Origin of the sequence: Nostoc sp. FACHB-133, assembly GCF_014698055.1 — a bacterium.
Classification (GTDB): domain Bacteria; phylum Cyanobacteriota; class Cyanobacteriia; order Cyanobacteriales; family Nostocaceae; genus Nostoc.
The window spans coordinates 1-50,380 of the sequence record NZ_JACJSH010000052.1; the positions used below are offsets into that span (position 1 = coordinate 1).

At 41.2% G+C, this 50,380-nt stretch carries 45 protein-coding genes; 25 read left to right on the forward strand and 20 right to left on the reverse strand.

Annotated elements, in window-relative coordinates; translation table 11 throughout:
* The 3 genes from H6G86_RS29120 to H6G86_RS29130 form a co-directional block, all read left to right on the forward strand.
* Window positions 1-1,228, forward strand: a 1,228-nt coding sequence (locus H6G86_RS29120; RefSeq protein ID WP_190937219.1) for a sensor histidine kinase, incomplete at its 5' end; no start/stop codon positions are given.
* Window positions 1,229-1,407: 179 nt separating this feature from the next.
* On the forward strand, window positions 1,408-1,578 hold the full coding sequence (locus tag H6G86_RS29125; RefSeq protein WP_190937220.1) for a hypothetical protein: 171 nt from the start codon (window positions 1,408-1,410) through the stop codon (window positions 1,576-1,578).
* Between the two features lie 398 nt (window positions 1,579-1,976).
* Window positions 1,977-2,174, forward strand: coding sequence for an NblA/ycf18 family protein (locus H6G86_RS29130; protein WP_190937221.1), 198 nt, complete (start codon window positions 1,977-1,979; stop codon window positions 2,172-2,174).
* Between the two features lie 162 nt (window positions 2,175-2,336).
* Here the strand turns inward: H6G86_RS29130 and H6G86_RS29135 are convergent, their stop codons facing one another.
* The 14 genes from H6G86_RS29135 to H6G86_RS29200 all read right to left on the reverse strand — a co-directional run bounded on the left by H6G86_RS29135 (window position 2,337) and on the right by H6G86_RS29200 (window position 21,025).
* A complete protein-coding gene (locus H6G86_RS29135) occupies window positions 2,337-2,519 on the reverse strand; it encodes a hypothetical protein (RefSeq protein ID WP_190937222.1) in 183 nt (60 codons plus the stop codon).
* Between the two features lie 163 nt (window positions 2,520-2,682).
* A complete protein-coding gene (locus H6G86_RS29140; protein ID WP_190937223.1) occupies window positions 2,683-11,682 on the reverse strand; it encodes a choice-of-anchor L domain-containing protein in 9,000 nt (2,999 codons plus the stop codon).
* Between the two features lie 363 nt (window positions 11,683-12,045).
* Complete coding sequence (locus H6G86_RS29145; RefSeq protein WP_190937224.1) at window positions 12,046-15,258, reverse strand: plasmid replication protein, CyRepA1 family; 3,213 nt, start codon at window positions 15,256-15,258, stop codon at window positions 12,046-12,048.
* A 115-nt stretch (window positions 15,259-15,373) separates the two neighbouring features.
* Entirely contained in the window at window positions 15,374-15,619 is a 246-nt protein-coding gene (locus tag H6G86_RS29150) for an alpha-ketoglutarate-dependent dioxygenase AlkB (RefSeq protein WP_313931484.1), read from the reverse strand.
* Window positions 15,620-15,660: 41 nt separating this feature from the next.
* The gene (locus H6G86_RS29155) at window positions 15,661-16,131 is read right to left on the reverse strand and encodes an alpha-ketoglutarate-dependent dioxygenase AlkB family protein (protein ID WP_190937225.1); all 471 of its coding nucleotides are present in this window, start codon (window positions 16,129-16,131) and stop codon (window positions 15,661-15,663) included.
* Between the two features lie 45 nt (window positions 16,132-16,176).
* Window positions 16,177-16,935, reverse strand: coding sequence for a hypothetical protein (locus tag H6G86_RS29160; RefSeq protein ID WP_190937226.1), 759 nt, complete (start codon window positions 16,933-16,935; stop codon window positions 16,177-16,179).
* A gap of 26 nt (window positions 16,936-16,961) precedes the next feature.
* Complete coding sequence (locus H6G86_RS29165; RefSeq protein WP_190937227.1) at window positions 16,962-17,420, reverse strand: DUF1392 domain-containing protein; 459 nt, start codon at window positions 17,418-17,420, stop codon at window positions 16,962-16,964.
* Entirely contained in the window at window positions 17,417-17,815 is a 399-nt protein-coding gene (locus H6G86_RS29170; RefSeq protein ID WP_242065024.1) for a MerR family transcriptional regulator, read from the reverse strand. The genes H6G86_RS29165 and H6G86_RS29170 overlap by 4 nt, the downstream gene beginning before the upstream one ends.
* Complete coding sequence (locus tag H6G86_RS29175; RefSeq protein ID WP_190937228.1) at window positions 17,812-18,045, reverse strand: hypothetical protein; 234 nt, start codon at window positions 18,043-18,045, stop codon at window positions 17,812-17,814. The genes H6G86_RS29170 and H6G86_RS29175 overlap by 4 nt, the downstream gene beginning before the upstream one ends.
* Window positions 18,046-18,111: 66 nt before the next feature.
* Window positions 18,112-18,963, reverse strand: coding sequence for a hypothetical protein (locus H6G86_RS29180; protein WP_190937229.1), 852 nt, complete (start codon window positions 18,961-18,963; stop codon window positions 18,112-18,114).
* A gap of 127 nt (window positions 18,964-19,090) precedes the next feature.
* Entirely contained in the window at window positions 19,091-19,480 is a 390-nt protein-coding gene (locus H6G86_RS38960; RefSeq protein WP_242065025.1) for a hypothetical protein, read from the reverse strand.
* Window positions 19,481-19,505: 25 nt separating this feature from the next.
* Window positions 19,506-19,706 carry a hypothetical protein gene (locus H6G86_RS29190; protein WP_190937230.1) on the reverse strand — a complete coding sequence of 67 codons (201 nt, stop codon included), beginning with the start codon at window positions 19,704-19,706 and terminating at the stop codon, window positions 19,506-19,508.
* Complete coding sequence (locus H6G86_RS29195) at window positions 19,699-20,025, reverse strand: hypothetical protein (RefSeq protein ID WP_190937231.1); 327 nt, start codon at window positions 20,023-20,025, stop codon at window positions 19,699-19,701. The genes H6G86_RS29190 and H6G86_RS29195 overlap by 8 nt, the downstream gene beginning before the upstream one ends.
* Before the next feature lie 184 nt (window positions 20,026-20,209).
* Complete coding sequence (locus tag H6G86_RS29200; protein ID WP_190937232.1) at window positions 20,210-21,025, reverse strand: hypothetical protein; 816 nt, start codon at window positions 21,023-21,025, stop codon at window positions 20,210-20,212.
* A 166-nt stretch (window positions 21,026-21,191) separates the two neighbouring features.
* Here H6G86_RS29200 and H6G86_RS29205 point away from each other — a divergent pair, with 166 nt between their 5' ends.
* Window positions 21,192-21,407, forward strand: a complete 216-nt coding sequence (locus H6G86_RS29205) for a helix-turn-helix domain-containing protein (RefSeq protein ID WP_229467018.1) — start codon at window positions 21,192-21,194, stop codon at window positions 21,405-21,407.
* A 146-nt stretch (window positions 21,408-21,553) separates the two neighbouring features.
* Window positions 21,554-22,477: a hypothetical protein gene (locus H6G86_RS29210; protein WP_190937233.1), complete on the forward strand. Its 924-nt coding sequence runs from the start codon at window positions 21,554-21,556 to the stop codon at window positions 22,475-22,477.
* A 355-nt stretch (window positions 22,478-22,832) separates the two neighbouring features.
* On the opposite strand, the gene H6G86_RS29215 is transcribed toward H6G86_RS29210, so the two are convergent.
* From H6G86_RS29215 to H6G86_RS29230, 4 genes are all read right to left on the reverse strand, one after another.
* Complete coding sequence (locus H6G86_RS29215; protein WP_190937234.1) at window positions 22,833-24,449, reverse strand: hybrid sensor histidine kinase/response regulator; 1,617 nt, start codon at window positions 24,447-24,449, stop codon at window positions 22,833-22,835.
* 70 nt (window positions 24,450-24,519) lie between these two features.
* Complete coding sequence (locus H6G86_RS29220; RefSeq protein WP_190937235.1) at window positions 24,520-25,125, reverse strand: chemotaxis protein CheX; 606 nt, start codon at window positions 25,123-25,125, stop codon at window positions 24,520-24,522.
* A 6-nt stretch (window positions 25,126-25,131) separates the two neighbouring features.
* Window positions 25,132-25,497: a response regulator gene (locus tag H6G86_RS29225; protein WP_179070312.1), complete on the reverse strand. Its 366-nt coding sequence runs from the start codon at window positions 25,495-25,497 to the stop codon at window positions 25,132-25,134.
* Between the two features lie 183 nt (window positions 25,498-25,680).
* Window positions 25,681-25,953 carry an IS1/IS1595 family N-terminal zinc-binding domain-containing protein gene (locus H6G86_RS29230; RefSeq protein ID WP_190937236.1) on the reverse strand — a complete coding sequence of 91 codons (273 nt, stop codon included), beginning with the start codon at window positions 25,951-25,953 and terminating at the stop codon, window positions 25,681-25,683.
* A 159-nt stretch (window positions 25,954-26,112) separates the two neighbouring features.
* Here H6G86_RS29230 and H6G86_RS29235 point away from each other — a divergent pair, with 159 nt between their 5' ends.
* From H6G86_RS29235 to H6G86_RS39910, 10 genes are all read left to right on the forward strand, one after another.
* Window positions 26,113-28,281: a chemotaxis protein CheA gene (locus H6G86_RS29235; protein WP_190937237.1), complete on the forward strand. Its 2,169-nt coding sequence runs from the start codon at window positions 26,113-26,115 to the stop codon at window positions 28,279-28,281.
* A gap of 10 nt (window positions 28,282-28,291) precedes the next feature.
* On the forward strand, window positions 28,292-28,765 hold the full coding sequence (locus H6G86_RS29240) for a chemotaxis protein CheW (protein WP_190937238.1): 474 nt from the start codon (window positions 28,292-28,294) through the stop codon (window positions 28,763-28,765).
* Window positions 28,766-28,778: 13 nt separating this feature from the next.
* Window positions 28,779-30,077 carry a methyl-accepting chemotaxis protein gene (locus H6G86_RS29245; protein ID WP_190937239.1) on the forward strand — a complete coding sequence of 433 codons (1,299 nt, stop codon included), beginning with the start codon at window positions 28,779-28,781 and terminating at the stop codon, window positions 30,075-30,077.
* Window positions 30,078-30,330: 253 nt separating this feature from the next.
* A complete protein-coding gene (gene cheB / locus H6G86_RS29250) occupies window positions 30,331-31,404 on the forward strand; it encodes a protein-glutamate methylesterase/protein-glutamine glutaminase (RefSeq protein ID WP_190937256.1) in 1,074 nt (357 codons plus the stop codon).
* Window positions 31,404-32,240 carry a CheR family methyltransferase gene (locus H6G86_RS29255; RefSeq protein ID WP_190937240.1) on the forward strand — a complete coding sequence of 279 codons (837 nt, stop codon included), beginning with the start codon at window positions 31,404-31,406 and terminating at the stop codon, window positions 32,238-32,240. Before cheB ends, H6G86_RS29255 begins: the two co-directional genes overlap by 1 nt.
* 163 nt (window positions 32,241-32,403) lie before the next feature.
* Window positions 32,404-32,676, forward strand: a complete 273-nt coding sequence (locus H6G86_RS38965; protein WP_242065027.1) for a hypothetical protein — start codon at window positions 32,404-32,406, stop codon at window positions 32,674-32,676.
* Between the two features lie 68 nt (window positions 32,677-32,744).
* Window positions 32,745-32,990, forward strand: a complete 246-nt coding sequence (locus tag H6G86_RS29265; RefSeq protein WP_190937257.1) for a hypothetical protein — start codon at window positions 32,745-32,747, stop codon at window positions 32,988-32,990.
* A 752-nt stretch (window positions 32,991-33,742) separates the two neighbouring features.
* Window positions 33,743-34,114: a hypothetical protein gene (locus H6G86_RS29270; RefSeq protein WP_190937241.1), complete on the forward strand. Its 372-nt coding sequence runs from the start codon at window positions 33,743-33,745 to the stop codon at window positions 34,112-34,114.
* 213 nt (window positions 34,115-34,327) lie between these two features.
* Window positions 34,328-34,516 carry a hypothetical protein gene (locus H6G86_RS29275; protein ID WP_190937242.1) on the forward strand — a complete coding sequence of 63 codons (189 nt, stop codon included), beginning with the start codon at window positions 34,328-34,330 and terminating at the stop codon, window positions 34,514-34,516.
* A 150-nt stretch (window positions 34,517-34,666) separates the two neighbouring features.
* On the forward strand, window positions 34,667-36,304 hold the full coding sequence (locus tag H6G86_RS39910; protein WP_190937243.1) for a PAS domain-containing sensor histidine kinase: 1,638 nt from the start codon (window positions 34,667-34,669) through the stop codon (window positions 36,302-36,304).
* A 152-nt stretch (window positions 36,305-36,456) separates the two neighbouring features.
* On the opposite strand, the gene H6G86_RS29285 is transcribed toward H6G86_RS39910, so the two are convergent.
* Both H6G86_RS29285 and H6G86_RS29290 read right to left on the reverse strand, forming a co-directional pair.
* Complete coding sequence (locus tag H6G86_RS29285) at window positions 36,457-37,728, reverse strand: IS1096 element passenger TnpR family protein (protein ID WP_190937244.1); 1,272 nt, start codon at window positions 37,726-37,728, stop codon at window positions 36,457-36,459.
* Entirely contained in the window at window positions 37,721-37,897 is a 177-nt protein-coding gene (locus tag H6G86_RS29290) for a hypothetical protein (RefSeq protein WP_167756038.1), read from the reverse strand. The genes H6G86_RS29285 and H6G86_RS29290 overlap by 8 nt, the downstream gene beginning before the upstream one ends.
* Window positions 37,898-37,911: 14 nt before the next feature.
* Here H6G86_RS29290 and H6G86_RS29295 point away from each other — a divergent pair, with 14 nt between their 5' ends.
* The 10 genes from H6G86_RS29295 to H6G86_RS29340 all read left to right on the forward strand — a co-directional run bounded on the left by H6G86_RS29295 (window position 37,912) and on the right by H6G86_RS29340 (window position 50,282).
* Entirely contained in the window at window positions 37,912-38,076 is a 165-nt protein-coding gene (locus H6G86_RS29295; protein ID WP_190937245.1) for a hypothetical protein, read from the forward strand.
* A gap of 70 nt (window positions 38,077-38,146) precedes the next feature.
* Window positions 38,147-38,401, forward strand: a complete 255-nt coding sequence (locus tag H6G86_RS29300; RefSeq protein WP_190937246.1) for a hypothetical protein — start codon at window positions 38,147-38,149, stop codon at window positions 38,399-38,401.
* The gene (gene vapC / locus H6G86_RS29305) at window positions 38,398-38,796 is read left to right on the forward strand and encodes a type II toxin-antitoxin system tRNA(fMet)-specific endonuclease VapC (RefSeq protein ID WP_190937247.1); all 399 of its coding nucleotides are present in this window, start codon (window positions 38,398-38,400) and stop codon (window positions 38,794-38,796) included. Before H6G86_RS29300 ends, vapC begins: the two co-directional genes overlap by 4 nt.
* A gap of 5 nt (window positions 38,797-38,801) precedes the next feature.
* Window positions 38,802-39,269, forward strand: coding sequence for a Cys-tRNA(Pro) deacylase (ybaK, locus tag H6G86_RS29310; RefSeq protein ID WP_190937248.1), 468 nt, complete (start codon window positions 38,802-38,804; stop codon window positions 39,267-39,269).
* Between the two features lie 169 nt (window positions 39,270-39,438).
* The gene (locus tag H6G86_RS29315) at window positions 39,439-39,687 is read left to right on the forward strand and encodes a helix-turn-helix domain-containing protein (protein WP_190937249.1); all 249 of its coding nucleotides are present in this window, start codon (window positions 39,439-39,441) and stop codon (window positions 39,685-39,687) included.
* A gap of 129 nt (window positions 39,688-39,816) precedes the next feature.
* Entirely contained in the window at window positions 39,817-43,029 is a 3,213-nt protein-coding gene (locus H6G86_RS29320) for a type ISP restriction/modification enzyme (RefSeq protein WP_190937250.1), read from the forward strand.
* Between the two features lie 10 nt (window positions 43,030-43,039).
* Window positions 43,040-47,305 (forward strand): helicase-related protein, encoded by a 4,266-nt coding sequence (locus H6G86_RS29325; protein ID WP_190937251.1) that lies wholly within the window; start codon window positions 43,040-43,042, stop codon window positions 47,303-47,305.
* A gap of 72 nt (window positions 47,306-47,377) precedes the next feature.
* The gene (locus tag H6G86_RS29330) at window positions 47,378-48,025 is read left to right on the forward strand and encodes a ribonuclease III domain-containing protein (protein WP_190937252.1); all 648 of its coding nucleotides are present in this window, start codon (window positions 47,378-47,380) and stop codon (window positions 48,023-48,025) included.
* A gap of 217 nt (window positions 48,026-48,242) precedes the next feature.
* Window positions 48,243-50,096 carry a GmrSD restriction endonuclease domain-containing protein gene (locus H6G86_RS29335; RefSeq protein WP_190937253.1) on the forward strand — a complete coding sequence of 618 codons (1,854 nt, stop codon included), beginning with the start codon at window positions 48,243-48,245 and terminating at the stop codon, window positions 50,094-50,096.
* 24 nt (window positions 50,097-50,120) lie between these two features.
* A complete protein-coding gene (locus H6G86_RS29340; RefSeq protein WP_199338467.1) occupies window positions 50,121-50,282 on the forward strand; it encodes an EVE domain-containing protein in 162 nt (53 codons plus the stop codon).
* The last annotated feature ends 98 nt before the right edge of the window (window positions 50,283-50,380 follow it).

Below are 50,380 nucleotides of genomic sequence, written 5' to 3' on the forward strand. Positions count from 1 at the left end.
TTTGACAAATTTTTCTGCGGCAATGACATCGGCAGAATCAGCACGACGAGGATACATATTTTGGGGAAGTAAACAAGATTTAAAGCGTTATCAAAATGAAATAATAAATATACAATCTCAACTCGGGCTATTAAAACAACAAATACATTCTAGTTTTAAACAGCAACAGAAATTTACACAGATGAACTCGTTAGTTAATGAAAGATTAATGCTTTTGAAGCAATCAATAGAACTTTATCAAAAAGATAAAACAGCATTAGAAGCACAAACTAATATTACTACTCGTAGTGTTAAGCTTCGGCAAGAAATCTTGCGTATAATAGCAGATATTCAAACTGAAGAACAACGCTATTTACAAAGTTCTCTAGAAGAATCTGAGAACAGCATTCACTTGAGAATTCTAATGGAAATACTGGGTACTATTTTAAGTGTTATAGTAATTGTTAGTTTATGTATTATTCTTGATCAACAATGGATCAAAGTCCAAAAAATTGAGTCTTTAGAATTTTCACTAGCGCAACAAAAAGAATTTGGAGAATTAAAAATCCGCTTGTTTTCGATGATTTCTCATGAATTTCGTACACCTTTAAGCATCATTTTGCTATCATCTCAATTATTGCAAGAGATTCTTGAGGAATTGGTAGATGAGAAGCAGTTAAAAAATCTTTATCGGATTCAGTCTTCAGCCAAATTAATGAATCATCTGCTGACAGATATATTGACCTTAACAAGATCGGAAGCGGGGAAGTTAGATTACAAACCTCAATTAATTAACCTAGAAAATTTCTGCTTAAATTTAGTAGAAGATTTACAACTTTTTGGTACTACCCCACATTTAATAGACTTTAGAAATGATGGCCAGTGTTTTCGAGCTAATCTAGATGAAAAACTGCTGTATTCCATCCTTAGTAACTTACTTTTAAATGCTATTAAGTACTCATCTCCTGAAAGTAAGATATACTTGGTTTTAAACTCAGAATCAGAGGCTGTATTGTTTCAAGTAATAGACCAGGGAATAGGTATTCCAACAACAGAACAAGAAAAGATTTACGAGCCTTTCTATCGAGGTCAAAATGTGAATAATATTGTTGGTACCGGACTAGGTTTAGCAGTTGTTAAAAAATGTGTAGAAAGACATACTGGAGAAATTTATTTAGAAAGTAAAGTAGGAGTTGGAACTACATTTACTGTTAAAATTCCTCATAAAAATATCGTAATATCCGCCTAAATACTTAAAGCTATTGTTAGCAAGATTAGAATATTTCATCCCTTCATTTGAGCGCGATCGCCCTGTTGTTAGTTACTGATATCATGACATCCAAAAAACTTGTGATATTGGTGATCGCACTTATTAAAACTATTCGAGAATAATAAGAAACGACTTATCAAAATGCTAGCTTTTAAGCAGTGAATCGCTGGCAGCAATTCCTAGAACTTCGGGTAAGTCATAGTGAAGAATTAATCAGCGTCCCATTCCTTACACAAATTAAGAAGAAGTACAGTCTAGAACGCCTAAAAAAGCTAACTGATAGTGATGCTTTAGCAATTTACGCCAACTGGTGTAAATCGCGTGAATAGAAATAGGCATTATTTTAAGCTATTAGTTGAGCAAATTTGTCATCTCTACATTATCAAACTCCAGCATCACGCCTCGACGCTCACCACTCTTGCTCAAAGGAATAATTCTATTGCCCATCTCTTCTTTTGAGCGATGGCGCTGTTTCGCCCGGCCTAGGCGATCGCCAGCCGCAAGCAGAGGTTAAAAATGCTTTTCAAAACCTCTTAGTAAGAAACTTTAGAGCTTAGGTTTTTACTTGGGTTGCCACAATGGAGTGATATCAAGGTTTTCAGCAGTAGAGACGGTATTTCTAACCTACGCCTGTACGGTTTACACCCCTTCATCTTTTGTAAAGCTATCGTAACATTTATTTATATAAAACAATATTTGCTTAACTTAGCAAACTCAAATAAAAGCTATGAACCAACCCATTGAATTATCTTTAGAACAAGAATTCAGCCTTAGAACTTTCTCTGATCAAGTGCAGCAGATGTCCCGTGAACAAGCTCAAGAGTTTTTGCAGATGCTGTACAAGCAGATGATGATAAGGGAAACGACTTATCAAGAATTGCTCAAACATCAGTGGGAACTTGATTCCGGTTCAATCTTGGGCTAAAACAAACTTGTTCCGGTCATCTTTAAGCGAGTCAGAAGATAACGAACACAAAATTGTCTTTTTCAAGGGCAAGGCAATAGAGATTATTTGCTCCAAACTGGAAAACTGCTTGCATAACCGACTCACAGTAACAGTTTTGATGGAACAGTGAACTACTGTTACCTACACCGCCACCAACCAATCGCACACCACAGACCTACACTCGCTCCCAAAGTTAACCCAAACCTGCCACTGCCCCAGATAGCCATTCCAGTAAGGCTCCCCATCAGCAACACCGATAGCTTTGCCGATTGTGGAGACTAACTGATTGTAGAAGGAGCCAGCGCTGTCTAGCTCAAGGTGCATTTTCAGCCTTTTTTGCCATTCTTGCAAAGCGAATATGAGTTGCTCCACACCTTGGACATTGCATAGCGATGTCTACGACGGGCTACGCCTACGCTCGAATTCATACTTCAATTATGCAACGCTGATTTTTTCCCTCCAGGTTGAAACCTGCCGATAAAAATGGCTAAATAATACTTAATTTAACTCCTACAATTACATCATTGAAATCTTTATCCCCACCATTTGCTACATCCTCAAAGCCAAAAACGTTATTCCCTAACAAGCGAATGTGATCCGCTTTATCAGTGTTAGCTCCCAAGAATGAGAAGTAAACGGCGGGATCATTATTGGGATTGCTATCAAGTAAAGCATCAGGTCTATCATTAGCAATAATAAATGGTGCAAAAATCGAACCAGGCTGGAAAGTTCCTGTGTAAGTCGCCGTACCTTGGTTATTAACTGTCAGATCAATGCCTGCAACACGACCACGAACTGCTGCTTCACTATAACCAGTTTGTCCAGTAAAAATATCTGCTTTGCCATCTTTATTAGTATCAATACCACCAGTTTCATCAGTTACCTGATAGAAGCCGATGAAATTATTGAAAACTGCTTCTCTGTTGACAACAAAATCAGCTTTTACCTGTTGCCTTACATCTCTCAAATCAATCAATTCGCCTTGTGGCTGACTTTGCAAATTTGTGCCTAAAGGTAAGGTTTCATTTGTAGATTGAATCTTTACTACCAAATCTTTAAAGTCAGTAGTGCTACTACCGAATCCATCCTTCCAATCTAGAGAAAACCCATCATCGCCCAAGTCTGTAATCTTTTGCGTTGAAGCATCAGCAAATAACATATCTGCAATAGAAGTGGCTCCAGTTCGCACAGAATCAGTAGTACTATTTTTTACCAAATAGAATTTCAATCTATCGCCAGAATTCAATTTCAGTAAACTTGTAAGATTGTTGGCATCAAATCCGTTAGGGGCGTTGGCAATAGTAGAGAAAATTATCTTAGCTCGTTCTAAAGCTGCTTGGGCGTAACCTGTTGTACCTGGTTTAATACCATTAATGTTGCCATTAGCATCGTCAACAATAAATACTCCCAATTCATTAAGGAAATTGGAATTGTGCCCTGTAAGAGTAACTTTCAGTATTGCTTGGTCACTATTACCTTTGATGGTAAAGATATCATTGTCAACATTCTTGGTTAACAGTTTCTCATTATCAGTATTCCTTGTTAAGAGGGGGTCATTGTCAGTAATGCTCACATTGATAGAGTCTGCAATACCGTTATATTTAGCATCGCTGCTGCTCACTGTATTCTGGATGATGTCGCCATGATTGCCTTCTACAATTGCATCATCTACTGCAACTACCGTCACATTTTGCGCTATATTCCAGTTCCGTGAGGTGAAGGTGAGAGTTTTGACACTGGGTCTAATTTGCCTGCCGTTATTGATAGTAATAATGACATCAGCAGTGGGTTGGGTAGTAAGTACCACAGAGTAACTGTCAGTTGCACCACCTTCAGTAACTTTGGTACTTCCATCAGTCTGGGTAATAATTGCACCTGCATCAATAATAGTCCCCTTGGCTGTACCATTAGGGTTGATGATTGCACCATTGGTAGGTTTGCTTAAACCGACAGTGAAAGTTTCATTTCCTTCAAATAAGGAGTCTGGAATTGTCTCAACCGTAAAGGTTTTTTGAGTTTCTCCCGGTTTAAAGATAATAGTTTCAGCTTTCGCTCTAAAATCACGTTCGCTAGCTGTATCTCTTGTACCAATAGATGTGGCGAGAGTAATACTTTGGTCAATTTGAGCATCCCCTGTACGAGTGATGGTGAAAGTAATAGGATTTCCTTCTGTTGCTGAGGCTGAAGAAATTGCAAATACAGGTGCTGGCTCATCGTTGTCTCTAATAGCAACCTTCACGTCAGAAATTGGCAGTTCATTATAAGCAGAGTCACTACTATTGACCTTGAAAGAGATAATACCTGTGTGATTTCCTTCAACAAGAGTATCGTCCACTGCTTTGACAGTAACAGTCTGCGCGATTAAGGCATTTCCAGGTGTAAAGGTCAAAGTCGTTGGATTGTTTGCCCCTTGGCCTAAATCAAGCTGTTTATCTGGAGTCAGAGTAACAGTAACGTTATCTTTGGGAATGGTCTTCAGCACGAATGTAAAAGTATCTGTTGTGCCTCCTTCTGCAACAACCAAATCTTTACCAGTGTCAACCCTCACACTACCGGGAAGATTATTAGGATCAACCGTCCCCAAAGTAGCAGCCTTCAAGAAGATAGCAGAGTCTAGCAAACCATCGCGGACATCTTTAACATTAAGGATCAAGCTATTTTTGGCATTGGTTATAGTCGGGCCAGCGAAAGTTAGAACTTTGGTATAACCATCAAGTCTAGTTTGTTCAGTGGCTGGGCCTGTTCCAGAGGGGTTGTAGATAAAGTCTGGATGATAACCAAAGGGAGTGGGAGCCAAGTTGTTAATCGTGACTGCTTCATCGTCGCTTAATAAAGCTAGATCCAAACCGTTCAACTTCAGGCTGAACAGGTCATTAAAGTCACTACCGCCAAATTCCACAAACTCCTCTGAGGCAAAAGCAAACTGGAAGTAAATCAGTGGTGCAGTGTCATCAGCCACAAAGTCGATTTGCATGGAGATGTTGTCATCGGCGGCCCCTGGTGTACCAAAATCTGTGCTGAGATCGTTCAGTCCAGCGAAAGAGCGATTGGAAACAGAAATATCACCTGCTGCTACCTCTCCATTGTCGCCAACTTCCCCAAGGTAAAGATACAGGGGTTGTCCTGAAGCAATAGATGATTTGAGGTCAAATCCTACCTTGCCAGTGTCACCCAAGCTGACAAATCCTGTTGCAGTGGGGCCAATGGTACTGTTAGCATCAAAACTTGTCAGTTTTGCGATCGCATTGTTGATATATCCATTGGTAGTCCCAAATAGATTTGCATTGGTTGGATTCGTTGGTGGACGTTGCTCTCCTGGAATAAAGGTAGTTCCTGCCGGACTAAAATCAAATACATCTAAGCCAACTAAGCTGGCAGCATCTGCTGCTGAATTTACAAGGGTGTGACTAAGTTTAATTGCATCTAGGTCGAAACCAGTAAATCTGCCATTGCTTCCTGCTAGAACACCACCATCACCAATAGTTAAGGAACTCAAATCAAATCCCAAATTGGAGAGGTCTGCCACATAAACAGCCGTCTCAGCAGGGGAACCACCTGTTACTCCAGGCAGCTTCGTCAACTGGATTGGAACACTAGTACCAGGTGAAAAGTCACCGTCAGCTGTATTGCCACCAGCCAAATCTTTGACTTTGCCTGTACTTAAAACTATCCCAGAACCTAAGCCAAAGGGGTCATTTTGGAACGTACCAAAAGCTCTAGTATCTCCAGTTAGCTTGACATTGAAGTTAGAAAGTCCAGTGGTTATACCTGTGAGAGTATCTAGTAACCCAAAACCGTTACCGCTATTTTGAGTAACAGTAAAGGCTGGTATAAGCGCTTCCGCTATGTTTAGGTTTAGGGTATTCGCTGTGATGTTATCTGTTAGAGACTCGATAGCGTTAGTTTCTACAGGTAGAGCCTTCAAACTCATAACGCTATTAGCCGAAACAGCACCAGTATTACTATCGACGTACCTAACATAACTAGCATTCAGGTCAAATTTAGAAAATCCTTGGACAAAGCCGATTAATTCATCCGCGCTAGTTCTAGAACCGCGTAGGAAAATCTGTGTGCCAGTGCGTATCTCTTTGAGAATGTAATCTCCAGACTTACCATGCAGTTGAATGATGTCGCCTTCATCGGGATTAAAATCGGTAATCTGTCCCTGGTTATTAAACCCAGATGTTAGAGGATTTTCATCATCGTAGTAAACCTCCCTTGCATCCCCTAGCCAGAATTCATCTTTCCCTGTGCCACCTGTCAAGCTATCAATTTCGTTACCAGAGCCAGGAGAAACTCCTAATTTTACCCCAATTAAGATGTCATTGTTGGCACTACCAAATAAAGAATCACTGCCTTTATTACCAATCAAGCTGTCATCTCCATCATTGCCGATGAGGGTGTCTGCTCCATTACCACCCACAAGTTGATCGGCTTTACTCGTGCCGATGACGTTCAACCGTTCAATATTACTAAAAGTCACCCGATCTAGTAGGGTGTTGCCACTGCTAGTTATATTGCGGTAAATCTCGCCGCCATTAGTGCCATTGAAGAAAGACTGGATGCCTGAACCAACATCCCCAACAGAGTAATCGACAATTAACAGGTCATCATCACCACTACTACTGCCGCCATCTACTGTATCAAGACCCAGGCCAGAATTAATAGTGTCATTGCCACCGCCTGTACTAAAGTTGTTATCTAACTTGCCAAGTTGAGTCAGTTGGTCTTTGCCAAAACCTGTTTTAATGTCTCGGAAAGCTTCAAATTGGGTAATGACACTGCCATCTGATAAGGTTAATAGTTGATTGGGATTCTCTTCTCCAGGATTGAGGCTGACTAGAGTAATATTATCTGCTTTACCTGAGAGATCAATTGAGAGCGTATCAATTCCCGCGCCGCCGTTCAAAACAATGAAACTATTGCCAGGTGTGCCAGAAAACGCTAAATTTGCGTCGTTTTGATCTTTAACAAAATCATTGCCATCATCTGCCAAAATTACGTTGCTACCTCGACCGCCAGCAATGATATCATTCCCCGCACCGCCCAAAATTACATCGTCATCAGCACCCCCAAAGATTTGATCCGCTTTGCTAGTGCCTGTAACTTTCAAGCGTTCGATATTTTTGAAATTAACCGCATCTTGAACGGGAGGATTAGTACCGGAACCTCTAGAAAATGAGTTAGTGGGGTTAGCAAAATTACTGAAGCCGCCTATAACACCAGTGCCGAAATCATTACGGGAATAATCAATGATTAAGCGATCGCTTCCACTACCCCCATCAACAACATCAGTACCAAAGTTACTTAGACCGGGATTGATGTCATTATTACCAGCATCTCCAGTTAAAATATCGGCAAAATCAGACCCCAGTAAGTTCTCAACGGTGGATGAAATAACAGTCTGAGCGAATGTATCTCCTTGACCATGACCACCCGTATTTACTGCACCAGGTAGCAGACTGACATTTACCCCTCCTGGCGATTCACTATAGTCAGCCCAGTCAATACTTGTTCCACCATCCAAAAAGTCAGCACCTGCACCACCAATTAAAGTATCGTTACCATCATTGCCTTTTAGGGTATCATTACCACTTTCTCCTCGGAGAATGTTACTACCAATATCACCTTCTAAGGTATCGGCAAAGTTGGAGCCTTGCAGATTTTCTATGGAGTTGATGCTTAAAGGCTCATCATCTTTATTTCGCAAAGAGAGCAATTTATCACCAGAAGCACCACCATCAGTATTGCCATCTTCCTCTACTAGATGTACCTCAACTCCCTGGGTGGCACGAATATAAGAAACCCAGTCATTACCAGTACCGCCGTCTAAAGTATCATCTCCAGGGCCAGCAGTGAGAATATCATCCCCATTCAAACCGGACACATGACCGTCTTGATCGCCAGCGACGAGAATATCGTTATAGATTGAACCTTGAAGATTTTCAACATTAAAGATTTTGTCACCATTGGCTTCACCTCCAAACCCTCGATTTTTAGGCAAGCTACTCAAAACTTTATCTATGGGGGAAACAAAAGCCACATTACTGTTAGAGATATTGACGTAGACTCCTGCCATAGATGCGATGTAGGTGATTGTATCTTCATCATCTCCTCCATCGATATAGTCGGCTCCGGCTCCACTCAGTAACACGTCGTCACCCTCAAGACCAATTAATGTATCGTTACCTTGGTCGCCTACTAGGACGTTATCATCATCTGAGCCTGTGATGGAGTCGTTTTTGCTTGACCCAACAATATTTTGAATATGAATCAGGATATCTTGTGTACCGTAGCCATCATTGTTAACTTTGCCTTGAGTAAGGTTGACCACAATCCCATTAGGTGCATCGCTGTAATCAGCTGTATTTTTGTCTTCGCTATCAAGCAAGCCAACTTCTCCACCATCGAGGGTATCGTTACCAGCACCACCTAAGAGGAAGTCATCACCTTCACCAGTTGTAATGTTGTCATCTCCTGCGCCACCTGTAACTTGACCATTGGCTTCTACATTGTTAATGAAAGTGATGGTATCATTCCCTTCGCCAGCACTGACAATGACCAATTTGACATTTGCATACTGCTTCGGCTGCGGGTCTAAACCTTGTACCTCAACTATCTCGTCACTGCTACCATCATCATTCACACCACCAGAGATGTGTTCAACAATGATGATGTCATTATTATCTGTACCCGTGCGGTCAACAATCCCTGCCCCTGCTAACTGCTTGGCTATAGGTGAATCGGGATCGGGTTGCTTATCAATAACGTTATAGTGTTCCGATTCCTCACCCGCGCAAGGATTACCACCGAAGTCTTCCGCAGTAAAGCTAACCAACTTAATGGTCGCTAGATTCAGGCGTTTACTAAAGCTGAAGAAGCCAAAATCTAGAGTTATTTGGCCAAAGATAATTGCATCTAACTCACCACTAGGACTAAACAGACAAAAGGGATTACCGCCATTGTCAATAACGTTAGCGATATCACTGCTACGAATTTTGTAATCGTTGTCAGAATTACCCAAGTCAAAGAACACAGTCAGACCAATCCCACCACCCAAGGCTGCTTTTATAAACTCCAGGTCTAAAGCGGCGGCGGCATCCAACTCACCACCCAATGTTAGGTTGTGATCGCGATCGCCATCACCATCTTTATCGCTGATTGGTCTACCTGCAAAAAAGCCGTTGAGTAGCTTACTAGCATCAGCAAAGCCTCCCTTACGGAAGTCGATTAAACCTTGAGTGTCATAACCTACAGAGATTGCTGCACCCGCGCTCACACCACCACTTATTTGTAATCCCAAAGGCCCAAAGATAGGAATAGTTGGAGGTGTAAAGGTGTATTTAAAGGCTAATGTGGGTGAATCGTAGCGGAATAAATCTACCTGTTGACCCAGCAAAATCTGAAAGACAGAACTGGGGTCAGCCAAGATGGGAAATAGCTGCTTGATACTGTTTGTATCTTCATCAGCCAGAGATTGTAAACTTTGAGCAGCTAAGGCTGGATTATTGTCAACAAACTGTGCTGATTCTTTAAAGACAGAGGAATCTTGAATGTTAGTAACGAGGTCGATGAGTGCATTAATAAAGGGTGTAACATCTCCATTCCCAGAGGAGGATACCTGATTTAGAGGGTCTGTAAATTTAGTAATATTGGGTGTAACTTTGCTGTTGTCACTCACATCATCCGTGCGGACATCTGTACCAGTAAGGTCAAAGTCTCCTAAATCTAAAAACAGGCTATCTGCACTTGTAGGGAAACTGTCAATAACATTGACAATTTTGACTGCAATTTTGACAAATTCAAAAGTTTCTGGGTCAATCGTGCCGGAACCAAACAGCCCACTGTTGACAACCTTCTCAGCAATATCTAACAAGGAAGCCCTAATTACTGGCAATGGGGTTGTTAGGGTATTGATAATGGGTTTGAAGGGGTTGGTGATTGTTTGCAAGTCTGTAAATACTGACTTGAAAAACCCACTAACTAAGGAACCAAAATTCAGTTTTGCATCGGTAAACTTGACAATTGGTGCTGGAACGCTGGGGTTATCACTATTAAACTGCAAATCTAGTAAGTCAAAATTGGCTGTAATACTAGGCAGTGGGCCGTTAAGCGATTCACCAGTGTTGGAGTCGCTGATACCTGTATCTATAAATAACTTCAGGTCTGCATCAACAGTAAGTGCGTCAGCATCAATGTCTATGGTGTCGAGATTGTTGAAGCGGATTTTACCTTGAGCATCACCGCCTTTGAGGTCAGCCGCAAAATCAGCCGTCAGCGCACTTCCCTGGTCGGTAGCCTCAATGTGAAGAAACCCTAAAGTCCCATCAAGAGTAAGAGGGTTATTACTCCCATCAACTAATTTACCCTGAAAATGAGCTTGAAATTCCTTAGCAACTGAAGTGTCTAAAAAGATGGCATTTTGGTCATTGCTGAAATTGTCTACCCCAAAACCTACACCCAAACTAATGTCTAAATCAGCGCTCAATCCACCGCTAACATCTAAACCTAAATTGGGTAGACCGAGGTTTTTATCTAGGGAAATATTAGGGTGAGCAACTGTACCAATGTTGAGTTTGAAGGCAATACTGCTATTATCCTGGATGACCTGAATATCATTAATAGTAACTACACTATCTGGATCGTCAGAATCTAACAGTAAATTCGTGCTACTTAAAGCGTTAAATAGTGCTTGCTGAATGGCTGCAACGGTATTTTCTTGACCTTTGCCCAATTCAGTCACAACTTTATTTTTAACATCATCAATAAAAGTATTGATACTAGCTTTCAGGTCTAGTTTATTGCCTATTAGTGGCAAGTCACCAGTAGAGGGAATATTATCATTGATGATGGATTTAATTTTGTCAAATAGAGCATCTACTTTAGCAGGTAAAAATTGCAGGTTGCTGGCGGGATCTATATCTGCTTCTGCCGCTAATGTTTTACCATTGACTTTAATACTAATAGCATCATTAGCTTGCTGGAATTGTTGTAATTCTTGCTCACTGACAGCACGCCCTTGTACTAATTTGGCAAAGATTTTGCCTTCGTCACCTTGGGTATCAATTGTATTAATTTTGGCATCAATAAAATGACCAATCTCTTCTAAAAGAACATCTTTAAATAAACTAGGATTATTGGCTTTTTCGGCGACAAAATCTGCTGAGATATAGATTGTATTCGTGATTTGGGCAAAAGCAGCTCTTGCTCCCCCTAAGTCACTAGCTGAGAGAATTTTTATGGTGGGGAATTGAGAAAAGTTACCTGCTGCCCATTGATGATGTAATGCCTCTAGCTTTTTGGTGTTGAAGTTGTTCCCAAAAGCTACTGTAGTTGCTTGGCGAAATCCAGTGCTAGAGGCAAAGTCAATTATAGTTGGCAAAATTGATGATACTAACGTATCGTTGCTCACGTTATTTGATAAGCCTACTTGTGCGAGATTATCAGTAGAGGAACCATGAATCGATATGTATTTATGTTTGCTCATTAATAATTATCCTGTTGTAAGTTAGAATACTTCGCCTATTTATCGGTATTGAGATAGAGCAAACCTATGATTTTACACGCTTGTTTTTGGCAAACGGCAAAAAAGTAAGTCAATAAAGGAGCAGATTTGATGAGATTGGATAAAAATGAGCGATGCCTACATCAGTATAAACTTGTACTAAAAACTACTTTTAGTAAATTTTAATTAAGTATTTATCACATGCGATACCGTGATATCACATATTTGCTGGGCTGGTCAACCGCATTCTCACTTAGGACAAAGAATTGTTTCATGCTGACAAAACTCCATACAAAATAACCGACTCACAGTAACTATTTTGATGGAACAGTGAACTACTGTGGCCTACACCACCAACCAATCGCACACCACAGACCTACACTCGCTCCCAAACTTAACCCAAACCTGCCACTGCCCCAGGTATGCGTTCCAGTAAGGCTCCCCATCAGCAACTCCAACAGCCTCGCCAACTTTTGAGACTAACTCACTGTAGAAGGAACCAGCGCTATTTAGCCCAAGCTGCATTTTCACCATCAGCCCCTTCCATCCAAGAATCGCGATATTTTCTGGGGTATGTGGTGCTGTGTCACTGAGTGATGTTGTGTCAGTTACTGGTGTAGTTGTACTTATATTATTCGTGACTGACACCGATTCCCTTGAAAACGCTTCATCCCGATTTAACCACTGCCCAAAAATTGAATTACGCTGATCATCAGGGGCAACAAACCGATAAACGCACTCCCGATTTTCACGCTTACCCAACCGGCCAACGTAATCCAACTTCAAATCAATCTTGGCAAGTAGTTTCTGTGCGATCACCACCGGGGTCAGTTTTTCAGAAATAGAAACATTCAGGTAATTTTTGATAACGTGCCGATGCGTTACAGCCAGTGCCTTAAACTCCAGCATCTTCTCATCAGACCCCCGCAACTGAACGTCTGGCGTGAGAAACTGCAACAGATTCAGATTTTCCAGTAACAAAACAGCAGGCAATAGCTGCCCCTTGTTAAAATCCGGCTTCCAAATCGAATTCTCTCCCACCTCTAACTGCGCTGCTGCCCGTTTCGCATCACGGTTGGTCAAAAACTCTCGCCCCAGCGTCAAATAGTAGTGCATTCTCAGTTGAGGATACCACCCGTCGTCATCTTTCTCGACCAAATCAGGGGTTACATCAATTTCGTAACGGCGAGACAATTCCGCCTTGCGCTGCTGGTGTCGTTCAGTTTTGGTTTTGGCACGTTTATCTTGCAGTTTTTTCAGTTCAGCCCCAGAGAGTTCATCAGCTTGCGCGATCGCTTCACACTCCGCAGCATACAATTCAACAGACGCGGCTTTAACCGACTCAATTACAGCCCCACTCTCATCATCAACATCGTCAGCATCAATAACGGTGTATCCATCCTCGACCAAACCCGCAAGCACCGATTCTCGATAACGCCGCATTTCAACGTTAATCACAGAACCACGCTTACCCCAAGTCTGCAATGACTCTGGCTGAAAATTCTGGTCAACGTAGCTGTAATCATCATTATCCGCCGCCGACAACAGCGCAATGTTCGCTTGTGTTGCGACGTGCTGACTTCTGAGCAATCCTCCAATGGTAGTGGAACCATTACCCACAACCGACATCCCCCATTCTCTCACCCAAATGTGGCGGTCAACTGTTTCCCGTAGCCGCGCCAACATCTGCCGCACAGAGTTAACCGGCTGGACTCCCTGAAAAATCCCCCAAACACCATCAAAATGTCCTCGAATGTCGATGGATACCCCAGTTTCCAGGCTGGGAGAAGCGATAACCAAATCATACTGGGTAAGAATTTCATTCAGGTGAGCGATACAACCAAACGCCGGATGTGATGGGTCAGCAACGGATTCGCTGTCAATCCGCAGGATTCGCAATTCTGGGTATTTACGACGGAACCGTTCTTCAAGTGCCTGGGTTCCCCACTTAGATTTAGCCTTTTGAGCAGAGCAGCACAATAGATGATGCCCTTCTTTGGGAATCGCCTTATCCAATGCTGCAATCAAATTCTTCGGGTTACTGCCAGAGTAGTTGTAACAGTTTCCAGCGACATGGCGATAGTTGTTGACGATGACGAAGGGATTGACACGATATTCACCAGCAAGTGATAAAACATACTTCACATCTGTGTCGGAAACATCAGCACTAGATAGGTAAATCTTTCCCTGACTGCTGCCCAAAACATTCTGCACTAACTGCTTGAGGTTTTTGAGAACAGATACCCGACGCTTTTGCACTTCAGTACCAGAGTTGAGAAGATGCCAGAATACTTGGTCGCATTCATCAATAATAATTACATCGTTCGCCCAGTCATTGGGGTTGAATCGCGCCTGACTTTCTTGATGCAGCGAATCGACGCACACCCCATATCCCAACAATGTGCCTGTTTCATTGGTGCGGACTTCAGTAACATAGTTAACACCGAAGCGATTACACAGTGCCTCGCCCAGTTGAATCCGATGGGTGATGATTAGTACCCTTCGCCCAAGGTCATGTGCTTTTGCCACTTCAGTTGCAAGCCATTCGGTTTTACCAGTACCTTTGGGAGCCTTGAGGATAATCAGTTTTTCGCCAACGGGTACGAGAAGCTGACCGAGAAATCGTTGGTTAAGTGCGATCGCAGGCGGGTAAGTCAGCAGAGTAAACAGCTTAATCTCCCATAATTCCAGTGCAACAGCCGTATTGTAGAGTGCGTCAAAAGCTTCCCGCCCTTTGGCAACAATAAAATCATCAACCCCTTTTTCTGCCCTCAATGGTAAATCAATCACCCGCAGCGAACAACCCTCATTTACAAGCAGCCGTCCCATGCGGCTGATGGCGGTTCTGACTCGCTGGACTGTCTCAGGTTTATTGTCCTGGTCAAAGCAGATGTTAACCTGCCTCCCCTCTGTTGCAAAGTGTTTGAGGTCGGGGATGAGGTATGGTTTACCATTCGCTGTACCATATTCATCAGTAGGTGTGCGGTATCCAGCGTTAACACCAGGAATTGCGATCGCTGCATAACCCGCAGTCAACAATGCCCCCGCTTTCTTGACACCTTCCACGATTGTCACTGGTACATTATGCTTCCATACCCAGTGCCAGAAACCGCCAGGGTGCTGCAAGTCTTCTTCGGTGATGGGAATGCCACTACGGTTAGAGACTTTCACCCAAATACGATTCGGGACTAAGAGGAAGAAAGCGCGTGTCTCTTCTCGAAATGGATGCTCGTACTTGATGAACTTGTGGATCTTCTGGCGATCTCTTCGGGGATGGTCGGGTTTGAAACAGCCCCACATCATCAGAACGTAGTTGTTGAGAGGGTCAACGCCATTGCACCACCAGCCGCCTAACTCAATGTGCTGGTATTTCTTCAAATCGCGATCGCGTAATCGTCCATCATTGCGGCGGGAGATTTTAGGACTGTAGAGCAAGTATTCGTAGGGTAAAGTCCCAGACAGCGATCGCACATTCAGAGCAATGATTTCTTCGTCAACTCCGCTGCCTCGCCATTCTTGTAAATGTTTGAAGTGAGAATCAGATTCGATTATACGCATATTTCCTCTGTTTTTTGACGCATGGAAATGAAGCGGCATTGCACCCATGCCGCCGATTAAAATTGAAGTGAAGAGCTTGTGCTGGCTATGAAATCCTCAATAGCCAGCTACAGCGTTATCTCCCGCCTCCCGTGTGTGGTCGGAAGGTCAAATTAATTCGGGTACTAACGACTTTGTTGGTTTTAGGAACCTGGTGCAGATGAGTGGACTGACAACCGGAGTGCATCACAAGCAAACTGCCGTGTTCCAGCCAGAAGTCAGTGAATTTGCCATTTCTCGGTTTGATTTGGAATTTGCGACATGAACCCAGGCTTACCGATGCGATTGCAGGGGGGAGCGATGCGATTTTGTTAGATCCCACTTTAATTCTCAGTTACAGAGCTATATTCTCAATAAAAACAGTTATTTGGCTGCGATCGCACCCTTAAATAGGTGATTTAGAACCTTAATTTTAAGCACCTCACAAAATCGCATTGCTCCCATTGCAGGGTTAGATCCCATCGATCGTTCGTTGTCTGCGTGCCAACCAATCGAATCCTGTCCACTGCGGTATTGATTTCCGATGACGATACGGAATTTGTAACCAGTTAGCGCAGTGATTCTGTCCCGCAAGTAAGCGAGTTTTTCTGTCCAAGTCAGGGGTTTCAAAAATACGCTGTTTGAGTAAAGATAGTCACAGCCTTTATCACCGTACAGGCATTCCAGGCGGGGGACAGGCATTGTTTTACCCGCGATCCTGATTTGGTTCTGCTGCCACTCCAGTTTCAAACAGTGTTGGTAAAGTTCATTGGCTTGTTCAAAGCTTAAGAAATCGGGGTAATAAGTGACTGGTAAGACTGGGGTTGATTCAGCAAATAAATTGAGTTGTTGCATGGTACTTTTCTCCAATTAAAGAAAGTATTCTGAAGACAATTGCTGTTAGTTTTGACCAGTAGAGAAAACCTCAATCAACACACTTTCTGGATACAAACCAACTTTTCCAAAACGTGGGTCATGAATGCGTTCTATTTCTATTCCTTGCTTACGGCACAATGCACTTGCCTTTCTACCTTTAGAACCCGCTTCTTTAACCGATATTTCTAAACCTTGAAGATTAGCGAAACCAACAACACTATATTTATGACCGCATGGTGTATTCACTCTGTCCTGCTCAACTTCAACTGCTTTGAGTCTCGCCAAGATTTGAGTTTGTTGCTGTTGTTGCTCCAATAAATATTGTTCTTGCTGTGCCATCTGTTGGGCGATCGCAGCGAGTAACTGTATTTGTGTCATCGCTGTTTCGGAAGGATTAGTAGGTTTATTCCAGCCCAATTTATCTTGAATCCACGCACGAATGCCGATGGTGTTGAATGAACGGCATACCAATCTGGCTTGTTTAGTGCAGTATCTACCAGCTTCGTAAGCGTAGTACTCTAAGATAATTGCGATCGCAGTGTCGGGAATACCACTGGTTCTCCAGTCGGTTAGGTTCGCGGCATCAAAGCTTTGCTGCATAAGCATTTGAGCCAGTTTAGAGGGTTCCAGGTTCGCGCTCTCTAATGCTTTCCCGATAGCTTTATCACTAACCCCAGCAAGCCTTGCAGTTGCCCGAAGGCTAGCTTTCGCTTGACCATTAGCGTCAACTTCAATCTCTTGTTTTATCTGTCCGATGATTTCGACGATTTCAATTTGTGACATAACTTTAGTTGTGTGATTAGAGAAAATTAAAGATTTACCCGCACCAAACTTTTCTCACCAACTAATGAGAAACGATTCGATATAGTCGGTATCTTAATTAACGTTGGTGACATCAATTCAACAAGGTAAAACCAAGAATTATGCACCAGCGCAATCCCCAAAATCAGCCGTTGCTTTGTTCCTTTGTCGTGAGAACAAAGAATCACTTTTTCGCCCAGAACGAAGGCAGGTTTTTGCACTTTGATGACTTCTAATTCTCCAGTTCCGATGATTTGGTTCTGTGTGGCATGGAGTATTTCATTACGGCAATCAATTGAATAAATCCAACATTCGTGTTTCCATTGCATCCCACAGCAGTAACCGAATGTTCTTGTTGTGCGGAGAAAAACTCTCTCCAGTAAATTAACTGCAATCGGTGGAATTGTTTCGCGCCAAGGTGGAGAGAGATACCAGCTTGTTTGAAGTGCATTAATGTGGTCAATCATGCTTTTCTCCCCAATAAGTAATTAATGGCTTCGGTATCGAGAGCAGCAATACGTTTTTTAATTGATTGTGGGGGATTGTCAAAAAACTGTTTTAGATGCCATCTCCGAATTTGGTAATGTCTTGCAGAGCGTCTTGTAGCTTTGAGCCATCCTCTTTTTACCCACCTTGTGACAGTTGAGAAATTCAATTGAAGAACTTGGGCAATTTCTTTACAAGAATAGTTATCAAGAGTGGGACGTGCGGAATAACCTAAGCTATTTAATTTCAGATAAATTGCAATCGGTGTGCGTTGATATCCTCGCCTTTTTAAACTTGAGGCTATTTGTTTGATTGTATATACTTCAGCTTTTGCCTCAATAATTGCTAATTCTTCATCACTCCATTTGATATTCATCCGATTACCTCCTTCTCTGAAGAGATAGAATTGGTGTCTGCCTGTCCTTGTACAATCCGAGCGCTAATAAATTCAAAGTCAATTTGAAAAATGTTCATGTCTGTGACCATTTCTCCAGCGTTGTAGCGGTCTACTATGTGCTGCTTGATTGCTGATTTATTTAGCCCATCAGGGATATCAATATGGGCTTCACTAGTAATTTTTTCGACTACTGTAACGATGACTTTCATGGGTAATTCCTGTTTGATTAATTCAGGATTCAGAAATAAAACTTCTTCTGAACCCTGACTTCTGATTTACACCGCTCCGGCTTTTGTAGCTTGCACCTGTTTCATCCATGCGCTGATTGCAGTTAACTCATCTGCACCGCTAGCAACAGCATCAACAACCTGCTTTTGATACGAAGACTCGGCATGATTAGGATATTCACACTTGTTTGAAGCCCAAGCCAAACACATGGTTTTGATTAGTTCATTAATTTGGTTAATATTAAGTAAACTTGGGCGGTCAACATCCTGGAATTGCAACCACTCTTTGACCAAATCAAGTGGATAATCAAGCAAAGTGCGGATATTTTTGATTCGTAAGTCTTGGGGATGTACTGGTTGAGGGACTACACTGAGTTTTGCTGGAGCAACTGGGGTTTCTGCTATAGATGGGATAGTTGAAGATGTGCCACCTAATAAAATTTGAATGTCACGAATGATAGTTGCACAATCAGCATTTTTATTCCATTCTCTTTCAATTCTGCTTTTAGTTACTGCATCATAAAGATTACAGAAAACCGTATTTTTTTCACCAGCAGTAGCAGCAATAATCAGTGGTTTATCAAAATCTTGGACTAAAGAAGCGGCTAGGAGAAAGCTTTTGGTAAAATTGGTTTCAATACCAGTCCTGATAACATAAAGTTCATCAGCACTTATGAGAATATCCAATTTCAGGTTGTCTTTACCTTGGAATTCTTTAGTTGTCAATCGTAGTTCTAACAAGTATCCAGTTAATGCTCTTTGGGTAACAGGAATTTTCTTATTCTGGCTGATATTTAATTTGTACCAAACGTAAGATTCTCCATCTACCTCGCCCTGATTAACATATAAATAAATGGGTTCAGGTGGGTTGCATAAACCTAGTTTTATTTCAGCAATCATGTTTCACCTCGGTTAAGTTTCATTGATTGGTAGTCTGTGTGTAATAATGAGAATTCTGTAGTGGGAATTAACTTACCGTAGTAGCAATCGTCTGAATATTGGCTACATTCAGACGATTGCTTTTGTACTAATTAGAAACCTCTTGATTCCGAGCTAACTCCCATTGCAGATAGGTGAGCGCAGTTTGAGCATCGGCAATGTTTAAATCAGGTTGATATCCCTCGTTCAGTAGTTGTTTGTAATCTGGGTGTGCAGCAATTTCAGATATCAGGGTTTGCGCTTGTTCAACTAAGTAGTGCAGATTTGGGTTAGACATTTCAATGCCAAGCCTGGAACATAAATCTTCTGCTTTCACCCCCATAATTCCTGGCTCAATCTCCGTTTCTAACTCTTCAAGCAGAGATTGAAAATCAGGGTGTTCATCGTTGATTTCGACCTCAAATAAATCTGCACTCTTTGTAACGACGGTTGCCCAATCGGGTAAAGTCTGTGGAATGCTATTAGCGTAAAGTTTCATGATTGTATCCTCTGGGATTAATAACTTAAAAATCCTCGGCAATTTCCAACAAAAAGCCGCGTCCCGTGTTCTGTACTTGCACCAGTTCTTTATCCAGCAGGGTTTGAATGACTGAATCGGAGAATTGGAATTGCAAACGGTGCAATGGAACACAGCCACCGCAAAGTTGAAGTAAACGCAGCAAGTGCTTGGCTCTAGCCTCAAAGTTATCTGTAGAATTAGCCATTGTTTGCACCTTGAGTTAATACAGTTAACTGTCGGTTGAGAATGTTTATCTGCTGTTGATAAAAGTCAATCTCTGCGGTAATTTGCTGAAATAATTCTTCTGGTGTGAGCGGTTTAATTTGATCCTCTTTCAAGTACAATATTTCATCAGAATTCTTGTTAGGCATCAGAGCATAACGCCAACCATCATCAAATTGTTCAGCCAACTCTGTACCCGATGGGTAGTAGTAAAGTCCGAGAATCGTGCCTTGTTCTGTACGCTGTTCCAAAGTAAAGCGAGGGTAGTCCCAGTGTTGGGGAATGGATATTGTGGGTTTCATAGATTTAATTGGGGATTGGTGAATGAAGGGAAAATGAGAGAAGAATTCAGGAGCCAGAATTCAGAAGTCAGAATTTCGGGAAGAGGTGGGAAAAAGAGGAGAAAGGAAGTCAGATTTTATTAACTCCTGCACCCTACTCTTTGTTTTTTTACTGACTCCTGACTCCTGGATTCTGACTACTGAATTACGCTGTTACTAACTCCGCTTTTTCCAGCAGCCGTTGCAATTTATTGCCAGTTAGCTGCTCTAACGGTTGCTCTAAAAAATATTCATCAAAAATGGATTTACTATCACAAGACACATCCACCATCGACAGCGATGTCTGCGACGGGCAAAGCCTACGCACTGCATCATAGACCGAGTTAGAATACTGCTGCCGACCTGAATAACCCAGAATCACCCACCAGTTCCCGTCAGTGCAGCCGACTTGCCCCAGTTTCACGCCATTGTTGTTGTAAATGCCATCATCGAGAATTTCAAACCCATAATTCTGGCACTCGTTGAAGATATGCACCATGATTTGGTTTTCGGTCGTGGGGGGTGTTGCTTCTTCTTCCTGCACTGGCAGTGTACCGTCTTTATAGTGAGTGCAGATGAAGCGATCGCAACGCATTAAAGTATTGGCACGAAATACTTCTTTACCGTTGACCATGACTACCCAGTGTTGCGTTAAATGGTTGTCGTCATGGCTGATGCTGGCTATGAGTTGATTACCAGCGTAATATTCGTGATGGTCAAACGAGATTTCGACTATTGTGAGGAGTTCGGGAGCTACAACTTGGGCTTGGTCAGCAATGTAGCTGTCGAGTTCGGCTTGGGCTATGGCTTGGTTGTCAACCTTTTGAAGCTGGGTGGATTGGTGGGTGATGATTGCGTTTACCCAGGTTTCAGTCGCTCTTTTGTCCCCGGCGGGTGTAACGCCTAATTCAATGGCGATTCTTTTGAGGCGGGGGAGATTATAGCGGGAGAGGGCTTGTTGTGTATACCTTACATGGGTCATAATGAAGTTTCCTTATTATTAGGGACAGAGAAAGCGCTCTAGATTCGCAGTCGGGGGCGCTTTTTCTATATTTATTATGCGTGAAAAAGTTCACGCTGTCAACTAGTTCACATGAAGAAAGTCATGGTAAGATAATGCTATGAATTAGTGCATGGGAGAAATTTACGTGTCTAGGATTGCAAAACTCAGAGAGGAAAAGAATTTGACTCAAAGGCAGATAGCGGAGGCGCTGGGGCTTGATGTCTCGACGGTTCGCAACTGGGAAAAAAGCCGTGATGGAGTCAAAATGTTCGTTCGAGTTGCAAAACTTTGTGAGTTACTAAATTGTGAGCCAAAAGACCTTTATGAAGCTGTAGAGCCTGAAGAAGATGCTGAATTATGAATGCGTTCATCTTCTTGCTATGCTTTCACCGTCTCTCAATAAGCAATGCCTGCGGCAGGCTAAGTCTAAACAGTTGCCAGTTACATCCAACATTTACGTTGCCATCAACTTAAAGCAAGTAGCATCGGATTAAAGGAGGTGGAAGTATGAACCAACCACCTTCTAGAAGACGCAACAAAGCTACCCCTGCCGCATCTGATGACAGCACATTATCAAATGACCTTGCAGAAGAGGATATCTCTCAGCAAGAAGACCCAGCCTCAGCAACAATCACCGTTACTGCTGTTGAAGTTCCCGAATTAACCGAGCAAGAAATTAGCGATCGCCTGCACCTAGAGAGGAAAGTGGAGAGGGCTTTCTTTGAGGCGGGTAAAGCATTAATGGAATTACGCGATCGCAAGTTATATCGCTCTACTCACAAAACCTTTGAGGAGTATTGCCGCGATCGCTTTGGCCATAATCGTCGTCAGTCTTATCTTCTAATGGATGCAGCAGTAATATTTGATAACTTAGAGCAAAAATGTGATCGTTCCGATCACATTTTGCCGACGAATGAGTGGCAAATCAGGCCACTGTCCAAGCTTGACCCGGATATTCAGCCCGAAGCATGGGAGCAAGCTGTAGAGTCTGCTAATGGGAAAGTACCATCTCATCGCATCGTCAAAGATGCGGTGCAGCGAATAATGGAACGTACTCAAGCACCTAACACCTATCAATTAGGCGAGGTATGCCAAATCTTAGCCAAAGACAACCCCGAACTCAGGGGCAAGGGTGGCTGCTGGGGTATCGTAAGCCAAGCGAATAATTTTAGCTGCACTGTGAGAATGTGGGATAGCGAGTACACGGTTGGTTTGCAGCACCTCAAATCTTACAACTACCTGCCTTCCGAGTGTGAGCAGATGTGGGAGATTTGCGATCGCATCAATCGGGTGTATTCGAGTGGGCTGGAGGAATCGGTGCAGAGGTTTTTGGAGTCGTTGGGAAAGCTGAATCGGGCTTATTTGACGGCGTTGGAAGAGAAATTGTTGAGGGTCTTAGAATCAGAACACGGCGACGAGATAATCCGCTAAACAATTTTGGCAATTTGTGACTTGAAGAAGATTTTGGACAGCTTTTGTCAGGAGAAGTTGGACAAGTTGTAAGCTGAAATACCTAAAACTTCGTTAAGGCATTAATCCAGCGATCACTTTTTTTGGAGAAAGAAAATGGACATAGTAACAAAAATGGGAGAAGAACATAGACGCAAGTCCATATAAATACTACTCCCAGGCAACTTTTCCCTTAAACTTGGATAACTTACCCACGTTGCGTAGCTTGCCGCCGTTCGCGTAGCGTCTCGTAGAGAAGGCATCGCTTGCTGCTGTAAGGATCACTAGCTGTTTACGTATCTTAACAATATATCCAGAAAATCTTTTGATTAAGCAGTTAGTCCTCAACAAGTGCTGCAATTGCAGCTACTAATTTTGAGGGGTCGGCTGGTTTAGTGATATGAAGTTGAAATCCAGCGGTTAAAACCTGTTTTTGTGTAGTTTCTGCGGCGTAAGCAGTTAGAGCGATAGCGGGAATCTGTCCACCTTGATTAGCAGGCATTGCTCGTAATTTTTTGATTAAAGCGTAGCCATCAACTTCTGGCATACCCAAATCGCTCAACAGTAGGTCTGGTTTTGACTGTGCAATTAGAGCGAGTGCTTCGTTGGCGGATGCTGCGCTCATCACGATTGCTCCGTTTTCTTCCAATAGGAAGGCAAGAAACTCACGGGTATCAGCATCATCATCCACAATTAACAAGCGTACCCCTTCTAGTGGAGCATGGAGCATACAGAATGGATAGGAATCGTCAGAGATATTCTGATCTTCAATTTTGAATTCTAGACTCTGTTGAAGCATTGGTAGGCAAACTGTAAATGTCGCGCCTTGTCCCTCACCAGGGCTTTGTGCCCAAACTCTACCACCATGCAACTCGACAAGTTGGCGCACAATCGCCAAACCAAGTCCTAATCCGCCATAACTTCGGCTTGTACTACTATCTGCCTGACGGAAATACTCGAATACGTGTGGCAGAAAATCAGGATTAATACCTTTACCCGTATCAATGATTCTGAGTTGTATCTGAGAATCAATCTGTTCTAAGTAGACTTCGACTTTTCCACCGGCTGGTGTGAATTTAATGGCGTTAGAGAGTAAATTCCAAACAACTTGTTGAAGACGACTACCATCACCTTTAACTTGTCCAATTTTTATATCTAGATCAAGATTAATTTGAATAGACTTTGCTTCTGCTGCCAAATGCACTGTCTCTAAGGCAGCTTCAATAATAAAAGCAAGATCAACAGTTTCTAAATTAAGTGCTAGCTTGCCTCGAAGAATGCGGGAGATATCCAACAGGTCTTCAATCAACTGAGCCTGGAGTACAGCATTGCGTTCGATTGTCTCAAGGGCACGCACAGTAGTAGCTTCGTTTAATGAGCGGTTTTTCAGTAGCTTTGCCCAACCCAAAATTGGATTAAGAGGGGAACGAAGTTCATGAGAAACAATTGCCAAAAATTCATCTTTGATGCGGTTTGCTACTTCAGCAGCTTCTTGGGCTTTCTGGCGTTCTTCCGCTACTGCTAGTGCTTGATCTCGTAAGTTTTTATATTCCTGAACTCGAAAAGTTAAATCTGTGAAATCCTCAATTGAGAAAAGGGCATAAAACCTATTTCCGTCCATTGCAGGCACAGCAGTTACAGTTGTCTGCTGAATACGATATTTATTTTGAGATAGCGGTATAGGAATAACATATTTATGCAATTGAGAAGAAAAGATTGCAGGAGGGCCGCCTTGAAAAATTTGCTCTAAGCGACTACTATAACGAGACTGATTTAAATGAGGAAAATATTCAAGAATTGAATTTCCTAAAATTTTACTTCGGGAAATTTTTGTCCATTCCTCCAAGCAGCAGTTCCAGAATAAAACAATGTAATCTGACTGTAGAACGAAAGCTCCTAAAGGAATTTTATCTAAAAGGCTAAATTGTTCATGAGCTTTTTCTATGATATTCATTATTTCATCGTCAGGATTTGAGCAGAAGATTTAAATAGTTTTATCTATATAGGTTAGGAAGTTTTCTAGATTACATGATTGCAATTTCATCATTAATTGCATTGATAAGCGCATCAAATGTACCTACGTGAAAGATTAAAATAATATCCCCAATAATTTCTAGCTGTTCAATTATGAATCGAGCTTGTGCTAGCAATATTTTGGAATCGCTTTCATAAGTAGATAATAATAAGTTTTTAATTGTATCTTCTAAGTAAACAGGTAATGTATAATTCACATGCTGCTTTAGCACATTACTAAGCGAACCCATCACCCCATTGATGACAATGTTACCAATTTCGCTCAGAGTGCCAATTTTCACCGCATCTAGATCAGCAGAACCTGGCTCTTCACCTGTAAGCACTGCAACTAGTGATGATGCACTGTCAGTAGGAAAAATCAAGCCAGCAGCACCAGAAAAAGAACCTGTAAAGCCTAGTCTTACAGATGCCAAGCTATCATCATGAAATCGTGTTGCTAATTCCTGATAGGCTTCAGCAGCAGTTAATACTTTCACAAATGGAATTTTGAGACCAATGTGAGAGTCTACCATCTCATTCAGTAGACTTGCGGCTCGACCAATTCCAATATTAATCAACTCTTGAAGTGCATCCAGTTGTTCTGCTGTTATATTCATCAAAACTTATTCCTTAGTATTAAGAACTTGCTGGACTGCCTTTCGCAATTCATTTTCTTTTGGTGGTTTATTAATAAAGTTAATAGCCCCAAGGCTATAACTTTGATTGCGTGCCCCTTCTTGGATATCGGCTGAGATGATAATTGTGGGAATTTTTAATTCTTCATCTTGTAAAGCTTGCAGAAATTCAAACCCATTCATGTCTGGCATGAGTAGATCCGCTAATACACAATTTGGTTTGCGCTGGTGAACTAATTCTAATCCTTCACGCCCATTAGTTGCTTCTATAATTTCGTAACCATCAACTTGCAAATACTTTCGGATCATTCTGCGAGAAAAGGCTGCATCATCAATAATCAAAACCAATGTCATTATCTCTGCCCTTTTGTGTTTTAGCTCAAGAATTGTTGATTGATATCTTGATATCAGTTAAATAAATATTAATCAAATAATCTTTATACCATAAAAAAATATTTAAATTTAGTTGCTTAAGTTAAAAACATTTAAAATTCATCTGCTGAAAGGTTAATGGTATAAGGTGTAACTAAACTTTAGTTAAGTATTTGCAATTTCATCTAAGTCAAGCTTGGCTTTACGAAGCCAATGCAAAATTGTCGTGTGGTGAATATCTGTCGCCCGCTCGATTTCTCGCAGACTCATGCCTTTAAGATGCATCTTGAGACACAATTGCTTGACATCGTTTGAGTAGCACCAAGCTTGGTAAGATTCGAGGAACTGACGACCACATTGTTTACATTTGTAACATTGTCTGCCTTTGCGAAAACCATTCTTGAAAGTTTGAGTTGAATAGCAACAAGGACATTGCATATTTATTACTTTACCATTAAAATAACATTATCTTTTCAGCATGAAACATCTAAACATTATTTGAAAGCCGTATATTGCTGAAATTTTCAATTAAATTACCATTAAATTACCATTAAATTACCATGAACACAAAGGGTCTAATTTTTCACAGAAAAGGTAATGGAGCTAACTGAAATTAACGATGATATAGAAGCATTCCTAATTGAAAGCTATGAAAATCTGAATCAAATTGAACAAGATATTATTTGTCTCGATAAAGTATCAGAACAAGGAGAAGCTGTAGTTCGCATTTATCGATCACTCCACACAATTAAAGGAAACTGCGGCTTTTTACCGTTTCCCAAATTGGAATCACTTGCTCATGCTGGAGAAAATTTGCTCTCGTCTTTACGCGATCGCCAGCTAGCAATTACCCCCACGGTCATCAATACTTTACTGCAAATACTTGACGGCATTCGGCAGATTCTGTCCCAAATTGAAGCAACCAGATATGAAGGCGATCGCGATTATTCAGCACTGATTACGACTTTAACTCAATTGCAGTTAACTGAGCAGCCGACCATCACATCTGCTGCTAATCTGCAAGGGTCGCAGACCAATATTGATACTACGTATTTCCCTCACGAATTCCCTGAAATCTTAACCTTGAGAGCATCAGAATCTTCTCAGATCCGAGTTAATGTTAACCTGCTAGATCAGGTAATGAACCTAGTGGGTGAACTCGTTTTAACCCGTAATCAGGTGATTGGATTTAGTAACAAGTTTAAGGATAGTAGCTTTACTGCTACTTGCCAACACCTTAGTCTTCTGACATCCCAGTTGCAGGAAGAGATCGTGAAAACTCGGCTGCAATCAATTAGTACCATTTGGCAAAAGTTTCCTCGTGTAACGCGCGATTTGGCGATCGCTTCCGGTAAACAAGTTAAGGTTGACATGGAGGGAATAGATACTGAGCTGGATAAAAGCATTATTGAAGCGATTAAAGACCCCTTGACTCACTTAGTACGCAACTGTATAGATCATGGCATTGAGTTACCAGCAGAGCGGACTGCTTGTGGAAAGTCATCTGTCGGGCGGCTATTTTTAAGAGCTTTTCATGAAAGTGGCAAAGTCAATATTGAAATTGGCGATGATGGTCGTGGTCTGGATTTAGAAAAACTCAAAAGGCGAGGGCAGCAACTTGGTTTAGTGAGTGCCGTAGAAGCCGCATCTATGAGTGAGTCGGAAGCGATAAACTTAATTTTCTTACCCGGCTTCTCTTCTTCAGAACAGGTGACAAATCTTTCTGGGCGTGGAGTTGGGATGGATATTGTCAAGAGTAATATTGATAAAATTAATGGCACGATTGAAATTCATAGCCAGAAAGGACAAGGAACGACATTCAAAATTAAGATTCCCCTGACCTTGGCGATTATTCCCGCATTAATTGTCACCAGTGGCAGCGATCGCTATGCTATTCCCCAAGCAAGTATCCAAGAGCTAGTACGCCTAGAAGCACAGGCAGTTAATCAGATTGAGATGTTTTACGATGTACCTGTGTATCGCTTGCGGGACACTCTTGTACCATTAGTTTATTTAAATCAAGTATTACAAATACCCAATAGTGTTTCCAACTTGGAAATGTTCAGTCTAGTAATTGTGCAAGTTGATAACTATCAATTCGGATTAGTTGTGGACACAATTGAAGACATCCAAGACATTATGGTTAAACCTTTAGGGAAACAGTTAAAGGCGCAATCTTTATTTGCCGGAGCAACTATTCTAGGGGATGGCACAGTTACATTAATTATTGATGTTGTTGGTCTGGCGAACCGTTCTGGTGTAACTGCAAAACAAAAGCAGCAGTTATTGATTGAAAACGCCATAAAAGACCAAGATCAAGTTATCGCTCGTCAAACAATATTATTGTTTGAGGGGCCCGAAGGCGCTCGTATGGGCATTCCATTGACTATTGCCTTTCGGCTTGAAGAAATTCTTTGCTCTGCGGTAGAGAAAGTAGGTAATCAGGATGTCGTACAATCCTACGGGAAAATTTTGCCGTTAATTGACCTGAACAAAGTGTTTTCCCAGAGTTATGAAAATGACCTCCGTGATCGGACTAAGGCAACTGTTGCAGAGACTCTCCAGATAGTGATTGTCTCCCCTTCCTTAGAACTCAGCGTTGGGCTAGTGGTTGAGAGGATTCTTGACATTATAGAAGAACCACTGACAATTACAGGTGTCTCTAGTAGACCAGGTGTGCTTTTGTGCGCTGTATTTCAAGGTCAAATTACCGAAATTCTTGACATTGAGGCTGTAATTCGTATTGCTAACCCTCATTTGCTGTAATTAATTACTAATGGCTGAACAACAAATTTGTACATTTTTTCTCAAAGGAGTTTATTTTGGTATTAACGTGCTACACGTTCAAGAAGTGATTCGCCCACAAGCAATAACTCGTATACCTTTAGCCCCACCAGATATCTGTGGCTTAATTAATTTACGCGGACAAATTATTACTGTAATCGATTTGCAACGCCGATTAGAGATGAGCGAACCACAGACACAATCAAATATAAAACTTGTAGATGAAGCCCAGGGATTTAATATTATTGTAAGTTTTGAGGATGAAGTAGTCAGTCTGCTCGTCGATCGTGTTGGTGATGTCTTAGAGTTTCCACAGAACACGTTTCAACTCCCACCTACAACCTTAAAAGGTAAAATGCGTTCGATGCTAGCAGGGGCTTACCCTCTCCCAGATGGATTTCTGCTAGTTTTAGATGCCAAAAAAATTCTAAATGTTAATTTGATAATCACGTTACCGAGTAATTGAGGAGCGCCTTGCAATGACTACGAATCGGGCTGCAAAAACAGCCAACTCTAAATCTTCCTCAGAGGATAGTGTAGCTTCGCCGAATGACGGTGTAACAAAAGAGCAACTACAAGCGTTACTATTATCACTAAAATCTGTAAAAAATGGTGATTTTAGCGTTCGTTTACCTGTTGAGGATAATGAACTAGGTGAAATTGTCTTGGTTTTTAATGAATTGGTAAGTTTAAACCAAAACTTTGCCCAAGAAGTTTCTCGCTTGACAACCGAAATTGGTACAGAAGGGAAGCTCGGATCTCAAGCCGTTGTCAAAGGAGCAGACGGGAGTTGGCAAGGATTGCTTGATAACTTTAACCAAATGTCTACAAATTTAAAAGAGCAGATCAAAAGTATTAATGAAGTAACCCTTGTCGTTGCCCAAGGAAATTTAGCCAAACAAATTGCGGAAAGCAATGCTGGAGATTTTAAGCAACTCACAGATAATGCCAATCAAATGATTAGCAGCTTGAGGTCTTCAATCAGACAGATGGCAGAGGTGGCAACGGCAGTTGCCTCTTCATCAGAAGAATTGACCGCAGTTAGCACAGAAATGACTCAAAACGCCGAACAAACTTCTGAACAGGCAACCTCTGCATCTAGCTCCGCCGAACAGGTGAGCCAAAATAGCAGTACAATTTTGATTGCGGTAGAGCAGATGAATGCCAGCATTCAAGAAATTGCTAAGACCGTCATGGAAGGGGCAAAAGTCACGACTCAAGCAGTTAAAACTGCTGACCGCACCAATGAAACAATTAATAAGCTTGGTCAAAGCAGCATTGAAATTGGCAAAGTAATTAAAGTTATTACTGCGATCGCTGGGCAAACAAACTTACTGGCGCTCAATGCTACAATTGAGGCCGCAAGAGCCGGAGATGCCGGCAGAGGATTTGCTGTAGTCGCAAACGAGGTGAAAGAATTATCCAAACAAACAGCAAATGCAACTGAAGATATTAGTCAGCGCATTGAAGCAATTCAGACAGATACAAAAGCTGCGGTTCAAGCCATTACTCAAATTACTGATATTATCAATCAAATCAACGACTTTCAAAGCACGATCGCTAGTGCTATTGAAGAGCAAACAGCAACGACAAATGAAATTAGCCGCAATATTGCTGAAGCAGCCAGAGGAACATCTGATATCGCCAGAAATATCGCAGTTGTCGCATTGAATACTCAAAGTACAACGATTGGCACGAATAATACATTACAGGCAGCCACAGAATTATCGCGCATGGCAGTAGATTTGCAGAAAGTCGTCAGCCAGTTCATATATTAACGTAACCTGAGTTCGATGAATCTCTCCCTCCCAACCTCCCTTTCCGTTTCGGAGAGGGAGGAGCAACAAAAAATTAAGCTTTTTGCTCCCCTCTCCGTGTCGGAGAGGGGCTGGGGGAGAGGTCAAATAAGACTTGTCAAACTCACGCTATATTAGTTTTTTCACTGTCCCCAGTCCCCAGCGATGTACTGAGCTTGCCGTTGGCGCAGCCTCTCGCAGAGAAGTGTCCCCAATTCCCAATTCCCAATCCCCAATGCCCAAAATCCGAATACTAATTGTTGATGACGCGGTAGTAGTTCGGAGTCGAATTAGTAAAATTTTGTCCATCGATCCAGAACTAGAAGTGGTAGGAGTCGCTGCTAACGGTCGTATCGCCCTTGCCAAAATTCCCCAGGTTAATCCTGATATTGTGATCCTGGATATTGAAATGCCAGAAATGGATGGTTTACAAACTCTCTCCGCGATTCGACTAATCTATCCCCACCTACCAGTGATTATGTTCAGCACCTCTACACGGACTGGAGCGATCGCAACACTCGAAGCTCTCTCTTTAGGGGCTTCAGATTATGCCACAAAACCTAGTAACTTAGGAAGTGTAGAGGCGATAAATCAATATATTCAAGCGGATTTGATTCCCAAAATTAAAGTATTTGGTGCAATAACTACTACATTGACAACACCAAGCACGGTTGCTCATCCAGTTCTTCTTCCCCTTTACACCAATCCCAAGCGGGTAGAGGTTATAGCAATTGGGGTTTCTACTGGAGGGCCTAATGCCCTAACTGTCTTGCTTAGAGAGCTTCCAGCCGATTTATCAGTTCCCATTTTGATTGTGCAACACATGCCCCCCATGTTTACGAAACTATTAGCTGAACGATTATCTTCTAAATGCCAAATCCCAGTGAACGAAGCGGTTCCCGGAGTGGTATTAGAACCTGGACAAGCTTGGATTGCACCGGGAGATTTTCATTTGATTGTGCAACGCGACAAAGGTGTAGTTCGACTTGCTACTCATCAAGCACCGAGCGAAAATTCCTGTCGTCCTTCAGTAGATGTTCTGTTTCGCTCGGTAGCAGAAGTTTATGGTGCCGGGGCGATCGCAGTCATCCTTACAGGTATGGGCCAAGATGGATTACATGGCTGTAAGTGCATCCGCGAGGCGGGTGGACAAGTGCTAGCACAAGACAAAGCTAGTAGCGTAGTGTGGGGGATGCCTAGTTTTGTGGTTAATGCTGGACTTGCCGATCAAATTGTCACCCTTGACCAGATGGCAAGTGAAATTATGCGGCGAATTCGTTACAATCAAATTCCTATTTTAGGTCTGTAATGGAACAGACTAAGAGTGTAAGCACCAATGATTTTGAGTATCTTCGTCAATTAGTTCGTGATCATTCAGCAGTTGTGTTGTCTGCTGAGAAAAGCTATCTAGCGGAGTTACATTTACAACCAATTGCAGAATCAGCAGGATTCGCTTTCATTGCTGAACTGGTGAAATATTTACGCACTCAACCCTTTAACAATCTTCACATCCAGACAATCGAGGCGTTGGTCACTAATGAAACCTCATTCTTTCGAGATCATCACCCTTTTGAAGCACTGAGACAATACATACTACCAGAGCTAATCAAAAAACGAGCCATTGAGCGATCGCTAAACATTTGGTGTGCTGCTTGCTCTAATGGACAAGAACCCTACAGCATCGCTATGCTAATTCGTGAACATTTTCCCTTACTTACCAATTGGTCTATAAGGCTAATTGCTAGTGATTTTTCCACTAAGGTATTAGCGCGCGCCCAAAAAGGGCATTATAACCAACTTGAAATTAACCGCGGACTATCTGAAAATCTCCGTGACAAGTACTTTCATCGGCTAGATAGTGACTGGCAAATAAAGTCTGAAATTCGCCAGATGGCAGAGTTTCGTCAGATCAACCTGATGCAATCTTGGTCATCCCTTCCCGAAATCGACGTGATCTTTTTACGCAATGTTTTAATCTACTATGATCTAGCAACCAAGAAAGCCTTGCTAAGAAAGGTAAAACAGCAATTAAGAACAGATGGCTACCTGTTTCTCGGTAGTGCTGAGACGACTATCAACCTGGATGGCTCATTCAAGCAGGTTTCATTTAACAAGGGTATCTGCTATCAATTGCACAATGCTTAACAGATTTGGCTACAATCGTTCTCGTTCTTAACAGCTAGTTGCTGCGGCAGTTGTTGTGGACATTTTGCCGACAGGAGAGGGACAAGTTCGACCCATGACTAAACTTGAACCCCATTCACAGTAACAAGTGTGGCTAAGAGCAGTACACGAAGCTGGCGGGAAAGTGCCAACTGTTAGAATCGTCAAAGATGTTGTGCAGCGCATCATGGAAAGGACAAAAGTACCCAATACCTACCAAATCAGCGAAGTGTGCCAAATCCTTGTTAAAGACAATCCTGAACTCAGGGGCAAGGGTGGCTGTTGGGGGATTGTCAGCCAAGCAAATGAGTTTAGGGAGCGATGCGATTTTGTTAGATCCCACTTTAATTCTCAGTTACAGAGCTATATTCTCAATAAAAACAGTTATTTGGCTGCGATCGCACCCTTAAATAGGTGATTTAGAACCTTAATTTTAAGCACCTCACAAAATCGCATTGCTCCCATGAGTTTAGTTGCACCGTGAGAATGTGGGATGGTGAGTACACCATTGGGTTACAGCACCTGAAATCTTACGAATACTTGCCTGCCGAGTGTGAGCAGATGCGGGTGATTTGTGATCGCATTAGTCGAGTGTATTCCGATTCGCTGGAGGAGACAGTCAAAAGTCTGTTGCAGTCGTTGGGGAAGCTGAATCGACCTTATCTTACTGCTGTGGAAGAGAAATTGTTGAGTGTTTTGGAGTCTGAATATGGCAGAGAGATAACACCCTAAACAATTTCGGCAAATTGGCTCCAATGGCGTTGGGTTGCAGTTTCAATAGAGATATCACCACAACGGGACATTCAAGAAGTTGTACGAGGGATAGGGCAAAACTTTCCGCTTCTAGTGTCGTGCTATGCCAGTTGTCAAAGGAGTGCTGTAGAGACGCTCTACAAAATTGATACAGCGCTCAACAGAGTTCAGTTTCCACTCTACAACTGGCTAGAAATGAACAAAACCAAATAGGATTTCAAAAGATGTAGATAGTTAGCATTGCTTGTCTGTGATCATCAGTTGAGTATTCAGTATATTAAGATACTTTGCAGTAATATATGCAGAAGTTTTTGGAGTCGTTGGGGAAGCTGAATCGCGCTTATTTGAATCGGTTGGAAGAGAAGGTGTTGAGTTTGCTGGAGTCCGAACTGGAAACGAAATAATTTACTAAATCTGAGTTTAGATTTTCTGCCATCTGATAGGCGCATCAAACTTTATCTTTACTTACGTTGAAATCAGATAGCAATTACTGTCAGGCGCAGCGAGATGATACTTATTCAATAGCTTGAATGACGAGGATATAATTAATACATCAAATTTTTTAGTATGTATTTATTATGTGTAAATAATACTTCTGCTGTTACATTTTTCTTCAAAAAGCTGTTTCTTAAACCCTACTTTAATAAATGATTATCTTTAGATAATGCTCGTATATTAATTAGTAAACAAGGAGACTTAATATTAGTTTTTCGATTTTTTAGAGAAGAGAAATGAAGAAATTCACCAGTTTGATGGTTGTTGGGGCAGTATTGTCGATGAGTGCGCCGGCATTGGCCCAAAGTCGTGCGGTTAATGTGAGTATTGGCAGTATTGGTGGTGCATTAGATAATGCTGCTTTGCGAACAGTTCGCCAAGTTATCGGGTTTGCTGTCGGTGCTGGCACTGTCGATAAATTTATTGTATATAGTCCCAGGAATGGTTCTCCCATTCCTATCGAAGGAGGTTTAGAAGCTTGTGTCGAAGCTGGCTTCGGGATAACTGATGCCAGATTTAATGCTTTTATTCAGCAGTTGCGTTCAATTACAGCCCGCGAAGGAACTTTCTTAAATGTAGAACTTACTGCAAGCTGTAGACTCAACTAAAAATTTTGGTACTTAACCCTCTTGTGTTACTTTTGGAAAACAATATCAAGGCTTAGTTCTGAAACTGAGAGCGATTGGGTTCTCTCCATTTGGTACAAGAGGGTTAAAGGTAAGGGTGGCTGTTGGTGCTTGTAAGACGCTAGGATCGTGAACTGACCAGTTGGACTAAAGCATCTCAAATCTTATGATTACTTGCCTGCTGAATGTCAAAAGATGCAGTTAATCAGCGATGCCTGCGGCGGGCTACGCCTACGCATCAGTAGATTACGGGAAAACGAGAACTTGGAAAATGCCCCAAGTGCTGTGCTGAAGCATTTGGGGAAACTGAAGCGACCGTATTTGACTGCTGTTGAAGAGAAGCTGTTGAGTGTGATTGAGCGAGAATATGGGATTATAGATTAATCAATTAGCTAAAATCGCAATTTGAGCGCGTTGTAGAGCTTGGCTTTAGTTTAATTTTCACTGTATTTATAATTATTCAGTAATCTTGACGTTGTAACTAGTGGATATACTTAGTTACGTTGAAGACAAAATTTAGATAACAAGATTACTGTGTTTAATCTGGAAGATTTCTTCAACCTTTCAACTGACCTATTTTGTATCATCTCAAGGGATGGTTGCTACCAGCAAGTCAATCCTGCATGGGAAAAGGTATTGGGATGGAAACCAGAAAACTTAATTGGGCATTATTGGTTAGAATTAGTACATCCAGAAGATATTGCAATCAATCAGCTACCAACTGAACCACTGCAAAATTTGCACTGGGATAACCGTTATCTTCACAAAGATGGCAGTTATCGGTGGTTGTCTTGGAGTCTTTCTACTAGCCAACAGGGACTCATCTATGCAGTAGGGAAAGATGTTAACCAGCAGTTGCGCCAAATAGAAGCACTCTCAACGGAACGCCAAAGCCTTTATAACCTACTGAATCAGCTACCCGCTTTCCTTTATCTGCAACCCAATGATTATGGCGTAGGATTTTATAACCAACGCTTCCAGGAGGTATTTGGAGATCCTACAGGGAAACGTTGTTATGAGGCGATCGCTGGGTTGAAGCAGCCTTGTCCAGTCTGTCCTACCTTTCGCGTCTTTGAAACTAATGCTCCGCGACTTTGGGAATGGGTTGATAGTAAAACAGGCAATGTGTATCAAATTTATGATTATCCGTTCAAAAATATGAACGGTGAACCAATGGTTGTGGAAATGGGTTTAGATATTACTGCTGTGAAAAAGGCAGAGGTAGCCTTGCGACAGCGCGAGAAGGAATTAACCGAAAAAAATCAACAACTCCAAGATGCACTACAACAATTAAAAAAGACACAAGCGCAACTAATTCAAACTGAGAAGATGTCTTCTTTAGGACAACTAGTGGCTGGAGTGGCTCATGAAATTAACAACCCTATTAGCTTTATCAATGGTAATGTTACTCATGCTAAAGAATATGTTCAACAATTACTAGAAATACTACAACTCTACCAACAAGAATATCCTGACCCTCCACCAGTAATTCAGTCAGCCATTGCAGCGAACGAGTTAGAATTTATTACTGAAGACCTAAAAAAATTGCTCGATTCCATGAAAATGGGAAGTGAGCGCATTCGTGATATTGTACTATCCTTGCGGAACTTCTCTCGACTGGATGAAGCCCAAATGAAAACCGTAGATATCCACAGTGGTATTGAAAGTACACTATTAATTTTGCAAAACCGCCTCAAACCTAAATCCAATCAGCCGTCAATTGAAATTATTAAAGAATACGGTCAACTGCCTTTAGTAGAATGTTATGCGGGTCAACTTAACCAAGTTTTGATGAACATCATCATTAATGGAATCGATGCTTTAGAAAATTTGTCTATTATTAATCAGCCAGACAACCCACAAATCGTTATCCGCACTCTCGTACTCAACTCAGATTGGATTGCGATTGAGATTGCTGATAATGGCATAGGAATGACACCAGAAATTCAACAGCGTATATTTGACCCGTTTTTTACGACCAAACCAGTAGGTAAAGGAATTGGTTTAGGAATGTCAATTAGCTATCAAATTATTACAGAAAAACATCAAGGACATTTAAACTGTATTTCATCTCTAGGAGCAGGAACTAAATTCATAATCGAGATTCCCATTCAACCAATTAAACCTATACAAGCAAAGATACAAGAAGCTCATAATATCCCAGTTATATAACTAGTGTCTTTTTAGGGACAAAATAGCAAGGTGGACAGTAGAGAATTATCCTGCACTAGCTGGACTGCAACTGAAAACCAATATAGAGCGATCGCACTACCAATTCTGACACGTAGATATGGATTGGAACGTAGCCCATTGCAGTAGCAAATCTATTCCCAGCTTTCTCCTTCTTCAGCATACTGCGCTGGCGGTTCACCATAAGATTCAAGAATCTTGGGCTTTTTCATTTTGTCATTAGCTGGTTCAATTTTCTCCACATATAAATCAAATTCCCACTCTTGCAGTAAATCAAAGATAAATTGTAAATGACTGCCTACCTCTAAGGATAAATCGCCTAAACGAAAATCGCAGGTATCAGGGGGAATTTCGACAACAGGATGATTAAATTCCAAAGTTCTTCCTAAACGGTCTTTGTGAATAAATCTGTAGAGGTGTTCCGGGTCAAAATCAAATGCTTGCACAATTGTGGCAGCGACTTCATCTAAATTCAAATAACTAGGAATAGCAATCCGTCGCCAAGCATCCTGTAAAGTGGCTTTAAATATATAAACACCCTCAGTAAAATCGCCTTCTGCAATCACTAAAGTTTGTGACCATTCCTGGAAATAAGGTTGGAGATAGGGTTTTAAATTGTCAAAAGCTATGCGAAAATCTAACCGAAAAGTGGCGTAATCTTCTACTTGGATATTTGAGCGACTTTCTGTTAATACAGCCATGAGAGCATTACCCCAAGCCTTGGGGTTTACATGAGTAAAACGCCAGCCTTTAGCGGCTTGTGGTTTGACTGATGTCAGTTCAATTAATCCAAATAAATGTAAGAGAGCAAGATTGTGGAAACCAGGATAATAAACTAATTTATCTTGTTCTGAGTAATTATTAATTTTCAATCCTGATGATGGGAGATTGTTCCAAAATAATAAACAGCGATATGCTTGGTCAAACATATCTCTTTGGTCGCCTAAGAGTTCGCTTTCTCCCCAAACTAACCAAGATTCTAGCAGGGTAAAATATTGTTCTGTGTGGTTTAATCCTTGCCAAATTTGCAGAATTTTTTGGTCTAAAACTAATTTGCTCTTTTTACCTTCGGTAATAACTTGAGACAGTCCAGAGGCGCGGAGAAGGAAATAAAGACCGTGAATATAAGGATAGGATTTTTGTACAGGACGTTTGAGGTTAATATCTATGGGATAACTCAATTGTGAGTTAAGTTGTTGTAGATACTTAAGCGAGAATTGGTGATAAGTGCTACTAACTTCAACGCCGTTAGGTTGGAGAAGTTCTAAAATAGTTTGAAAATCCCGCAGAATTGTTCCTGGGATATCTTGAGTAATGGTTTGCTGTTGAAGTAGTTCTTTTTTATCTTCCGTCAGTGGTAATTTGTCTCGGATTTGATCTGGAATGAGGGAAAATAGGTTACTCATCTGAGTTGAGAGGAGGAATTTGTTCTGCGGTCAATCTCACAACTTGGCCATTTTGCCAAATTCTAATAAATTCTACTAAACGGCGGTGTCTTTCAATAGCTTTCTTCATAGTGAGTTTAACACCTGCGTCGATTTGGCTAGATAATTTCTCAGGAATTGGCTTATTCATCGAAATGTCAGCAGATGCAGTTAATCAGCGATGGTGCTGTTTCTCCCACAGGAAGCGATCGCACGGCTGCGGGAAAACGAGAACTTGGAAGATGCCCCAACTGCTATGCTGAAGCATCTGGGGGAACTGAAGCGACCGTATTTGACGGTTATAGTGAAGAAGCTGTTGAGTGTGATTGAAAAAGAATACGGCATCATAGATGAGATACCACGTAATTTTCAATCAACCAAGGACTAGGAGAAAACAGTAATGCAAAGTATTAAGTTATGTTCTCATGTTGGGGATGATGGCATTTTGCACCTTGAGATTCCTGTTGGCATAACAGACAAAGAAATGGAAGTCGTAGTAATTTATCAACAAATAGAACCATCAGCGCCCCCGAAAACACCCCAAGAATTAGGATGGCCAGCCGGATTTTTTGAACAAACAGCTGGATCATTAGCAGATGACCCAATTCAAAGATATCCCCAAGGTGAGCATGACACTAGGGAGCCATTAGAGTGAGATATTTGTTAGATACCAATGCTTGTATTGTTTATCTGAATCGTCCTATGTCTGCTGTGAGGCAGAGGTTAGAATCGCTATCACCAGCAGATATTGTTGTTTGTTCGGTAGTAAAAGCCGAACTCTTCTATGGTGCAATGCGAAGTAATAATCCCACACGGACTTTAACATTACAAAAAGCATTCTTAAATAATTTTGTATCTTTGCCTTTTGATGATCGGGCGGCTCGGATTTTCGGCACAATTCGGGCAGAGTTAGGGACGCTTGGTACACCAATAGGGCCTTATGATTTGCAGATTGCAGCGATTGCGCTAGTGAATAACTTGATATTAGTTACACATAACACCAGAGAATTCAGTCGTGTCAGTGGGTTGGTGATTGAGGATTGGGAATAAGAGCAATGAAAACCAATGCTGCTCGACTACTTGATAAACTAGGTATTTTCTACCAAATCCTGAGCTATGAAGTAGATCCTGATGATTTGGCTGCTGAGAGTACAGCCCAGAAAGTAGGACTTCCCGCAGAGCAAGTTTTTAAAACTCTAGTAGTCAGAGGTGACACAACAGGTATCTGTTTTGCTGTTGTGCCAGGAAATGCTCAGTTGGACTTAAAAGCTTTGGCGCGGATTTCAGGAAATCGCAAGGTTGAAACAGTTGCCCTGAAGGAAGTGCAGCCACTAACAGGATACATCCGTGGCGGTGTGACAGCTTTAGCTAGCAAAAAAGACTATCCCGTTTATCTTGATGAAACTGCAACTCTATTTGAGCAGATCACTGTTTCTGGTGGTATGCGAGGAATGCTGCTTCTGCTATCGCCAGATGATTATTTACGTGCCGTCAGTGGCACTTTAGGGGCAATTGTACAGTGAACCAGTTCTAATCAAGCGTACTTAAGTACAAGTTGCGTTTATTACATAGAGATATTAAAGCTACAGTAAATAAATAACAGTATATTAGCGGGTTACAACCCAGTACTAGGCTAACTACGATATAGCAAATCACACATTATTTGCTACTCAAGTAGTGGGTTTTGAGCTAATGACTATCAAAAAGCCTTTGGTAATTGAACAACCAAAACTGGGACAGCTCATCCATGAACTTCGCACTGTAACGGGCTTAACCCAAGAACAGTTTGCAACACATTTGGGTGTTACTTATTCCACAGTTAATCGTTGGGAAAATAAACGCTCTAAGTTATCACCGATGGCTATGCAGAGGATTGAAAAACTTCTACAAGAGATGGGTGATCAAGGGCAGAAACTGTTAGCGAAGTATCAGTCAAATTAGTTCTGAGGAAAAAGTAGATTACCTCACTTCTTGAGAGCAGTACTTAATCAAATTTGATATAGCGATTGCATTCTTTTAAAGCGCGATCGCAGTTTTACCGTGCTGTTTTGAACTTAGTAAGGAAAACAAATGACTTTCACCAAAGAGCAGTTACAGGCTGTCATGACTGGTACAGATTTAAATCATCGTGTAGAGGCACTGCGGCAGCTCTTAGGATATCCGGTGAAAGAGCATGATCCTCAAGGTTCTCGTTTTTGGTACTTACGCCCTGGTGTTGATGAATTAGAAGCTGAGGAAACTTGCCCAATTGCTGTTGGCTTCTATGAGGAACTATCAGGAGTTACAGACCAGGAAATTAAAATATTTTTGACCTCTAAAGACCAGCAACAAGAAATTTACGGGCATTACACAAACCGAGTTGCTGAACAGCAACCTGTAATGTATCTACTTCTACCTACTAAAGAAGCTACAGGTAGAGTGCCATTAGTGCTGCCAAATGAAGGTGGGTTGCGTCAACGACAAATCCAGACTTTTGATTGGAATGAACCGCAACTAATAGCACGGTTAAACCGTTTAAAACAAGGGGAACTGCCAATTGCTGCTAAGGGTCTAAGTTCAGTTCCCTTAGTGGAGTGGGTTTTCTATGAACCTATTAAAACGGCGAAGGAATTAGCGCAGTTGTTGGCTGAAGCTGCTCGTCGAATTGAGCAGGTAATTCCCCAAGTCTATGAGAAAGAAAAAGCTGATGGGTATTTACATAACCTATTGAAGAGTTTTCAACGGGAGCTACTACCTACACTGCAATTGACTTCAGAGAATGAGAAGGATTACAGTTTTGCAGATATCTACGCCCAAACCATTGCTTATGCACTGTTTACAGCAAAGGTCTTCAGCCATGTAAAAGATAAGCGGGAGGGACGTGAGAAGGAAACGCATTTTGACCGTGAATCTGCTTGGCAACAATTACCAGAAACTAACCCATTTCTCCGCAAGCTGTTTAAAGATGTGTCAGAGCGTGAGCCTGAAGAATTAGGGGATGAGTTGATAGGTGCGATCGCAGATATTTTTGGTATTCTTCGCGCCGCTAAGATGGATGCAATTCTGTCAGACTTTCAGTTGAAGATGAATCGGGAAGATATTGTTATTCGGTTCTATGAAGATTTCTTAGCAGCCTATAAACCACAAATGCGAGAGCGTCGAGGTGTTTATTATACACCTGAGCCTGTGGTATCTTATATGGTGCAGTCTGTAGATATTTTGGTGAAAGAGAAGTTTAATAAGCCGTTGGGGTTGGCTGACCCAGAGGTAGAAATTCTTGAACCTGCTTGTGGAACTGCTAGTTTTTTAGTATACATATTTCGCTTAATTTATGAACGTTTTAATAATGTTCAATATAGAGAGCTATTTAAATCTAAAATAGGTGATATATCCTGGTCGCAGTATGTAGAGAATCATCTATTAACTCGAATTTACGGTTTTGAGTTATTAATGGCTCCTTATGCGATCGCTCACTTAAAAATAAGTTTATTCTTAGAAGAAACTGGTTATAAATTTGATAGTGGGAAACGGTTAGAAATCATATTAACAAATACTTTAGATGCACCAGAACGTAAATCAGAAGTTTTTCTGGAAGAGTATATTTCAGAAGAATCAGACAGGGCTGTAGCTATTAAACGCGATCAGCCTGTTATGTTGGTAATTGGTAATCCTCCCTATTCTTACGAATCAGAAAACACTGGTGAATGGATAACCTCTTTAGTTCGTGATTATTATCAAATAGATGGTCAGCCATTAGGTGAAAGAAATCCAAAAGGTTTACAAGATGATTATGTAAAGTTTATTCGCTTTGCTCAGTGGAAAATTCAGAGAACGGGCAATGGAATTTTGGCATTTATTACAAATCATGGATTTTTAGATAATCCTACATTTAGAGGAATGCGTCAGTCATTAATAGCCAATTTTGATGAATTAAAAATTTATGATTTGCATGGCAATAGTAAAAAGAAGGAAAAACAACAAAACGGTTTGCCTGATATAAATGTATTTGATATTCAGCAGGGTGTTGCGATTGCTTTAGGAGTAAAAGGAACGAAGCGTTCTATTTTTCACTGTGACCTTTATGGTAGCAGACAAGATAAATATGAAAAACTCATTAGCACAAATATAGAATCTACTAAATGGATAAACTTAAATCCTCAATCACCTTTTTATCTTCTAATACCACAAAATAATAGTCTTGTGCCAGAATACAACAATAGTTGGAGTATAACAGATATATTTACTATTAAAACTCCTGGCATCGTTACCGCTCGTGACTCACTAACCATTCATCCAAATGAAGAGAGTGTATGGGCCACTATTCAAAAGTTCTCTGATTTATCTCCAGAGCAAGCACGTATTGAATATAAATTATGTGATGACACAAGAGATTGGAAAATTACTCTTGCACAAGAAGATTTAAAAAAGTCTGGAATCAGTCGAGATAAAATAACCCCTATACTTTATCGTCCTTTTGATATTCAGCATACTTACTATACAAGTAAGTGCAAAGGGTTTCATAGTATGCCCAGAGGAGAAGTTATGCACCACATGATAGATGGTGAAAATCTTGGATTAATTACTGTGAGACAAGTTGCTGAAGGAGTATTTAACCACACCTATGTAACTAATTGCATCGTTGACAATCGTATAACATCTAGTAACAAAGGTTATGGGCAGGTTTTTCCCCTCTACCTATATCCTAATAAATCTAATCTTCAAAATTCAATAATAAAGGAAAAACGCCATCCAAATCTATCTCAAAATTTCTTAAATGCTATTACTACTAAACTTAGCTATACCCCCACCCCAGAAGCCATTTTTTACTACATCTATGCTATCTTCCATTCACCTAACTACCGCACTCGTTACGCCGAATTCCTAAAAATCGACTTCCCTCGTGTTCCCCTCACTAGCAATAATCAACTCTTCACCGAACTAGCAACATACGGTGAAGAATTAGTAGCACTTCACCTCATTAAATCACCCAAACTCAATAACCCAATAACCCAATTTGTAGAAAATAACGGTAATTGTATAGTCGATGCTGGACATCCAAAATATACTAATAGTGCTGTCATAATCAACAAAAAAGGAGATAAATTTACAGGCGTACCAGAATCAGTGTGGAACTTCTACTTAGGAGGCTACCAAGTTTGCCAAAAATGGCTCAAAGATCGTAAAGGACGCACTCTCACTCCTGACGATATTCAACATTACCAGCGTATTGTTGTAGCCCTCAAAGAAACTATTGAACTCATGGCAAAGATTGACGCAGTGATTCCAGCTTGGCCTATTCAGTGAGTTATTAACCATGCTTGAGAACTTTATCCAAGACCTAATTCGTAAACAACGCCCCTACTACCTACTCCAAGGTAATCCCATCAAAGGCGTTGACAATCAATACTGGCTCGTTTTCAAGCACCGCGATGCTGACAGGCTGTTAAAAACAGTTGTGAAGTTTTTAGGTATTGGTGGTAAACAAGCGACTTACAAAATACTACGAATTGATCCAAAAAGCGCTAGGGTGTTTGAGTACATTCCTATCAAAGATGGAAATGTACCTAGTACCTCTCTGTTACGAATTAGTAATTTAAATGTTATTGAAAAATTCCTTCATAAAGAAAGTGTAACCAAAGAAAAATCTTTACTTGCTGGCAGCTTTTTAGAAATCAAAGGTCGTCTTCGTAGATTCAATTTGCCTGATCAGCTAGATAAATATAATGTCTTCATCGGCTCTGCCCTAGAACGCACCCAAATTTATCGCCGTTCTACGGCTTACTTTGATAGTGGTGTGCTGAAACTATATGAAGAACCTCTCGCTTCAATTGTGCAAACTGAGGGTCAAATTCGCCTATTGATGGACTGGCAGGGTTTTACTAAGCAGGCTGATGTCCAAGAACTGGAGAAACTACAAGACCCTAACTACCGCGCCCGATTTGCTCATTGTACCCTAGCTGAATTTCTTAAGGGTTTAGAAGATAGTGCCTTTAGTGGTACAGAAATTTTGGCAGAGTTAGTTCGTCTGAATTTGTTGCAAATTAAACTTGTAAAAATGGAGTCAGGAGGAGGTATTTATCACAAAAAAACTGGCATCCTGAGCGACCAGTTAGAAAATCATATTCTACATGAAGGCTCAGATAATTTCACCCGTGCAGCACATTCTAAAAATGCTGAGAGTGTAACCTTTCTCTACTCTTGGGATTCTCTAGATGCAGAAGCCATATTTGAAAGTATTGGTCAGTTTGATGTTGAGTGGCAGCGAGATGACATTACCTTTGATTTAACCCAAGAGTTTTTACAGCAGGTGTTGACGGAACGCGATCGCCGTGCCAAGTTAAAAGAACCAGTTATTGAATCTATCAATCCTGATGAGTTTGCCCCTGGGGAAACCACCCAAGTTGAAATCACAGGTCAAAATTTAGACAAAATAGAAAGCATTGAGGTTGTAGATGATCAATTGGTGAAAATCACCATTGACAGCCAAGATTCGGAACGGATTATTGGTCAAGTTGAGGTAGACCCAGAACATCCGCCGACAAAGTTAACCGAATTCAAAGTTACAACCACCGAAGGCACTTATCACAACTCACCCGAAAATCCTCCAGCCGTCAGCCAATCCCTAGAAATTCCAGATTTCAGTGAAATTGAAGGGTTTAAACAAGCTGTAGAAATAATTTTGGCAGGAAATCACGGCACACCAAATGATTTTCTTTACTGGTTGGCACAGCAGCGCCCCCGTCAGTTCCGGGTTGAACGTAGTGATTTATTAGATGAACTGTTAAATCAAGGTATCTTGTTTGAACATCAAAAATCTGGAGCGCAACATTGCCTAAGAGTCATGCAGGATTTTGGTGTTGCTGTCTGCGCTGATGCTGTAGGATTGGGGAAAACTCGACTAGCGGCTACTGTCTCGTGGTTGTATCGTCAGCAGAAGGGTCAAGCTAAAATTGCCATCATTGCTGCCAAAAAACTTCATCCCAACTGGGAACGAGAAATGGCTGAACTTGGGTTTAAATCAGGTGATTATGAACTCTACAATAAAAACCTGATGAGCCGCAAAGGTAGTAACTTCCTGGCAGACTTCAATCGCTACGGTGGCCCTGACCTAGTTATCATCGACGAAGCCCACGAAGGCATTCGCAATTATAAAAACCGTATTCATAAAACCTGTGCAGCGATTCAAGAAAGCGATCGCAAGTCTGCTCGGCAACGTTACTTTCTACTGTTGACCGCTACACCTTGGAACAATCGCCGGGAAGATATTTATAACATTCTCTCGCCCTTTATCAGTCGTCCTCAAGGATTCAATGATTTAAAGTTCCCCGCAGAAGTCGCTCAATGGTTTCAAAATCGGGAAATTGGGGTAGAAAATTTTACAGATAATACTGAACTATTTCGCCGTACCTACCGCGAACTGTTTCTTCAGCGCACCCGCCAAATGCTGCGAGAAGCCACCCCAGATTTAAATTTGTATGCCAAACGGATAGCAGAATGGCTACCTGTGCATTTTGAAATTAGTACAGAACAAGCACTTGAGCAGATTTTCACTCAATTTGAAACCAGTCTTTTTATTCCCTTTGCTGATCCAATTCGTTATTTAACAGGTAGCGTCGAACAGCGAAGTCTATTAGGCAATCAACGCCGATTCTTTCTACAACGGGCTGAATCGAGTATGTATGCCTTGAATCGGACTATCAAAAACTTTGGCGATCGCATTCGGCAGATGCAACAACGCTTAGAATCAGTTTCTCATGATGCTGATGGGCTGAAAGAATTTTTGCTAATTCACTACAATTTTGAATCCGACAAGAAGGATAAACCAGAAAGTTTCTTAGATGATTACAACCCTGAAGGCTGGGATGAGGATTATGAAGATGGGGAAGAAAACGAGGACGAAAACGAGGCAGAACAACAACAAAAGCGTCAGCAGTTAAGGCGGTCTATTGATATTGCCACAGATAACTTACGAGATAATCCTAACAATGCCCAAAAAGTTTATGAGCGAATGTTGGCTGATTGTGAAGGTGATTTGCATCAGCTAGAACAGATTCAAAACCTGTTAATAGATGAATTTCTAGTTGATCACAAACGCAAGCAAGTTACTCAAAAAGTAGCAGAACTGGTAAGTCAAGGTCATAAAGTGCTGTTAATTTCAACTTTCAGTGACACCGTAATTGATTACTACCGTTACATGGCTCGTGACAGTGCGATCGCATCTAAAGGTATTGGGATGCTGATTGGTTCTACAAAACTGTATTACACAAATAATTCAGACAAACCTCAAAAAGTAAGTCCTGGTCACGCACTGCAACCAAAACGTAGCCCAGTTACTTTAAATCGCCAAGAAATATTTAGACTGTTTGCCCCAGACGCTACTTGTAAAAATCCTACAGAACGCCCAAAGCCAGAGGAAGAAATCGCCGTACTAATTGGGTCAGAAACTTTATCAGTGGGTCAAAATCTACAAGATGCTGATTATCTGATTAATATTGACCTGCCTTGGAATCCTATGATTTTGGAGCAGCGCATTGGACGGATTGACCGCCCCAAGCAACATAAAGCTAAGAACATTTATGTTTATTATGCCAACAGTGAAAGCCAACTGTTACGGCAAGCTTCTCGCCTATCAAATCTGAATAAAAAACTCGTAGGAGACTTAGCCCAAAATGATGGAGACATCGCTAGTATTGAACCTAACCCCAACATCCCTACCATTTCTAGTGTCAACACATTGGGAGCTTCTATTTATGGTGATACCCTATTTGATGATGAAATTCTGCCAGGATACATCGACTTTGTTCAGAGCTTAGTCAAAGCTAGAAAGATAGAGCAGGGTAATTTACAAGAAGATGCCTATAAAAAACAGGAAACTAGCCGCGACCTTTATACCCAAAATGAGATTCTGCATAGTGAAGAACTAAGCAAGTTACTAAAAGAATTGGGTGAAGACTACCAAGCCAATCCAATTGCTGTAGGTCGCCGCACTGGTGAAAAAGATGAAGCTACCGGATTAGTGGCGTTGACAGTGCAATATTTTGGCCCAAATGGAGAACCAATTTTAGAGAAACAGCAGACTTTGTTCTGGAATGACCAAACCGGGGAAAACGATGGTTATGGTATGGCGATCGCTACTGCCTTCAAAACTCCGATAGCGGGAAATGTTTTCTCCTCAAAATATTTACTATCATGCGCTCAATCTTTATATAACAAACTAGTGGTCTTAAAACAGCAACAGGTTGCTGAATTAGAACAGCCAGAAACCCTAGAAAACATTAGCGTTACCTCTGAGCGCATTACTAAAATTCAACGTCGGGTGAGTATGCTTAATCACTTTCCAGCAGGTTTAGATCGAGCAGCTGTTAAGAGTACGTTAAAAAATTTGAACACTTGGAAGGAGATGAGGGCTGTACAAAAACTTTTAAAAGAGTATACCGATGGAAATAAAGCAATTTTGGATGATGAAAACTTTGTGATTCAGTTAGTGCAAGATACAGACAAACTCAACCTAATTACATTTGAAGGAATTAAACCTACCAGTATACAAGTTTCTTTAGCTGCTCTTTTATTAAGGGCATAAGCGATTGCAGTAGACATACTTTGTTGTTTTTACTAATTGCTAACTAAAATTTATTACATTAATTATTAAATTATGACACAATTGTATAACCCAGAACAACAACGGCAACAGCAAATTCAAGCTTTTTTGAAAGGAATTAGTATAAGTGAATTTCAGGCAACAGAAGCGCTAAAAATTGCTTTAAGACACCCATCATTTATCTATGAATCAAATGTAGATAGGCAGACAAAAGATTTACAAGAGAAATCTTACAAACGGCTAGTTCATTTAGGAAATGCAATTCTTGGTGCTATTGTTACTGACTATTTGTATGAAAGATTTCCTGAGTCTACACAAGGCGAACTTACTGAGGATAAACAACCACTTATAGATAAAGCCCAATTGTCAGAATTTGCTATTAAGTTAAATTTACCAGAGTTCTGCTTATTGGGAAAAAGTCTAAAAGGAAAACCTTTAAATGAGCAAGAGAGACTTTTTGCAGAAATGTTTGAGGCTGTGTTTGGTGCAGTTTATTTAGGGTTTAACCGTGATTTTTCTCAAGCTAGCGCTTGGCTAATTAAGCGCTTTTTAGCAGGTGCTTTAGACGAAATTCTTAATGATGAAGAAGACGATGAGGAGAATTTTGAGGATATGAGTCTTGATACCAAAGATTACTTAGACATGATTGGCTTAGAAAATTTTCCTGACTATGGATGGGCCCCTGGTGATGATGATGATTAGATCGCCCCACCCAAACCAAGCAAGGAAATCTACCAAACAACAAACAACAGTATATTGGCTATTCCAAAGCAGCCCCAAGTACTACCGGATTATCGACACGTATCCGCGACTTTGAGCAGATGCCGAGGCTTATCCTCACTAAGTAATTTTGAACTGGTTATTGATATTCGACACTTTTTACGAAGCATTCAAACAAATCATCAGAAGAAATATTTATATGTCTACATTTGATTCTACTAAAACAAGACTAGAGACTTTACTGAAAGCTATCATCACAGGTGAAATTCAACTACCCGATTTTCAACGAGGGTGGGTTTGGGATGATGAACACATCCGTTCACTGTTGGTAAGCATTGCTCGTGCTTTTCCTGTAGGAGCAATTATGCTATTGGAGGCAGGTGGTGATACTAAATTTAAGGCGCGTCCTATCGAGGGAGTCGATCCAACAAAGGCAACACCTAATAAATTAAAAAAGCTGATTCTTGACGGGCAACAGAGGCTTACTTCATTAACGCAAGTGTTGATATTTAGAGAACCTGTACAAACTCGTGACCACAAGAAAAAATTATTGCAACGTTATTATTACATCGATATCGAAATGGCCCTATTAGGGCAAGAATATTATGAAAATGCAATAATTAGCATTGATGCAGATCGTATTCAGCGAGAAAACTTTGGACGTGATATCAAACTTGATCTGAGTACGCCAGAAAAGGAATATGAAAATTTCTTTTTCCCTTGCAATCAAATTTTCAACTCGGATAGCTGGGAAGAAGGATTAAATAATTACGACTCAGATCATGGCTCAAAAAAATTTAGTCGTTATATGAAATTTCGTACCCAAGTCATTAAAGAGTTTCGCTTCTATGACTTGCCAATCATCGAACTCAATCGGGACAACAAAAAGGAAGCTGTTTGCCTAGTATTCGAGAAAGTGAATACGGGAGGCGAAGCATTAACCGTTTTTGAACTGATGACTGCCACCTATGCTGCTGATAATGTAAACCTGCGGGATGAATGGTTTGGTAATGCTCAGGAAAGTATCGAAGGTATCGAACCACACATAAGAAAGCAAAGTTTGTTACGCGAGGTTCAACCTACTGAGTTTCTTCAAGGATTGACACTACTGCATACTTGGGATAAACGAAAGGAAGACTTAAAAGCAGGTAAAACTGGCAAGCAAATAACAGGTGTTACTGCCAAGCGCGAAGCAGTTTTGTCTTTACCTCTAGATGCTTACCAAAAATGGAAACAGCCTCTTACCCAAGGTTACTGGAAATCAGCTAAATTCTTGCGTCAGCAATCGTTTTTCTCAACTAGCGATTTACCTTACCGCACTCAACTTATTCCTCTTGCCGCAGTCATGGCGTTGCTTGGCGATCGCTGGCTGGAACCGAAAATCCATGAAAAAATCACCCGTTGGTTCTGGTGCGGTATCCTTGGCGAATTGTACGGCGGGGCAGTTGAAACTCGCATGGCTTTGGATATTCAAGAGCTTATCGACTGGATTGAAGATGCTAAGGAAGAACCTGCAACTGTTCGGGATGCTAATTTTCAACCTGCACGTTTAGGGACTTTGCGTTCCAGAACTAGTGCTGCATATAAAGGTATTAATACCTTGATTCAACGTGAAGGTTCTCAAGATTTCTTTTGGAAGTCCACTATTCGGGATTTGGATGAAACCGATTGGGAAGGACGCAGACTAGATATTCATCACATTTTCCCCAAAAGTTGGTGTGACAAGCAGGGTATTCCCGCATCTCGCTATAACTCTATTCTCAACAAAACTCCCATATCATTTATAGCAAATCGCATGATTGGCGGTAAAGCTCCAAGTCAATATCTGGTTCAGCTTCAAAAGCATGACAGTGTTCAGCTAGATGATGCAGGCATGAATGCGATTTTGGCAACTCACCAAATTGATGCAATAACACTTCGACAAGATGACTTTGAGGGTTTTATGGCATCGCGTCAACGGATGATACTTGCCAAAATCGAGGCTGCTATGGGTAAGCCTGTATTGGCTGTGGATGATTCAGCATACAGTGATGCTGTAGATGAAGACGAGTAATCAAAAATTAATTAACTTACCAATATGGCATACTGGCTCTTTCAGGGAAACCCCAAATATTACCGCATCATAGACGGCATCCGCGACTTTGAGCAGATGCCCTGGCTGACAACTCGTTACGCCAAAGACATTGCTCTTGGTGATGGGGTACTGATTTGGAAATCTGGAGATAAAGCAGGGATTTAAGTAGGACAGGGTGAAAAAACCAAATTGTGTAAAGATAAGTAAATACACATAATGTATCTACCACGGTAACAGGTATATGGGCAGCCGTTTAAGGGTAT

Bases quoted from the DNA above. Each gene is read 5' to 3' on its own strand.
- H6G86_RS29130 (WP_190937221.1), top strand. From the start codon at position 1,977: ATGAACCAACCCATTGAATTATCTTTAGAACAAGAATTCAGCCTTAGA.
- H6G86_RS29135 (WP_190937222.1), bottom strand. From the start codon at position 2,519: ATGCACCTTGAGCTAGACAGCGCTGGCTCCTTCTACAATCAGTTAGTC.
- H6G86_RS29140 (WP_190937223.1), bottom strand. From the start codon at position 11,682: ATGAGCAAACATAAATACATATCGATTCATGGTTCCTCTACTGATAAT.
- H6G86_RS29145 (WP_190937224.1), bottom strand. From the start codon at position 15,258: ATGCGTATAATCGAATCTGATTCTCACTTCAAACATTTACAAGAATGG.
- H6G86_RS29155 (WP_190937225.1), bottom strand. From the start codon at position 16,131: ATGCAACAACTCAATTTATTTGCTGAATCAACCCCAGTCTTACCAGTC.
- H6G86_RS29160 (WP_190937226.1), bottom strand. From the start codon at position 16,935: ATGTCACAAATTGAAATCGTCGAAATCATCGGACAGATAAAACAAGAG.
- H6G86_RS29165 (WP_190937227.1), bottom strand. From the start codon at position 17,420: ATGATTGACCACATTAATGCACTTCAAACAAGCTGGTATCTCTCTCCA.
- H6G86_RS29170 (WP_242065024.1), bottom strand. From the start codon at position 17,815: ATGAATATCAAATGGAGTGATGAAGAATTAGCAATTATTGAGGCAAAA.
- H6G86_RS29175 (WP_190937228.1), bottom strand. From the start codon at position 18,045: ATGAAAGTCATCGTTACAGTAGTCGAAAAAATTACTAGTGAAGCCCAT.
- H6G86_RS29180 (WP_190937229.1), bottom strand. From the start codon at position 18,963: ATGATTGCTGAAATAAAACTAGGTTTATGCAACCCACCTGAACCCATT.
- H6G86_RS38960 (WP_242065025.1), bottom strand. From the start codon at position 19,480: ATGAAACTTTACGCTAATAGCATTCCACAGACTTTACCCGATTGGGCA.
- H6G86_RS29190 (WP_190937230.1), bottom strand. From the start codon at position 19,706: ATGGCTAATTCTACAGATAACTTTGAGGCTAGAGCCAAGCACTTGCTG.
- H6G86_RS29195 (WP_190937231.1), bottom strand. From the start codon at position 20,025: ATGAAACCCACAATATCCATTCCCCAACACTGGGACTACCCTCGCTTT.
- H6G86_RS29200 (WP_190937232.1), bottom strand. From the start codon at position 21,025: ATGACCCATGTAAGGTATACACAACAAGCCCTCTCCCGCTATAATCTC.
- H6G86_RS29210 (WP_190937233.1), top strand. From the start codon at position 21,554: ATGAACCAACCACCTTCTAGAAGACGCAACAAAGCTACCCCTGCCGCA.
- H6G86_RS29215 (WP_190937234.1), bottom strand. From the start codon at position 24,449: ATGAATATCATAGAAAAAGCTCATGAACAATTTAGCCTTTTAGATAAA.
- H6G86_RS29220 (WP_190937235.1), bottom strand. From the start codon at position 25,125: ATGAATATAACAGCAGAACAACTGGATGCACTTCAAGAGTTGATTAAT.
- H6G86_RS29225 (WP_179070312.1), bottom strand. From the start codon at position 25,497: ATGACATTGGTTTTGATTATTGATGATGCAGCCTTTTCTCGCAGAATG.
- H6G86_RS29230 (WP_190937236.1), bottom strand. From the start codon at position 25,953: ATGCAATGTCCTTGTTGCTATTCAACTCAAACTTTCAAGAATGGTTTT.
- H6G86_RS29235 (WP_190937237.1), top strand. From the start codon at position 26,113: ATGGAGCTAACTGAAATTAACGATGATATAGAAGCATTCCTAATTGAA.
- H6G86_RS29240 (WP_190937238.1), top strand. From the start codon at position 28,292: ATGGCTGAACAACAAATTTGTACATTTTTTCTCAAAGGAGTTTATTTT.
- H6G86_RS29245 (WP_190937239.1), top strand. From the start codon at position 28,779: ATGACTACGAATCGGGCTGCAAAAACAGCCAACTCTAAATCTTCCTCA.
- cheB (WP_190937256.1), top strand. From the start codon at position 30,331: ATGCCCAAAATCCGAATACTAATTGTTGATGACGCGGTAGTAGTTCGG.
- H6G86_RS29255 (WP_190937240.1), top strand. From the start codon at position 31,404: ATGGAACAGACTAAGAGTGTAAGCACCAATGATTTTGAGTATCTTCGT.
- H6G86_RS29265 (WP_190937257.1), top strand. From the start codon at position 32,745: ATGTGGGATGGTGAGTACACCATTGGGTTACAGCACCTGAAATCTTAC.
- H6G86_RS29270 (WP_190937241.1), top strand. From the start codon at position 33,743: ATGAAGAAATTCACCAGTTTGATGGTTGTTGGGGCAGTATTGTCGATG.
- H6G86_RS29275 (WP_190937242.1), top strand. From the start codon at position 34,328: ATGCAGTTAATCAGCGATGCCTGCGGCGGGCTACGCCTACGCATCAGT.
- H6G86_RS29285 (WP_190937244.1), bottom strand. From the start codon at position 37,728: ATGAGTAACCTATTTTCCCTCATTCCAGATCAAATCCGAGACAAATTA.
- H6G86_RS29290 (WP_167756038.1), bottom strand. From the start codon at position 37,897: ATGAATAAGCCAATTCCTGAGAAATTATCTAGCCAAATCGACGCAGGT.
- H6G86_RS29295 (WP_190937245.1), top strand. From the start codon at position 37,912: ATGCAGTTAATCAGCGATGGTGCTGTTTCTCCCACAGGAAGCGATCGC.
- H6G86_RS29300 (WP_190937246.1), top strand. From the start codon at position 38,147: ATGCAAAGTATTAAGTTATGTTCTCATGTTGGGGATGATGGCATTTTG.
- ybaK (WP_190937248.1), top strand. From the start codon at position 38,802: ATGAAAACCAATGCTGCTCGACTACTTGATAAACTAGGTATTTTCTAC.
- H6G86_RS29315 (WP_190937249.1), top strand. From the start codon at position 39,439: ATGACTATCAAAAAGCCTTTGGTAATTGAACAACCAAAACTGGGACAG.
- H6G86_RS29320 (WP_190937250.1), top strand. From the start codon at position 39,817: ATGACTTTCACCAAAGAGCAGTTACAGGCTGTCATGACTGGTACAGAT.
- H6G86_RS29325 (WP_190937251.1), top strand. From the start codon at position 43,040: ATGCTTGAGAACTTTATCCAAGACCTAATTCGTAAACAACGCCCCTAC.
- H6G86_RS29330 (WP_190937252.1), top strand. From the start codon at position 47,378: ATGACACAATTGTATAACCCAGAACAACAACGGCAACAGCAAATTCAA.
- H6G86_RS29335 (WP_190937253.1), top strand. From the start codon at position 48,243: ATGTCTACATTTGATTCTACTAAAACAAGACTAGAGACTTTACTGAAA.
- H6G86_RS29340 (WP_199338467.1), top strand. From the start codon at position 50,121: ATGGCATACTGGCTCTTTCAGGGAAACCCCAAATATTACCGCATCATA.